Source organism: Paenibacillus xylanexedens (assembly GCF_007676705.1).
GTDB lineage: Bacteria > Bacillota > Bacilli > Paenibacillales > Paenibacillaceae > Paenibacillus > Paenibacillus xylanexedens_C.
Window position 1 is genome coordinate 230,686 of record NZ_VEBF01000006.1, and the last position, 57,671, is coordinate 288,356.

Below are 57,671 nucleotides of genomic sequence, written 5' to 3' on the forward strand. Positions count from 1 at the left end.
ATAGTTACTATAGTTTAAATATCTAGTTCCAAACTACTGTTTATATTATTTTTAACATAAATAATATGTATATCCACCTGTATATTAGTTTGTACAATACACCTTTTAAACAATTCGACCCACAAATAATAGGGTACTATCTATATAAAGGAAATGAAAGATCAATAAGAGGAGGAGTTTCGGACCATGAAACACGTGCAGGACACAACCACGCTCTATAACGGAGTCAAAATGCCATGGCTGGGTTTTGGGGTATTCAAAGTTAAAGACGGAGACGAAGTCGTTCATGCTGTCAAAACAGCCATTCAAGCTGGTTATCGCAGCATCGACACAGCCAAAGCGTATAACAACGAAACAGGTGTCGCTCAGGGTATTCGTGAATCTGGAGTAGCTCGTGAGGATCTGTTCATTACCACTAAAGTATGGAATAGCGATCAGGGATATGAATCCACGCTAGCTGCCTTCGAAGCCAGCATGGAACGACTCGAACTGGAGTACCTGGATCTCTATCTTATCCACTGGCCGGTTAAGGGCAAGTACAAAGATACATGGCGAGCGCTGGAGAAACTCCATAAAGAAGGACGCATCCGCGCGATCGGTGTGAGCAATTTCCAGATTCACCATCTGGAAGACTTGATGATCGATGCCACCATCAAACCTGCAGTCAATCAGGTGGAGCTTCACCCACTATTGATTCAGTCAGAGCTTCGTGAGTACTGCAACAAACATCAGATTCAGATCGAAGCCTGGTCTCCGCTCGGACAAGGTCATCTGATGGATCATCCGTTGCTGAAGGATATCGCCGCCAAATACAGCAAGTCCCCCGCACAAGTGATTCTGCGCTGGGATCTGCAGAACGGCATCGTGACCATACCAAAATCCGTCACGCCTGAGCGTATTCGCGCGAATGCCGATCTCTACGATTTTGAGTTAACTTCGGAAGAAGTAGAGCAGATTAACGGCCTGAACGAGAACAAACGCTTTGGTTCTGATCCAGACAACTTTAACTTCTAATATAAGCAGATTAATTCGATTACACCCGCCTTCGATCTTAGAAGAGCGGGTGTTTTGATATGTGATGTTATAGGCAAACTATTCGTTGTTAAGAATGGAGGCGAGGCTCGTTATCCTATTCAGGGCCGAAAGAAAAAAGTTTTTTTGACCGTTTAGAACTATTTCTTCTCCTCATCAGTCTAACGAGTGTCAAACGAACTCAAGCACTTATATAGAATCCAGGCCTGGAACAAGCGGTGACTTGAATATTTAGGTTGATCAGGGGGGATCAGGAGTGATTAGACTGAACCATAGAAAGACAAAAGAAGAAGAGTTCAGCGAAAAAATAACAGTGATTCAAAATAAATTATATCGACTGGCGTACTGCTATGTTAAAAATGAACAAGAAGCGCTGGATATCGTATCCGAAGCGGTCTATAAAGGGTTCATCGCTTATGGAAAGATGGAGTCCATGACTTATTTTGATTCCTGGATGTCACGAATTGTGATTAACACAGCGATAGATCATATTCGACGCAACCAGCGAGTGACCTATATGGAGGATCATGTGCAGGAGTTTGTGGCTCCAGAGCGAGGGGCGTCGCTGGAAGAAAAAATGGATCTATATGACGCACTGGACCGGCTTATCCCCAAGGAAAGAGCCTATATTATATTAAAATTCTTTGGTAATATGCGTTTCCGGGAGATCGCTGAAGTGCTCTCCCTGTCGGAGAATACCGTTAAGTCAAAATTCTATCGGATTATCAACAAATTAAAAATGGATTTAATTGAAGGAGAGGTTGGAGATCTATGACAGGTAAAGAACGTTACGAAAACATTGAAATTCCAGCTCAACTTACAGATGTTATTCGTCAAGCCCAGCAAAAGGCTGCCGCTCGCAAAAGCTCCTCCCGTATCATTCGCTACGCTTCCATTCTGGCAGCATGTGCCGCTTTTCTGTTCATAGTCAACATTCCTACTGTCGCAAACGCCATGGTCAAAATACCTGTGGTCGGAACGATTGTTCAGGTACTTCAATTCGGCGATGGCGGCAAGATTACCGATGGAGTAACCGTGGGATCGGAAGCAACCGAAAATACGCTTAAAATCAATTTTAGTACCGACGAGCAAGATCAGACTAATGATGCACCCCATTATAATGTGGTACACAAAAAAGCACCTAATCGTATCCTCTTCACTTTTAGCGGTGCACGTTACATGGATATAGAGAAAGTCAAAGCCGACTTCATGACCCAGCCTTTAGTGAAAGATGTTTATGGTTCTATGATTTTAGACGACTCTTCCGTCGGATTCGTAGTTGTACTAAAAGAAGGGGTACAGTATGCCGTAACGGAATTCAAGAACCCTGGATACCTGGAAGTGAAACTGACTTCCGACGGCAAACCGGTCACACCTTGGAAGGTATACTCTCTCCGCACAGAATCAATGCCTTTTGGAGAATCGATGGGTATAATTAAAGAATCCTATCCGGATGAGTACATCTCTTTCCTCAAAACGTCCACTGGTGAGTTTACAGCAGTTATTGGAGAATATCTTACCGCTGAAGAAGCTGAACAGAAGCTCAAAGAACTCGCTCAGCAACCGGATTATCATGAGGAGTTTTATGTGGACAGTTGGATGAGTAACGAGAATCCCAAGTGATCCGTCATAGCCAAAAGTGATGCTGATTCAAAAGGGAATCTACATCCCTGAACTGGGCATAGACCTCAGCTTACTTAATCCGCTCGATCCAAAAAAATCCCGATTCGGATGCACTGAGCATCTCCGATCGGGATTTTCACATATTAAAACCTATTCGCTTTTGGATACCAGTTTGAAATCATCAAAGTGGAAACCTGGCGCTACCACGCATGTTACCAGCACAGGCTCATCACCCAGCGGGCGTGCAGTTTGCCATACGCCGGCAGGAACGAGCACCTGTGGCGATTGTCCCGCAGCAATATCCATACCCAGGATGAGAATTTCCTCATTCTCCGGGTTCTCCCCGTTGCCACCCAGCTTCAGTTCGATGGGACTGCCGCTGTGCCACAGCCAAAGTTCATCCGATAGAACCGTATGCCACTCGGAGATTTCATGTGCATGCAGCAGGAAATACGTGGAACTAGCCGAGAATCTTGGGCCGGAGTACGCATCCGGCAGAACGGATTGTGGAATCTGATACGATGCCTTCCATTCTTCCTTATACCAACCGCCTTCAACGTGAGGCTGCATATTAAGCGCAGCAACCAATGGCGATAATTCATGTGTCGTCATAACCAGTTTCCTTCCTTCCAAATCATATTGGAGACACTCCTTATCCAGAGTTTCGCCTCACTCTCCCTACTCTAAAACATCATTCAGGTTTTGTCACCTTGACAGCACACATGAGCCATGCAGATTCGTTCTCCCGATATTCATCCATAAGATTAAAGAAATATGAACCCTCTAATGACAGCGTTTACAAAAAGATGGATTTTCCGTTATGATATGGATATCGCTGTTAATCCTTGAAGCAGAGAGGAGCTGTACCATGAGTCTTATAGAGGATCGGATTGGACCCAAATATCGAATCGGTGAACATGCATTTACCATTGAACATATGCGCAGACATGACGGAAACGGTATGTCACAGCCTCACGCTCATCCATTCTACGAATTGTATTACCTGCTCGAAGGAGAACGAGTCTATTCCATGAATGGTCAGATTCTGTCCGCTCGCAAGGGTGATTTCATTCTGATCAATCCTCATGATGTACATACGACCTCCAAAGGAAGCATTCCCGGCTTTGAACGAATTCTAATCGGTTTTTCGCCTGCGTTTGCAACGGGGATGGAGCTCGGCATATGTGGTCTGCTGCCATTCGATTGTTCCAGACTGCTTCGTCTGCCCGAGGCAGAACAACCCGAGATGGAGCGCATATTGTGGCAGATGCTACAAGAATGCAAAGAACGCCGCCCTCATTATGAGATTGCGGTACGAAGTCTGCTTGCCCAACTCTTGATCCGTATTCATCGGGTAGAGGAGGTCATCCGGCAATCATGCCCTGGTCCATTGCATCCGATGCAGGACAAAATCAGTGAAATTGTCACTTATGTGAATAGCAACTATACGGAACCACTCACTCTGGAGGGTGCAGCTAATCGTTTTTATATCAGCCCATCCTATCTGAGCCGTATGTTCAGCCGATTTACCGGATTTCGGTTCAGCGAATACTTGCGTGTTGTCCGGGTCCGAGAGGCACAGCGAAGACTGCTTTCCACACAAGAGCGTGTACAAATGATCGCAGAAAAGGTAGGATTCGAGCATACGGCTCATTTTAACAAAACATTCAAACAGGTCACCGGTACAACGCCTTTGCGCTATCGCAAGGAATACCGGTAGATCATCCGATATCCATAGCAGAGAAAGAAGCGATCTCCATGCCCATGAATGCCAATCTGCACAAGCAAAAAGTCATGAAAGAAGTTCAGCTCAGACACTTGGTCTCCAGCATGAACAATACCAAATGGATCGCATTACTGGATGCCATCTATGATGAGTTGCCCTTCTGTCCGCCTTTTCAAATTAAAACCGTATTAGAACAAGGACCCTATCCAGAAACATTCGAGGAGGAGGTCACCTATCTCGGGGACTGGCTGAGTCTTCAGCCGGCATTTTATAACGTAGAATGGGTTCGGGTGAAACCACGAATGATCAAGCCCATTGGGCGATATGTAGAACCAGAGGTACTGGATATAGAAGCCGAGTGGGTAGCCTTGCTCCAGAGATTACGTATTCCTTATATCGTGAAGCACCACGATTACTGGATATATGGCTACGCCACTGCGACTGAATTTGACCAACTTGTATAAACCTTATTATATAGCTTTTACCTGCGAATGATCACGCCACTTCGTACCTCAGGACCAACAGAGATCTGGCGACCTTCGGTGTCTGCATCACCTTCTCGGCAGACAATGCCTGCGGATTCGTGTCCTGTCACCATCAGAAGTCGGCCATCCGCACCCTTGCCCTGAATGCTCTCTAACTCTGCCCCTTTGCACTGGTGCAAATGAATCAGCGGACCTTCGGTGATCTGCGCCTGCAATTCAGCGATATGCAGATGTTTCGCATGAGCACATTGGACACCACTGCGGGCTTGTACGCTGTAGCGCTGAATGATCACGCCATCCAAAGGCAATTCCGGCAATCCACTCACGAGCAACGCTGTGTCGGCACCGGCACAGACCACATCCGATATACGAATATCACGGAACACCGGAGTTTCTTCGCTAATCTCCTGAGACAAGTCACTGCCCCGGGCAGACCCTTCCTGATTCGCATAGAAGAAGGAAAACGAGATCGCTTCCATAATGATATCTTTCATATAGATGCGCTCAATCTGAATATCCTCAACTACCCCGCCGCGCCCACGTGCGCTTTTGAAGCGAAGTCCAATGTCTGTTCCGATAAACGTACAATCCGATACTCGTACATGCCGCACGCCACCGGACATTTCACTGCCAATGACAAACCCGCCATGACCGTGATACACGGTGCAATCCCGAATGGTGATGTACTCCGAAGGAAGACCCAGTTCACGACCTTCAGCATCTTTGCCTGATTTTAGACAGATCGCATCATCACCAACATCGAATACACTTTGTTCCACCACCACATGACGGCAGGATTCAATGTCCAGCCCATCTCCATTCTGTGAGAACCACGGATTCCGTACACTCACATTACGAATGGTGATATGCTCGGATGCCCAAGGATGGAGATTCCATGCAGGCGAATTCTGGAACGTTGGACCGTCCAGCAATACCCTTTTGCATCTCCGTAAACTGACCATGTTGGGGCGCAAAAAGTCTCTTACCTCTTCATAGGATGCCACATCACGTACCTGCTCCTGATGCAAACGATTTGCAATGGTGCCACCTTCAAGTGCAGCTGTGGTAGGCCACCAGATCTCTTCATCTCCACTGGATTGCTCAACAACACCACCCGAAGCCACCAATCGGTTCCACTGTGAAGTGGTCATTTTCGAACGTTTCACTGGTCGCCAAGCTTCACCGCCACCATCCCATATCCCCTTGCCGGTAATCGCAATATCCTCCAGTTGATCACCATCAATCGGAGATTGGCAACGAACAGCCTGCCAGCCCTCAAAGCTCGACGCAATTAATGGGTATTGATCAAAATCTCGACTGAACGTAACTAACGCCCCGGCTTCCACGTGTAACTCGATTCGGCTGCGCAGTGCAATTGGACCTGTTAGCCATACCCCGGCAGGAATCACAATTCTGCCACCTCCTGCTTCGGCACACGCCGCGATGGCAAGCCGAAACATTTCTGTGTTATCCGTTACACCATCTCCAACAGCTCCATAGTCTGTAAGCTGAAAATCCTGAGCAGGAATGACAGGCAAATCGGCTTCATAAGCTCGAACATCGGACTGGGCACTTGCTCCTGTCGATAATGGGGAGTGATATATATTCATCGTGCAGAATCATCCTCTCTACCTGTAATGGAATTGTTATGGGATCCATACATCGCTTTTACTTTCCTTACTTATGTTCAAACGGATGCTCTCTCGCTCCATCATATCAACGGCGTGATGTGCAGGGTTGAGCTTTCTTGCCATGTACACGTGGAACTTGATGCTATTTGTTTTGTTGATCAGAGTCATAAATCAAACATCACTTCCAGTATACTCTATACAACTATTCCAAAGGTTGGTAAACAACTAGGAGATTAGATTCATTTTTCTGTCAGGATTCGTCACAAGACTTTTAATAACATGACAGATATATAACATAATTATTGGCTATAGCCCTATGGAACCCATTACTTATGTCATGTTTTATCACAAACCAATTGCCAGAAGCAGGATGACTATGTATGATTAAATAACTAGTTTCAATTTATTCCTTATTATCCCTTTTACAAACAGACGTTGCAGAAAGGATGGGGTGTACTCTTGATTGAATTTAGGGGTGTCCAGAAGCATTTCGGTCATTTTCATGTCCTCAAGGATATCCATCTTCACATCGAAGAAGGAGAGGTCGTCGTCATTATCGGACCTTCCGGCTCCGGCAAAAGCACGTTACTCCGCTGTATTAACCGCCTGGAGACCATTACCGAAGGTGAACTTGTCGTCAGTGGGATCCCTCTACATCAGAAAAAGGTGGACATTAACCTCTTCCGCCGTGACATCGGCATGGTATTTCAACACTTCAATCTCTATCCTCACAAAAAAGTCATCGATAACATTACCCTTGCACCCATGAAGGTGCGCAAACAACCCAAAGAACAGGCAGCCGCAACAGCAATGAAGTATCTGACCCGGGTGGGCATTGCCGACAAAGCAGACAGTTATCCCTCCCAGTTGTCCGGTGGACAGCAACAACGGGTAGCCATCGCCAGAGGACTCGCCATGGAGCCCAAAATCATGCTTTTTGACGAACCTACCTCTGCTCTTGATCCCGAGATGATCGGGGAAGTCCTCGATGTTATGCGTTCCCTTGCCCATAATGGCATGACCATGGTCGTCGTTACCCATGAGATGGGATTCGCCCGTGAAGTGGCGGACCGGGTCATCTTCATGGACGAAGGCCGAATTGTAGAAGAGGCCAACGCTGCCGAATTTTTTGACAACCCCAGAGAAGAACGAGCACAGCAATTCCTGAGCCGTCTGATTCATCATTGAGAATAATCCACTATTCCATTTTGAAAGGGGTCTTTATTCATGAAGAAATTATTGAAATGGCCATCATTCATGCTTGTCCTCATTCTCTCGCTCGTATTATCAGGTTGTAGTACAGGCGAGGAAAGTAGCAGTAGTGGCGGTTCTGGCGGGGATGCTGAAGCCAAAGGAACAATCGAGCAGATTAAAGAGCGCGGCAAACTCATTGCCGGTGTGAAATATGATACAAAGCTATTCGGCTTGAAGGATCCCGCAAGCGGTAACGTTGAGGGATTCGATATTGATATCGCCAAAGCACTCGCCAAACAGATCCTTGGAGATGAAACAAAAGTTGAGTTGAAAGAGGTCACTTCCAAGACGCGTATTCCCATGCTGCAAAACGGAGACATCGACATCATCATCGCCACGATGACGATTACGGATGAGCGTAAGGAACAGGTGGATTTCAGTGATGTTTACTTCGAGGCAGGCCAATCCCTGCTGGTGAAAAACGACAGTGCCATTACCGGCCTGGAAAGCCTCAGCGGAGTGAAAGTGCTCGCGGTGAAAGGCTCCACATCCGCTCAGAACATTCGCGAGAAAGCCCCGGATGCCGAGGTGCTTGAATTCGATAACTATCAGGACGCGTTCACCGCTCTCAAAGCCGGTAAAGGCGAAGCACTGACCACGGATAACATTATCCTCATCGGCATGCAACAGACGGATAACAACTTCCAATTGGTTGGTGGCAATTTCACAAGCGAACCTTATGGTATGGCCATTCGTAAAGGCGACACCGCCTTCGTGGAAGAAGTCAACACGCTGCTCAAAAGCATGAAAGACAGCGGGGAATATGACACACTACATGAGAAATGGTTGGGCTCCAAGCCCGAGTAACCCGAATTAAGATGGGTAAGCGGCGAATTCGTCTGCTCGATGCAATGATGAGCAGACGTAATCGCTGTTTCTACATCTGGAGAACGGAGGCTTCGCCTATATGGGCACATTGGATTTCAGCGTACTGATGCGACACTCGGATCGTTTTCTGGAAGGATTCCTGAATACCATTCAAGTGAGTATTGTAGCTCTGCTCGGCAGCTTTATCCTTGGCGCGATCCTGGCCATCTTCCGGATATCCCCTGTGAAACCACTGAACTGGATCGGTACGGCTTTTGTGGAATTTATCCGGAACATCCCACTGTTGCTGGTTGTGTTTTTCTTCTATCTCGGACTGCCTGCACTCGGCATTTCACTGGATGGATTTGTCTCCGGTACACTGGGCCTAACCATCTACACGGCAGCTTTCATTGCCGAAGCGATCCGAGCAGGCATTCAGACTGTGCCGCGTGGACAGCTGGAAGCAGCAAGGTCTTCAGGCTTGTCCTATGTACAGGCCATGAACCTGATCATTCTTCCCCAGGCTATCAAGATTGTGTTGCCGTCCATTGGCAACCAGTTTATTAATCTGGTCAAAAACTCTTCCATTCTTGCCGTCGTCGCCGGGATGGATCTCATGTATTTTGCCGATTTGGTCAACTCGGATACATTCCAGCCGCTAAGTGTGTACACCATTGTTGCGCTGTTCTATCTGGTGCTGACACTACCACTCAGCTTCCTGGTGCATTATATGGAGCGCAGGTTTGGACAGAGCGATGCAGATGCGCGCAGCACCAAAGGCAAACCGAAAAAGAACAAACCGGCAGGTCAGGTCACCATGTAACAGATTGACTTGTACCTGGCGTAGATTTTATAGGCGATATATTGGCTATTTCAGACCTTTCGATGATTTTATTAGTCCGTTATTTTGGCTAGTCCATGCTCCATCTATTTGATCTTCGATATTCCATTCCTGCATACAGAAGGAGGCTAATAAAATATGGACTTTAGCGGGGCCTATGCGTGGCCCAACCTTCGTTTCCTGCTTCAAGGATTCCTGATCACCCTGCAGGTAGCAGGGCTATCCATTGTATTCAGCTTCGTGCTTGGAACTGTGTTGGGCACGGTGCGGTATACCCGCATCCCTATTCTGTCACAGATTGTGGCAGTGATCGTGGATACGATCCGGAATCTGCCGCTACTGCTCATCATTTTCTTCATCCACATCGTACTTCCGCAGCTCGGGATCAAAATGTCCGCCTTCTGGTCCACCGTCGTTGGACTCAGTCTGTTCGAAGGTGCGATGATCGCCGAGATCGTCCGTAGCGGTCTGAAATCGGTTGAGCGCGGTCAGGTGGAAGCTGCCCGTTCCTCGGGACTTAGCTACATGCAGACTCTCGGTGGCATCATCATGCCACAGGCGCTACGCCGCATGTCCCCGCCGATGGTCAGTCAGTTCATCTCACTTCTAAAGGATACTTCACTGGCGATCATCATCTCTCTGCCGGAGCTGATGCACAACGTGCAGATCCTTGGCGGTCAAAGTTTTGATTACATTATCCCGGCCCTGCTGCTCGCAGCCGTATTGTATTTTTTCATCAACTACGCGCTGTCCATTGTCGCAAGGCGACTTGAGGCACGGATGAATTGATAATCGGAGGGAACAAGGCATGAAAGAATACGAAACATGAACGAACATGAAGGAAAGAACCAAATGGATGAAAAGAATGAAAGCGCCCCAAAGACTCTAAACCCACCTATGAAGTGGATTTAGAGTCTTTGGGGTTACAATTATGCTCATCAATTCACGAGCTTCCCACCAATTTCTAACGAACTGAGGGAAGCTTATTTAGCCATTTTCGGGACAATTCCAATCTAACGAATCGTAGACGCTCTATTCTTCCGATTCACCCCGCTTTTACCCCCTATTACAGGGTTTTGAGCAGAATAGCTTCACTGAGATTCGTTACATTTTTCATTTCAGCTTATATCCCCAAATTAGACGTCTCAGGTTCGTTAAAACTTACGCCACCGCGAATTAAATAAACACCCACTCCCACTATTAATGATTCGCCCAATTCGTCCACAATCAGCTCATCCGCTAGATCGCCGCTCCGTTGTGACGTAATTCCGCCTGTAACAGCTCGATCGGCAGTTCCACCGGGTCCAGCTTCATCTTCACTGTTAGTGCAGCCGCTGTTCCCGCGGCCTCCCCGGTAGCCATACAGCTTGGAGTCAACCTTGTCGTTGCATGCGCCTCATGTGTAGTGGAGATGCAGCGTCCTGCCGCCAGCAGATTGCGGGTATTGCGAGAGATCAGACAGCGATACGGAATATCGTACGCCCCATCTCCTTCTATAAAGGCAGCCACAACGCCTTGACCCGAAGGGTCATGAATATCAATCGGATAACCGCTTCTGGCAATCACATCGTCAAACTTTCGTCCTGCAACCACATCAGCCTTGGTCAACGCATAATGCCCAATGATTCGTCTCGATTCACGAATACCAATCTGCGGCGCTACTGCCGAGATCGAAGCCCGTTCAAATCCAGGCACATCACGCTGCAAAAACTCAGCGATCATCAGCACCTGCTTCCGTCCTTCCTGTTCAGCAGAGGTCAGATCCTCGGCATCTGTCGCATCAAGTCCCTGCACCCGGGTACAATTAATCAGCACTTCGTCCTCTGCCGGTCCGGTAAAAAACAATACCTGATCGCGATTAATTGCCACACCCGCTTTTTTCCACTGGGAGTAGAAGCCGCTCACCCCGGTTAACGGGATGCTGTCCAGTTCAGCAAAGGGGGTTTTCACATAGAAATCCTCCGGATGCTCCTGCATGTATTGTTTTACTCGTCCAAGGTCCACACCACGCATACGAAATTTCATGGTCATCGGCTGCGACTGATGATCCCCGTCTCGTCCTTTTGCCACAGAAGCACCCGCAAGATAAGCCAGATCCGCATCCCCGCTTGTATCCACAAATACATTCGCATGGAACTCTTTTCGTCCAGACTTGTTTGTCACTCGTACCGCTTCCACCCGATCATCCCCAACAACCACTTCGTCCACAAAGCTGTGCAGTAACAGCCGGACACCAGCCTCCTGCAACATCTCTGCCGCAACCACCTGAAAGATGGCTGGATGGTACGGTGTGACGGTATGCACAAATCCAACCGTATCGCGCAGATGCCCCGGTGAGCCGCCACTTGCCTGCAAACGATCCACAATCTCCTGTGCAATGCCTTTAATGACCTGCTCACCGCGCTCCGTATGGAAAGTCATCCAGGGATAGACCATAGCAGCGGTTGACATCCCACCTACGAATCCGTATCGCTCCACCAGCACTGTTCGTATACCCTGCCGTCCAGCAGCAATGGCTGCCGCTATACCCGCAGGGCCTCCTCCCACAATAACGACATCTGCTTCTTCCTTTTTCATGCTCATCCGTTCACGCAAATGTTGTCCCTCCTTCCGTTCTATTGCACCCATTGCAAGGCTTACTCTTTCAGTCCCGTCATGGCAACCCCCTCAATGAAGCGCCGTTGTGCCAGGAAAAAGACAATTAACAGTGGCAAGGTCGCCATGACGGTGGCGCTCATCAGATATTGCCAGGCTGTACCCACTTCATCTGTAAACAGGGATAATCCAAGCGGCAGCGTCATTAGATCACGCGAGTTAATGAAGATCAACGGATCAAAAAACTCATTCCAGATGGTCACAAACGTGAAAATCGTCAGCGTAGCCATACCCGGCTTGGCAATGGGCAGCATAATTCGCGCATATATTCGAAAGCGATTGCAGCCGTCGATCATCGCCGCTTCCTCCAGCTCGGTTGGCACGGTAATGAAGAACTGCCGCATTACAAAGATGCCAAATACACCGCCCGCGCCAAAGATCGGCAATAATATCAGTGGAAGATGGGTATCAATCCATCCCAGCTGCCGCATGAATAGAAACATCGGAATCGCTGTCACCTCATGGGGAATCATCATCGCACTTAGCAGGATGAGAAATACCACATTACGTCCCTTAAACGGAATTTTGGCGAATGCATAACCGGCGAGAGAGGCAAAGAATACTGTTCCTATCACAACCAACGCAGAAATGTAGATACTGTTCCAATAAAAACGGTGAAACGGAATCAATCGAAAGACATCGATGTAGTTCTGAAATCGGAATGGTTCCGGTATCCACTGCGGTGGATAGATGAATATACTCTGAGGCTCCTTGAATGACGTCGATATCATCCAGATAAATGGCACAATCATAATGAGCGAAATCAGAGTCAGCAACAAATACGTCCCAAGAGTACTTCCTATCTTCCGCCCCGAAGGACTAGGCATCGCCTTCATTGAATACCCACCTCTTTCGGAGCTGCCATTGCAGCAGCGTCAGAATTAGCACGATAAAGAACAGCACATATGCGAGAGCAGAAGCATAGCCGAACTGAAATAATTTGAATGCTTTTTCCCAGATATAATAAACCAATACCTTTGTGCTGTTGCTCGGCCCGCCCTGTGTCATCACATAGATCTGCCCGAATACTTTGAGTGAACCAATCACGGTCATGACTACTGTCAAAAACACTGTTGGCGTGATCATGGGCAACGTGACGTGAAAGAAGGTTCCCCTTTTGCCCGCCCCGTCTAATGTTGCTGCTTCGTACAGTGAACGCGGTACCTGCTGAATGGCTGCAATGAACAGCACCATATTCAGACCGACATTTTTCAGCACACTTGTCACGATAACCGCTGGCATTGCCAAATCCTGATTGTAAAGCCAGGCCGGACCCTTGATGCCCAGCATCAACAGAAGCTGATTAATCAATCCCGACTCTGTCGCATACATCAGCTTCCACACGATGGCCCATACGATCAACGAGGTCATGACCGGAACAAAGATGGCGGTTCGGAAAATTCCGATGCCCCGCAGATTTCTGGACAATAGCAACGCGAGCAGCAGGGCGAGCACAATATTAAGCGGCACCAGCCCCGCTGTGAAATAAACCGTATTGGCGAGCACTTTCCAGAACATGGCGTCTGTCATAATATTCCGGTAATTATCCAATCCAATAAAATGATGATCCCCCAGCAGCGGCCAATCGGTCAGGCTCATGTATAACGCGAGACCCATGGGAAACAGCAGCAGCAGGGTAAACCCAAGCACCATCGGCGAGACAAACAGCCACCCCGCGATCTGGGCCTCTCTGGCGAGCGGCCCCCTTCTTTTTCGCTTGCGTGGATGGGTCACAATCAGGCCCCCCTTTTTTAGACTTCTCCCCTGAAGCTGGGGTTGTTCTGGCATCGGAGTCGCAAGTGTAAATATTCTTTAATTCAACTTATATAGTCCGGACGGTTCAGACTGTCCACCACATTGCGGAATCCATTCACAGCCCTTCGCAACTGTTCCTCCGTGTTGCCTGTCACGACCGCCCCAAGCATGATCGCTTTGACCCCGGTATGGCACAGCACCCGAACATCCTCCGGTACCAGCTTTCGCTGGGAAGGAACTAATACCGGAACCTGGGCTTGTAAGACCAGACGGCGATACTTGAGCACATCCGCGAAGCTCAGCGGTGTACCATATTCCTTTCCGGGTACAATGGATGCCTCCAGAGCGGTGAAGCCGAAGTGCGCTGCCGATGTTACGAGCGAATCATCATATTCCTCATTGATCGCAAACGTTGGGTCCAGCCCCAGTTCATCCAACATGAAAGATGGCAAGTGATGTGCATAGATGGAATAGAAATCAAAGCCCATCCCCCCAAGACGCTCCACATCCTCCCTTTGTGCTCCATCTATATTGCCAGAAGGTACGACCCCAAGCGGACCACCAAACTCGCTACGGATCGCCCGAAAAACTTCGGCATACATGTCCAGTGGACCAAAATGATTCCCGCTGGCGCGATGACCGACATTATAATGCACCTTCAGTGCATCAGCACCCTCTTCCATGGCTACCCGAGCCAAAGCAATATCATTCTCAGGCAGACTGACCACCAGCGACAGCGGTTTCCGCTCAAGTAATTCTTTGAATTTGCCCATCATTCTCACCTCCGGTTTTGATCGAGTTATTCAGGGTTGCAACACACTTTGGATCTCTTCCTGCATTTGTTTCAGGTTATCCTCAGCTGTCGCTGCCTTTGCAAACAGTCGGTCAAATCCCTGCAATACCGCATTGTCGATATCCTGCCAACGGATATGACCGGGAATTAAGCGCGCTTTCGGCATTTCATCAATGACGGCCTGCACAATATGCTCTTTGCTCGGGTTATTCGGCTGAAGAATGAATGCATCTGAGTTCAGAACAGAGGTACGCGGAGGTACAAAGTAGGTGGCTGTGGCCTGAATCCCCTGCTCACTGGCAAAATACTTCAATAGCTTCTTCGTTTCCTCTGGATGTTTGCTGTCGTTGAACATGGCATATCCGGCCTGCCCCAGCATCGGCACACTGCCTTGAGAGCCGGAAGGCATAGGAGCGATGCTCCATTCAAAATCCGTAATCTCTCTTGCTTTGGAAACATAGCTGTAATTATCAAAGAACATGCCCACATTACCCGCATCAAAGCTGACCTGTTCGCCCGCCTTCGGGTGTGATTCATCGGTGAACATCATGCGTTCCAGTAATTCAAAGGTCTGTACGCCATAGGCATCGTTCCAGGTGAACGTTGTCATGCCTTCGTCGAATGGACCGCTTCCATTGGACCAGGAATAGGAGGAGAGCACCGCCCAGGTCTTCCAGTCGCGAAAAAAGTTGGCACCATAGACTCGGTTAGTCGCATCCTTGCTGGTAATGGCTTTGGCGGACTCTTCGAACTGTTCCCATGTCCATTGTCCTTGGGTGGCAAGTGTGTTTGGATCAGTCAGGCCGACCTTGTCGAACAGCGTTTTATTGTAGAACATGACCACCGGAGGTGTAGAAAAAGGTAGTCCCAGCAGTTGGTCGCCATCACGAAACAAATCCAATGTGCTTGGAATATAATCATCCAGCTTAAACTGTGCATCATCTTTGAACTCGGATACATCGGCCAGAATGTGGTTGGACTTGAATTGCGGTACCATTCGCTCCGATACCCAGGCGAGATCGGGAAGAGAGCCTCCGGCGGCAAGCACTGAAATTTTTTGCTGGTATTCTGCAAAAGGTACGGATTCCATCGTTACTTTGATGCCTGGATTTTCCTTCGTGAAGCCATCGATCAACTTGTTGTATACATCCATATGCGCCTGATTGCCCCACATCATGAACTTCAGCTCGACATCGCCATTCTCCCCGCCTGCACTCCCAGATTCACTGCTGGAATTGGAGCTTGTGCACGCGATTGAAGCCATCATCATGAGTACAAGCATCAGTATCAGTCCTGCTTTTTTCATGGAAATCCCCCTTATGGACGTCGTGGTATACATGTGCAACCAAAGTATAACGAAAGCAGCGTTCCCTCATAAATCACGTCAACTACAGAAATGGTATGGTTTTTCAAGAGATACTGAATCGGTCTCGATATTCTCCTGCGGTCCATCCCACCTGCTGCTTGAACACCAGCATGAAGTGTTTGGGGCTCTGATGCCCGGATAACCGTGCCACATCATAGATTTTGAGACCCGTGTTGATCAGCAACCACTTGGCCCGCTCCATACGTGCCTCAGTGATGTATTCAGAATAATTGATGCCTATTTCGTTCTTGAACAACTGGCTTAAATAAGTGGGGTTCAAGTTAACGAGATCTGCTATCGTCTGAAGTCGCAGATCTCCATCGGGATGCTGCTTGATGTGCTCCTTCACATCTCGGATAATCTTCCGTGTATCTCCGCCAGCGTGTTCTGCTTTGCCTGATGGCTCAGGGATAGAAAGAGTTGTAATACCGTATCTGCGATCCAGCAGCAATTGAATCTTTTGTATGCATAATGCCAGTTCATAGCGTTCGATTGGCTTCAACAGGTAGTTCAACACCCCGAACTCCATCGCTCTGCGTGCATATTCAAACTCGCCGTAGCCGCTAATGATGAGCATTAACAATTCAGGGTACATGTCTCTGGCTTTCGATACCAATGTCAATCCGTCCATTTCGCGCATACGAATATCCGTGATTAACACATCCGGCACTTCACACCTCAGAAAATCCAGCGCCTCGGTACCGCTCGACGCTTCGCCCGTTACCTGAAACTGAGAAGACACTTGTACAATCAGCTCTCTCAGTCCTTGACGGATGACCGTCTCATCCTCTACAAGCAATACTTTGTACATACGCTTCATTCCCCTTTCGGTAGAAGTTGAATGGATATCGTGACTACCAGACCCTGCCCGGGACTTCCATCGATGCTTAGGCTGCCGCTTTCTCCATATATGAGGCGAAGCCTTTGGGCGATATTGTTGAGTCCCAGACTATCACCGGCATGGCAACGTAATGCCTCATGGGCAGGCTGTCTGGAGATGGCTTCGTTTAACTCATCCATCTCTGCCTGAGCCATACCCTTACCGTTGTCTCGCACGCTAATCAGCAGCTCATGGTCAAATTGCAAGGCAGATACCCAGATCATTCCCCCATCTTCCTGCCCTTCAATGCCATGGTAGACTGCATTCTCCACCAGCGGTTGCAGCATTAGCTTGGGAATCGAACATTCCGTTACTGCTTCTTCAATGTCATAGATGACCTCTAACTTGCCATCGTAACGTACCTGTTGAATGCGTACATAGGATTGTACAAAAGCCAGTTCTTCCCCAAGGGGAACCATCCGGTCCACCTTATCAATCGTGTAACGCAAAAGCTTGCCAAGCGCCGTTACCATGTCCGACACCTCAGCATGCTTCTGGCGAATGGCCATCATGTTAATGGACTCCAGCGTGTTGTATATAAAATGGGGATTCATCTGGCTTTGCAATGCTGACAACTCTGCCTCCCGCTCTTGAATGCCCAGCAGAAACACCTCATTGAACAGTCGATGAATCTCTTCCATCATTCGGTTAAAGCCCCGGCTCATCTGTCCGAATTCATCACTGCTGAAGTGTGCTACCCGCTGGCTGAAATCTCCCTGCTCCACCCGAATCATGTGGTGCTTCAGTCGAATCAGTGGCCGGGTGATACGATAGGATAACAGAACCGCCAGAATCGCTATACCCGCCATACACAACACTGCGAACCATATTGTGAAGGTGAGCATCTCACCCGACTCCTTTTGAATCACGGCAATAGGTGTAAGACTGATCACCGAAAGCCCGGAATAGCTGGAATGGTGTTGTACGTAGAGATAGGGCTGCCCATCCAGAACAACTTTTTGGTTTCCTGCATAGCTTTGAAGCTGTTCATGCATTAGCAACTGGTCGTACGCAGACATTCCTCCGGTTGAGGTCCGTTCGAACAGAAGACGCTGCTTGCTGTCTACAATCATCAGGCCTGCATCTTGCTCATAATTCAGATTGGATAACAGTTGGCCGAAGGCCTCCAGACGGATGTCAATCAGAATGTAACCCAATCGCTGGAGCGTACCCGGATCTCGAAGCACTCTGCCCACTGATATATACGATTCTTGCTGACCGCCCGTGTAATAGCCGGGTTCATGCGGAGGAAGCAGGCGCCATGTCCCTTCCGAGTCTTCAAGCTCTGCAAACCAGTCATCCTGCCTGCTGTCCCATACTGGCTTGACCGTCAGCGAATCGAGATTGGAGAACAGAATGCCGCTGTTGCTGATCAGGTGAATCCCCCGAATCTCGGGTCGGTCATAAGCTTGACCAGATGTGTAGAGCTTCATTTTCAGATAATCCTCAGACCTCGCCCATGCACCCGACCCCATTGAAGCGTTGTATTTGCCCAGAATGCCAAGCACCATCTGATCGTAAAGCGGCAAGAGCGACAACCGCTCAAAGTCCTTCAGCAGCCGATTCAGATTGGCGTTAATCTGGCGAACCATATCAATGGTGAACTGCTCGGTCTTGCGATCCATCGTCTGCGAGAAATGCTTGTAGTTCATCAATCCCTGCAAACTTAACGGCAGCAACGTCAGCGCCAGGAACAACAGGAGCAACTTGGTGCGCAGGTTTACGTTTTTTCTGAAAAAAATGCGTACCTTGTCCATCATTTCGGTTCATCCCTCCCTCTCCCGATCATTGTATGAGCCCCCTTCACAGATAAATCTGGATATATCTGGGGTCATCATATCCAGTTTTAATGATCATTCGCTATCCTGCCAATCCTGGAATTGGTACGGAATCTCAAGTTGGCCGCATTGGCTTCAGATGAACGCAAAAAAGCCGACTGTATCGCTACAGTCGACTACGCTATTTCTATAAGAACAAATCCGCTGAATTAATCTAGCCAAACAATCGGTTGAATTAGACCAAAAAACCGACTGCATTATGCAATCGGTTGTCTGTTCCTGAGATGGCTTTTATATTTGAATCGATTATATTCATTAATAAGCTCGTCCAGTACCATGGACTGTCGAAGGACTTTGTTGTCTTGCATGCCATGATTCTCCGCCAAACGACTCAACTCTTGCCTGTTCCGTTCGATTTTATCTGTGATCTGTACCGGTTCACTCACAGCATGCACCCCCTCTTTGTATAACATTTTAGGATACATTGCCAAAAAATTCATATTATATTCCTTTGCAGAATAAAATATTTATTTACATAGAGATACTTTCAACATCAAGCATTTTGCATAGAGAGTTGACGTCTCTTCTTTTCTACAAGATGTGGGCAAAGAAAATTATAGCATGTCTACATATCGTATTCGAGAATACTCGAATCCTTTACCGTCAAAGTGAGTTGTGGACATATTATCCATTTTACCCTAAGTATCTCTTGCACCTTTCTCTCGCGAGAAGTTAATAAGTTTATCGAAAAGAAATACAAGGATTAGGAATGCTCAACGTTCAATATTTGTCGTAAAGCATCTGAATATCAATCTGCACAGGCAAATCCTATTTTCGTTATGAATGATCTAATGGACAGTACAAATAAGCGTCCCATCTCCATATCCGGGAAATAAGACGCATGCTATTGAAGATCTTTTAATTACTTATCAAAAACTCTCCTAATATCCGCCTGCACCATGATTGAAAACTAGATTTATAATATTGTTTATACCACCAGTAATACTAGAAAACATAACGAAAGAACTAAACAGCGTTAATGCCAATATTGCTTTTTTTCTCATATCGACCATAAACCTCCTTGATAATACTTTTATATTGAGACTCTATTGAATCAGAAGCCTGTGTTCTGTATTCTTCGAATAAACTCACACAATAAATTATGGTAGAGTCATCCTTGATTTTGTGGGCAGAACTCAGACAAGTAAGCAGGTTCATGAATCCTTCATGATACCTTTCTTTCGACAACTGGTAGAATGCTAATTCCGCCCAAAATTTAGTGTACCGATCATCCTTTATTTGAGTAATATAACTACTCTGATGGTTACGATCATTTAATAACATATGAATAAACAATTCAAATCTTTTGAGAACGTGGTCAACATTCAATTGATACAGATTAGCCGCTTCCATAACCTTCACAAGTCCAAGAAGAGTTTCATTGTCATTATCCTCTATAAAGTCGAGATAGGAGTTAAGTGAATCATAGTCCCCTGTCATCAACTTATACAAATAGGTGTTAACTTCAGCCCAATCTTTGAATCGTTTTATGAAGAGCTGATCCTCTGAAGTAGGATCTTCAATAACAATATTTGAATAATAAGAAGTGTACTCTAGTGCCTTTTCGTACTCTTTGCGTTCTCCCCATACTGTTGCCGTTAATAAGTACGCATAAAATTTATAAGTAAATAACGGGTGTTTGGAGGCTCGAATAAACTCCAATCCCTTTTTTTTATTTTTGTATTGTTCCAAAAATTTGACTCGTTGCAACAGTTCATCGGCTAACTGAAATACTTTATCCCAATGACATAACCCATTGTATGTATTAGCCAACTCCCTAATCGCATCCAGTTGTCGTTCCTCATCCAGCCGATTAATATACGGCTCAAAATGTACGGCCGCACGAAGATTCTCATGCTGGTCCTGACCGAGAGATAACGTGAAGATCCGATACTGGCACAGCGCCAGACGTTCCGAGTGCTGATATTTCTCACATTCCGCCACACATTCATACAACATCCGCGCAGCCTTCTTTTGTCCACGTTCAAGCATGCCTTCAGCCAATTCGAACAACTCCGAGATATACGAGCGATCATCCGTTACTTCCTGGATAACCCTCTGAATACATTCCAGCTTGTCCAATTCAGCACAGCGCTGCAGGAATGGCTCCAGCCTTCTCCAGTGGGGTGCCGATTCCACGAAACATTCAGCCCCATAAATCTCGTAGAAATACCCCTCTTCCAGCTTCATTCCCTGGGTAATCAGATCCAGCTGTGCCATAGCGATGGGTCGAGTCCCCTTGATAATCGCACTGAGGGTTCCAGCGTTAACCCCCGATATGTCGGCAAAATACTGTAAGGTGTACCCTTGTTTCCTGATGTAGTCCTCAATATATGAGCGTATCGTAGTTGTAGGTTCCATGTATCCCACCTCCACAATGAAAATCCATAATTTTGAATTTATATGATAAGCACAATTTTAATCCTAAATTTTACAGCGGTCAATAAAAATCGTGGCAATTTCCTTTACATATATGCATCGGAGCATGAAATGAATATTTGCTTATAGAAAAAATCCATTAGAAGAATTAGAAAGAACGTGATACATTTAATGCAACTTACATATCCTACTATTTCAATAGGATTATACGACACAGAATTATTAACTCAGTTCAAGGAGAAGGTCAGATGAAATTTGCCTTGTTTAGTCTCATGATGAATCTGCCTAATGCAGTAACCGGGGAAGCTCTGACGACTCAGCAGAAATTCCACAATATATTAGAGCAAGCGATGCTGGCTGAACGACTGGGATTCGACGCCTATGGAATCGGTGAACGACATGGTGCACCGTTTCTATCTTCCTCGCCGCCTGTCGTATTAACCGCAATAGCGGCAGCAACCACACGCATCCGGTTACTAACCACCGTCACCTTTCTTAGTATACTTGATCCGGTCCGGGTTGCCGAGGATTATGCCACGCTGGATCAAATATCAGGCGGACGGCTGGAGATGATCATTGGGAAAGGCAATGACCCTCGGCACTATCCGCTGTTCGGCATCCGCGAAGAGGAACAGTGGGATTCACTCGATGAACGCTACCACCTGCTAAAACGGCTGTGGTCTGAAGAGAATGTAACCTGGCAGGGAACGTATCGCCCTCCTCTCGAGGGAGTTACCACGTGGCCAAGGCCACTTCAGCAATCCATTCCGATCTGGCATGGTAGCGCGTCCAGCACGGTCTCCACCGAACTCGCTGCCAAATATGGCGAGCCGCTCTTTACGTCGAACTCTTTTCATCCGCAAGCCAAATACAAAGCGTTAATCGATCACTATCGGGAGCGCCTTGATTATTATGGTCATGATCCGCAACAGTCAGTGATTGGCTCCGGTGCCGGCAGTCTCTATCTTGCGGATACCGGTGAAGAAGCCATCCGCCGCTATAAGCCATATTATGAAGCGTTCCATGCCACTGCCGCCGCACAGCATAACCAGTCTCCCTTTACCGATCTGGAGGATAACATTGCACGAGGTCCCGCGTTGATCGGCAGTCCGGAGCAGGTTATTGAGAAAATTCTGGACTATCATGCCGCTTACGGACATCAGGTGCTGAGTATCAGCGTAGATGGATTAACACATAGCGAGCAGTTGGAGCAAGTGGAGCGTTTTGCCAAGGAAGTAGCCCCTATACTACGCCGTGAACTGCCCAGTTCGGTGTGGAACGAACCCCCGGTGTTAAGCGAGCACTCATCCTCCCTTTCCTCCAACGCTACAGATTCATGGCCTACAGCCATCTCACCTATATTCCAGGTTTAAGTTTCTCCCACGTACAATACACACATGTTCCTTCCAGGGTGATTCCTACGAATTGCCCTCTTCCCTCCTCCCTCTTTCTACTTCCTCTCATCGGTATTGTCGCTCGCCCTACATCTATTCGGACTGAATGCCTCCAAACAGGGAATTTAGCAACACCTCTACATAGGAATCATCCATCGCTTCCCCCGTCACTAACATACGATAGAACACCGGCCCATAGATCAGATCAATGTAGAATCCAATGTCCACCCCTGCCTTCAATTCGCCACGCTCCACACCCTTCTCCAGAATTCCCCGAGCTTCACGTCGACGTGGTTGGATGTATCTTGTACGGTATTCTTCGGCAAGCCCTGCATCCGATTGCCCTTCCCCAATAATCTGTGTAATGACCTTGCCTTCCCGACTGGTCAAAAAACGAACCAGATTACTCGCATGTATGCGTATATCTTCAAATACCGACCCTGTATCCGGTACTGGCAATCTTGCCGTTGCAGCTGACATATATCCGTCCATAATGACGGCGCCTTTGTTCGGCCACCATTTGTAGATAGTGGCTTTGCTCACCTGTGCACGTTCAGCGATCTTCTCGATCGTAACTGCTCCGAATCCGTACTCCAACAACAACTCATACGATGCTGTAAGAATGGCATTCTGGGTTTCCATGTTACGCGGACGTCCTCTTTTGGCAGTCATCTTGAGCCCTCCTGGATGTATAAAATATATTTAATCATCAGTAATTTTCATAAAAACGATACGTTCATTATACTAAACTGCCATGAGTACACACAATTCCCTCCTCCGCCCACCTTTTCATCCCCTTTAATATTCTCATTAAAATATGTAGAGCCTATTTACAATACTAAACGTTTAGTTTATTATATGTTTGTAATTAGTGTACGTAACGTTTAGTAATTGACGATTTTTAATATTAACTGTTTATAGAAGTTACTAATTTAGAACTGTGGAGGATGATTATGATGGATATGAGACAACAAGTGAAGAAGGCACCTGTGCCCACCTGGATTATTTTTTTGCTGGCATCAGCTTGTGGATTAATCGTGGCTAACCTGTATTATGCTCAGACTGTTATCGGACCGATTAGCATGACCACGGGACTGTCTTCTGCCGCTGCCGGATTGATTGTAACGTTGACACAGATTGGCTATGTCATTGGTTTGCTGTTTATCGTACCGCTCAGCGACATTACCGAGAATCGGCGCTTGGTCGTGCTTTTCCTGGTCGTACTGGTCGTTGCCCTGATTGCTGCGGCTTTCTCGCCCACTGCCGTTGTATTTCTGACAGCCTCTCTATTCATTGGCATAGGTTCTGTTGTTGCTCAAATTTTGGTACCCTATGCGACATATCTTACTTCCGAAGAGCAACGCGGACAGGTGGTCGGCAATGTAATGAGCGGTCTGCTGCTAGGCATCATGCTCGCTCGTCCTGTGGCAAGTTTCATCACCAGCCTCTTCGGATGGCAGACGGTCTTTGTATTCTCGGCTATTGTCATAGCACTTCTGATGTTGCTTCTATCCCGTGCTCTTCCTGCTCGCAAGCCTGAACCCACCTTGAAATACGGGCAATTAATCGTCTCCTTGGGCACACTATTCAGAACGATGCCTTTGTTACGCCGTCGGGCGTTCTATCAAGCCAGTCTGTTTGGTGCTTTCAGCTTATTCTGGACGACGGTTCCACTCAGGCTCGCTAATGATTTCGGCATGTCACAGCAAGGAATTGCCTGGTTCGCACTGGCTGGTGTTGGAGGTGCTATCGCCGCTCCCATCGCCGGGAGACTGGCAGATCGCGGACTAACGCGAATTCTGACGGGTGCTGCCATGGTGATTGCTGCTGCGTCATTCGGTCTGGCTTATGTGTTCCAGAGCCACTCCACGTTTGCACTGATTCTGCTTGTGATTGTGGCGATCACACTGGATATGGCCGTGTCGGGAAATCTGGTGCTGGGTCAACGCATTATCTATTCGTTAGGAAGTGAAGCGAGAGGGCGTGTGAACGGTATATTCATGTCAATCTTTTTTGTCGGCGGAGCTATCGGGTCCTCTCTTGGAAGCTGGTCTTATGCGAACGGAGGATGGAGTCTCACAACGCTGATTGGCCTGATCATGCCACTGCTCGCTTTGGTGTATTACTTTACGGAAAAGAAAGCGGCAGTTGTCAGCAACGAATAACGATTCTTTCATATGTAAAGAAGGGCAGAGTGATCCCTAAGATCAGCTTCTGCCCTTTTCCCTTATTTCATGACACTGAATTTTTTGGTCGCTGCCCTAACTTGATCATCCTCGCCCCATACAATGACACCTACCACTTTGGTAGCTTCCAATCCCATTGAAGCAATCTCAACTGCATATTGTTCAAAAGCATTGTTGAGTGACTGGCCTGTCTGTGAAAAAACAACATGGCTCAGTCCCCCGCTGTCATCTGAGCAGAGTTTGGCCAGATTGATCAGTTGATTCTCCCCGGCCTTCAGAATGACAGTGCTATATCGGATGCCCGCATGCTGAACGCCGCTATGATCCAGCACAGGTTGATCAGAATATAACCCCGGCTCATTCAGGGCTGCTTGTCCCATTAACAGGGCAGCCACATTAGCGCCGGCGCCAGGTTCCAGATTTTTATCCAGTATAATAGCAATTCTTTTCATATGACTGTATTCACCCTCTGTGTATTTTGTGTAAAACATACCCATGGCATATTGATTCCTTCGCGCAATACTTTGTAGGTCACAAGCCCGTAATGATCAGCGCATAGCTGATTCGTGAGCGCAATGGATTTCTCTGTGTTGTGCATGACCTTCCTGCAAGCTTCAGGGTTGGACGATACGGTGCTGCTCTCTCTATAGGTTGTATCAAGTTCAGATAACAAGTATGTGGTTGCTGGATGATGATAGATAATATCGATCTGATCGGGACATACCGCATGGCAGCCGGATAGAACCAGCGCAGGAATTTTCTCCACAAAGCTCTCAGACACCGCTAGTTCAGAATCCATGATGAAGCTGTTGAGCTTGGGATACGCCCCGGGGACCAGCAAGCAGGATATGATCCCTAATCTCAAGTCTTCCGCAGCCGCTTCAAATTCAGGGTATGGCTTGATACGTTCCGAGTTGCCTAACTTCTTTGCGATATGCATGCTGCAAGTCAGGAATCCTTCATCGTCTCCCAGCGTTCCCAGTATGGCATATTTCTCTTTAACGATCTCCATTTATTTCTATTTCCTCCTTTTTATTTCTAATCCGCTAAAGATCGTATACCAAAAAATTCCTATTGTCAATTAACACTTTAACGTAACACAAATATGTATTTCCGTTCATATTTCCCGCCAAAAAGTGCATTGAAAATGGAAAATGTTGAGTTATAATGTTATGAAATGAATTTTTGCTATTTTTATCATTTTGTTGAGGGAGGATTTATGAAAACAATTGTATACATATCTGATTTCAGGCTTCCAACTGGATTAAACTTCGTTAAACCTTTGCAGAAATTGGCAGAGCACAAGAAAATTCTGATTATTGAACGGCATAATTTGCATCATGATGAGGTGCTGAGGGACTTCTTTGATGAAATTAGATATGTCGATCATCTGGAGTCGGTAGATGCCATCCGGGAGCATATGATGCAGATCCGAGAATCCCATTCCATCTCTGCTTTGTTAACACCGGGTGAGAATGCGATTGAGATCGGTGGTCAGCTCCGTTCCGAGTTCGGAATCCCCGGTATGCAGCGCAATCAGGCTGAGGCTGTTCGCAACAAATGGATCATGAAACAAATGCTGCATCAACGCGGAATTCGGACATCCAAAATTGCAATTGCTCTACATGAACAGGACTATATTCGTTTCACTGCTGTGCACGGGTTTCCGATTATTGTGAAGCCACTCAGCGGATATGGAAGTATCAATACGTTCAAATTATCCAGCATGGATGAACTGGTACATTATCTACACCATACAAGACAAGCACAGCAAAGGGATTTGCTGGAGGAATTCATCCACGGTACGGAGTTTCATTGTGATTCCATTGTGTCTAAGGGCAAAGTTGTATTTGCATCTGTCTCCCAATACCTGTATAACTGCCTGGATATTGCGACGAAGCAGAAACCTCCAGCCAGTATTACGTTCCCTGAAGGCACGGAAGCTGATTTTATCAATCACATCAAAGAACTCAATGAACGGGTCATTGCTTCCTTGGGTATCAATCAATCCGTAACACATGCCGAACTTTTTCTGACTCCGGAAGGAGAAGTGGTGTTTGGAGAAATTGGTGCAAGAATCGGGGGATCACATGTTATGCCTCCTTGTATCAAGAACACCCATGGCGTTGATTTCTTCGAAGCCGTCACTGATCTGGAAGTTGGAATATATGAATTTAAGCAACAGGAGACGCGCCATAAATTCACAGGCATGATCTGCTTCCCTTCACGCGCAGGGGTAATTCAACACATATCCGGGATAGAGGATTATGCCGATATCCCTGGCATCATTGAGTTCAATGTATCCTATCAAGTGGGACAGCGCGCCGGGGACGTCAACGATACCATGACCCGATCAGGCTATGCTATCGTGGAGGGTGATTCGTTCGAGGAATTGCGTCAAACCCTGCTGGTTATGTACGATCGTTTCAAGATTGAAGTGACGGTTGCTGAAACCGTATAAGATGTACGTATCATCCTCACTGTTTTTGGTCTGGAGTGACGGTTATCTTGGGGAGGGCTGGAATTATTGTCGTTATTCAAAACCTACGCGGGTCTGAGCCGCGATATCTATTATCTCTGTTTAGCCAGAACGATTAACAGTACGGGAGATTTTGTATTCTCCCTGATTACCTTGGTGCTTACGTTGCAGATGGGCATGAATGTGGTCAGTGCAGGGATCTTTGTGTCCATGGCAGCCCTGATTAGCGGGCCCGGTGTACTTCTCGGAGGCTATTTAAGCGATCTTATGGGCAAAAAAACAATTATTGTCATCGGGCAACTGTTGTCTGCCATCATGATTATAAGCTGCTCTTTTTGGTCAGGCACCATTACCGTTGGTTATCTTCTGATTGCAGTCATGTTCTTCATCAGTATTACCCGGCCTGCTTATAATGCACTGATTATTCAACTGTGTACGGAGGAGAAAGAGCGAAAGTCTGCCTTTTCCCTCATGTATTTGGGGGCCAATCTGGGTATAGCCATCGGACCACTGATCGCCGGTTTTTTCATCAAGGATCATGTCAACATCGTCTTTATAAGTATAGGCACCGTGTTTCTGATATCTACCTTCATCATCATCAACCAGGTCAAGGTCGGTACACGCAAAGAATTGGCGTCAACAGCCAGCCCACATGCTGAACAACAACAAGAACAACAACGATCGAGCCAACCGCCTTCGCCGTTATTCAGACTACTGCTGAAAAATCCACTCGTTGCCTTTTTCATCGTCGTGTCATTTCTTAACTATTTTATCTATATGCAATACTCATTTAGCCTCCCACTCCAGATGAATCATTCATTTGGCGAGAACGGGGCAGCATATTACGGCTCTGTCATGACCATCAATGCCATTAGCGTCATTATTCTTACCACCGTGATCCTGTCCGCTACACGCAAATTAACTGCCCTAAACTCCATAGCTACAGGCGCACTCTTCTATGGAATCGGATTTGGAGCCTTGAACCTGCTCGGTTACTTCCCCCACTTTTCCATCGTCGCCTTATCCACGGTGCTGTGGACCATTGGAGAGATTCTCGTGCAGACCAATATCAATCTGTATATTGCTTCGCGTGTACCCGATACACATCAGGGGCGGTTTAATGGCTTGCTGTTATTCGTAGGTTGCCTGGGTTATACACTTAGTCCATATTTGACAGGCATTTTCATCAAAAGCATGGACATGGAAAGTGTATGGATCATTATTCTAGCTTTCAGTCTGTTCTATGCGTTGTCTATGATCATTCTCTGGTATATCGAAAAAAGCTCAACAAGAAGAAACGAAATGAAACCGCTGGATCACTCAAAAAGTATCTGAACCTCAGGGCAGCCTATTCTGCCCTTTTTTCACTTTATTTTCACACCAAAACAGGCAAATGTGCATTCGCATCATACTCAATCAATTGTTGACCCGTATGCAATCTCTGTACCAGATCAGGGTTTGAGATAAACGGTCTGCCAAAGGCAGCCAGATCTATAATTCCCTTGCCAATAGCGTGCTCCGCGATCTGAACATCCAAATTGCCCACACCGATGATGATTCCATCCCACAGACTTCGAATCCGCTCGTGAAAGGACTGCTCCCCTTCCCACGCTTTCTCATAATGATCTGTCGAGGGGTGCAAGATCGTAATTCCCGTCTCGCGGAACAAGTTCAGATATGCATCGATCATTCCAGGTTTGTCTGCCCATGCATAGGATGCATCATCATCCTTTTTCTCGGAGAATCGTACTGATATGCGATCCACACTGATCTCTTTTTTCACAGCCACAATAATATCCCGGAGAAACCGCAATCTGCCCGCATTGTCTCCTCCGTATTCGTCTGTTCTGTGGTTGGTCTTCTCATTGATAAACTGGTCGATCAGATACCCATGCGCAGCATGCAGCTCGATCCCGTCGAACCCTGCCAGAACCGAATTACGGGCGGCCGTCTGAAAATGCTGAATCGTATCCGCTATATCCTGTGCACTCATCGCTTGGGGTAACTGATACGGCTTATGCAGCTTATGCACTCTTCCCTCTGCCGCAAGGCTTGAAGGTGCCAGTGGAGCGGTTCCGATCAGGTCGGAGTGGGACAACCTGCCGACATGCCAGAGCTGAGCAATAATGGTGCCTCCATGTCTGTGAACAGCATCCGTTACCCTTTGCCAAGAAGCCGTCTGTTCATCTGTGTATAGACCGGGGATGCCATAGGTGCCTTTGCCTGCCAGATTCGGGTTAATGCCCTCGGTAATAATAAGTCCCACACCATCTCGCGCACGCTGCTCATAATATGCGACCATCTTATCCGTCACGGTCCCCTCCTGATCATCAGCAAAGCCCCGGGTCAACGGAGCCATCACAATTCGGTTCCTTAATTGCCACTGATGAATCTTCACCGGGCTCAATAATGTTGAACGTGTATTCATGTTATCCATGTCATATCCCAACTCTCTTCGTTATTAAGGATATTGTAAGTCGGCTCCGATATATCGTAAAATGATTGAAATATATAGTTGTATCTCTCATAGAGATACCTAACATCAACATCTGCGGAAGTAATTGAAGTTAATCCACGTTCAGGAGGATACAGCATGGAACTTTCCGATATCGATATTGTTCTCGCGGTAGCACGTTCAGGCAAAATCTCTCAGGCCGCCAAAGAACTGAATTACGCGCAATCCAATGTCACTACGCGCATCAAAAAACTGGAGCAGGAATATCAAATACAGCTGTTCAACCGATTTCCCAAAGGCGTTGTACTGACCTCCAAAGGAGAGCAGTTTGTTGAGTACGCCACACAGATTCACAACCTTTTGCACGATCTGAAGCAGGATATGACCGATCCAGGTGAGCCTGCTGGCACACTGAAAATTGGCATTGTGGAAACGGCGGCATCCAGCCGCTTTATGGAGATTCTGAATGAATATCAAACAACCTACCCGATGGTATCCATCTCACTCGTTAACGCCACTTCACCCAAAGTACTGCGCAAGAAAATACAGGACGATGAGATTGATGGTGCCTTTATCAGTGGGGCTTGTGTGAAGGAAGGACTGAAAGTGGAATACGAGATGCAAGACACGGTGCATATCATATCCAAACAGATGGACACACCACCCGAAAGTCTGTGCCAAGTATCTTGGGTTGTTTTCCCCGAGGGCTGCCCGTATCGTGAAATGACCGAAGAATTTTTGCAGGAAGAGGGGCTGTCCGCTCGTAATATCATCGAAGTTAGTACGATGGATAACCTGCTCAGCTGTGTGGAGTCTGGAATTGCTTTTACCATTATGCCATGCAATGTTATTCACAAAAGACCAGATCATTTCTCTGTATTCGACTTAGCCGAGCGATTCACACATACTACAACCACCTTTGTTCGCGGTGAGGATCGTTATGTCAGCAGTGCGCTTGATCAATTCGTGAAGCTGCTGAACCAGAAGTGCATTACGTTCTGATATAGGTAACATAGCACCCCCTCTTCCAACTGCTGATCTCATTGATCACTAAAAAAATTAAGAATTTATTGAACTTAGAACATAAGAAATAAAAGCAAAAGGCACTCATAATGAGTGCCTTCTGCTTTTATTTCCACTATCCACTATACATATTCAATTAACGTTTACTCCACCTTGAATCTTGCAGCCGATTCGGCCAGTTTTTGCGTCAATTGATCGATCGTGTCGACCATGTTCGCCAACTGCTGCACCGTTGAAGACTGCTCCATCATGGTTGCCGTTACCTCTTCAACCGAAGCAGATACCTGCTCACCTGACGCGGACAAACTGTGGGCTGACTCCAGTACGTCATCCTTGTTCTGCAACATCTCTTGCATCTGTGCTGCCATCGTGGCGATTTGTTGATTGATTACCGTTACTTTCTCCAGAATCATATCGAACGCCTGACGAGTCTGCAAGACAAGCTCATCCTGTCTGGACGAGATGGTGTGAATTTCCGCAACACTTTGGTTGTTCTCGGCTACATCGGCCAGATTCTGCTCGATGATGCTGGAGATTTCCTTGGACTGGCGGGAACTCTGCTCTGCCAGATTGCGAATCTCTTCGGCTACAACTGCAAATCCTCTGCCATGTTCTCCTGCCCGTGATGCTTCAATGGAAGCATTCAATGCAAGCAGATTGGTCTGCTTGGCAATCTGGCTGATGGCTTCGGTGATCTGACTAATACTGCCCGAACTCGTTTGAAGTTTGACCGTAATCTCCGAGATTTTCTCGACTTCCCGTTCGTTCACCTCATTAATACGCATCAATTCATTGACGACTTCATTCCCGTTATGGAACACAGATTCGATCTCATCTGCTCTCGCCTTCACATCCTGGGCACTGCTGTTCATGGCAGCCACTTTATCGCCGAAGCTGTTGAATTTGCCTGCAATCTGCTCGGTATCTTCGGATTGGGCCTCCATCGCCTTCGCGATCCCCATGGACGTCGCGGACGTCTCATCAATGGATCTCGCCGTCTGTCTGGATGTTTCCTCTAGCTCCTGAGTACTGGCTTGAAGAACATGGATCGAACTATTCATATCGGTAATCAGGTTTCTGTTCTGCTCCACCATACCATTGAAGCTCTCCGCCAGATCCTTGAATTCACTGTTATATCTACCATTGGCCTTGACGGTCAGATTCCCTTGAGCAAGCTGTTGGAACAGCTCGATCAGACGAACAATAGGTCTCGTAATACTACGAGAGATCAATAGTCCTACGCCAATAGCCAGAGCAATTCCGATCAATGTCACGATAACCATCTGGCGCTGCATATCCTCTAATGGACGTTTGATATCATCATAATCGTCAATAATGACCACGGAGAGATCTGCGTCAGGAATCTGATTAACACGGTAGTAGATATCATCTCGATCCATCGAAGTGATTTTCATTTTATCGGTGGCTCTGTCCGCCATAAGTTCCATGGCTTCCTTGTCTTCTGCAAGTGTCTGTCCCACAACCGAAGGGTCCATTGAGTCGAACATGATAATGCCGCTTCGACTCAGCACTTCAACTCTGCCTTGACCATTAATTTTAATGTCTCCCAGTTGCCCCAGGAAAAAGCTGCTGTCCACCGACATGGCGAACACACCCAGTACATTCCCCTGTTCATCGGTGATGGGCTGCGAGAATACAATAATGAGCTTCTTGCTAGTCTTAGAGACAACCGCGTCACTGATAAAGGATTTCCCCTGTATGGACTCCTTAAAATATTCCCGATCTCCCCGTGACTGCCCAATGACTTCCGGCATGGTTCCCGCAACCATGGTTCCTTCCTTGTCAAACACGAACAAGTCCGGCTTGGTGCCTACCGTGTCGGATATACTGTCGGTGAGAATCGTATTCGCTCTGTTGAAATATGGATTCTCATCTGTAAAAAAGGTTTCATCTGTCATTTCGTTCGTATTACGCAACTGTAAGAGTTCTTTGAACGTGTTATGTACAGATATCGCATGACTCATCTGTTGCTGAAGCTGCATCGCTGTCCAAAGCCCTTCCCCAAGGCGGTCAGCCATCACATTAATCTCATCCTTGCTTTTCCTGACCACAACATCAGATGAAATCATATAACTTGTGGTCGTTGCACCGAGCAGAACCAGAACGACCAATACACTGATCATGATCGGCAGCTTGATCTTAAGCGACACATTTTTAAGCCTATGCCCTACCCCTTGTCTTTTCCCCATTTTCCACTTCTCCCCGCTTCCCTGAACCATCTCCATCTGAACGATGTAAATACATTATCGGAAAAATTCATAGCGAAATTGATCAATTAGGGAGATATTGCCACTGTTTTTCTTTGTTATGTTCTGACAGTGGACAAAAAAACTGCCTGTCAGATCGACAACATCCAATTTCGGAATGGATTTGCCGATACCTAACAGACAGTTTTCAGATTATAAGATGAATGGATTACGATTACTTGCGCAATCTCCGGGAACTCAGCGCGTGATGACCATTTTGCAGGAATGTGCTGCGCGTATTCTTCATCTGTTCGATCCGCCGCTCGGCCAGACGATCTGCGGCAACATAGGTTGCGATCCCCTCCGTGCGCGAGCTTTCGAATATTTTCTCCAGATTGGTGTAGATCTCTCCGATCTTGCTCCACGCCCGATCTGCATTATAACCGTTCAGCTCATCTGCGATATTAATCACGCCTCCCGCATTGATAACATAGTCAGGTGCGTATACGATGCCCATATCATATAATTGATCTCCATGACGGGTCTCCAATAGCTGATTATTGGCACAGCCCGCTACCACCTTCGCCTTGAGCGTCTTGAGCGTATCATCATTAATCGTGCCACCGAGCGCACATGGTGCATAGATATCACACTCCACACTGGTGATGTCTGCGGGATCAACTGCGGTCGCGCCGAAGCGATCCACAGCCTGCTTGACCGATTCCTTATGGATATCCGTAACGATCAGACGTGCACCTTCCTCATACAGATATTTACACAGATGCATCGCGACATTGCCCACACCTTGGACCGCAATCGTTTTGCCTTCCAGCATATCTGTACCAAATGCCTCTTTGGCTGCTGCCTTAATCCCCCGATATACACCCCAAGCCGTTGCAGGCGATGGATTACCGGATGAACCATAGCTCGCCGAGATGCCTGTCACATAATCGGTTTCCTGATAGATCAGATTCATATCCTCTTCCGTCGTTCCCACATCTTCGGCCGTGATATAACGTCCGTTCAAGCCTTGAATGTATCGGCCAAAAGCCCGAAACATCGCTTCATTTTTATCACGCCTTGGATCTCCGATAATGACGGTTTTGCCACCGCCCAGATTGAGGCCAGATACCGCATTCTTATATGTCATACCACGGGCAAGGCGCAGGGCATCTTCAATGGCTGCTTCTTCTGAAGCGTATGTCCACATCCGCGTTCCTCCCAGCGCAGGGCCGAGTGTTGTGTCATGTATGGCGATAATTGCTTTTAACCCTGAATTTCGATCCTGGCACAGAACCAGTTCCTCATAATCGTGATGCTCCATTGCTTCAAACCAACTCATGTGCTATCCGTCTCCTCCAACCATTTTTGCGATCCAATCGCATTGTTCTCTATTTATTTACCATCCTCTATTGTACCCACGAATACCCATTTTGTGCAAAATCACATCGCAATGTTAGAGAAGCAACGGTCAATGTTTCTCATATGGCGGGAGCAAAGCTGTCGAATTTCAGATTATAATTTTATCGTCTATCAATAGAAAAACCTCTCTCCCTTACAGGAGAAAGGTACACTTCCCTCAACTGCATCAACGTAATCGTCCGAGGAATCCAATGAATCGTTCACATTCAAGATAGCGTCTCAACCACATTAATCGGATGCAGATCTCCATCCACCGCAAATGAGGCCTGTCCCGTCTCTTCGGAGACAACCAGTACAACGGCATCCGTCAATTCACTTAATCCAAGCGCAGCCCGATGACGGGTGCCTATTTTTCGTTCATGCACTTCCGCCTGCGATAAAGGTAACACATTACCAGCGGATACAATCTGATTGCCACGAATGAGAACAGCCCCATCATGCAGAGGTGCACCGGGAATAAACAGCGATTCCAGCAACGCATGCGTCACTCTTGCATCCACAGCCACGCCTGAGTGAATGATCGACTCCAACGGAACTTCCCGTTCAATCACAATCAGCGCACCATATCTCCGGTCAGACAGATGCTGTACGCTCGATGTTAATTCGGCAAACTTCTCGGTAAAGGGTGACAGATAACAATCCAGATAAAAAGAAGAGGCGAGCACCTCAATCTGCTTAATCTCCGCTCGAATCTCTGCAAACTGCCCCAACAGACAGACACTATCATTGTCAAAACGGGATAACGTCATGTTCATTCGATCCGCCACGCGATGCAGATCTGCCTTGAGCTTCTGCTTCATTGAGGAACTGTCACAGTCTGCTTGCTGAGTCATCATTCGCCGCCTCCTCTGGTTGGGTTGGGCTTCACGCCGCATCATTAGTACCCATACCTTCCCCTCCAGAGCAGTTATTTATGCAATGGCAGGGCTGCAGGAACTGATCATCGTCGTGATTGTAACGGGTATAGCAAGCAAAAAGAGCCTGTCCGCAAACCTTCACGGTCAGACCCTATTCGCATGATGATTGATGTCCTGTTTATTTCACTTATTGCGCTTTGCCGTATGAACCTGTCTTAAATGTAGTCGGGTCATACCATTTGTAGCCTGCCGCGGGTGCAGCCCATGGCTCAAGTTGCGGCTCGGTGGACGCAGCTGGAGCTTCGATAGGAAGCAGGCTTGTTGCCGTATCCAATGTCAGTCCAGGCACTTGTGCCAGACTGGTATAACTCTCTTTGACTGCGAGCCATTTCACGGTATTCACGAGGAAAGTAGCATCATCCACTTCTTTGAATCCATCATAGGTTTTCTTGGTAGCGCCAGTCTCTTCGCGCAAATATTTCGGAGTAGCATCTTCCACAGGAGAAGAGTCGCCGATAAATGCAGCTTTGCCCGCACCAATCTTCGCAATGGCAGCATAGGCACCTTCAGCTCGTCCACCACCATTGTATACGCCCTGATCCACGGCATTGCCCCACTTGGACACGCCACTTGGTACGTACACCAATCCTTTGGCCTTATTCGGGTCCATAATTGCAATGGTTGATCCCGCATGCATGGCTACTGAATTAACACCAGTGGTAATGCCGAAGGATTGTGCTGGTGCAACGATATCCGATGCGTTCACATCGCCGAGGGCATTATAGCGGAAACGAACACCAAAGTTAGTCGCGAGCCAGTCTGAGCTAATCACACCTTGCATGGCAGGTGATTCCGCTTCGGCCGAAGACATGCCTTTGGCTGGATTCAGGAAGGCACCGCGGCGATAGCCGTTGAATACTTCGGAAGAATCCCAGCGGTTTTTGTTGCGGTCTGCATTATAGTGGTCGGAGATGAAGAAGATACTTCCTCCGTTCTGTACATACTGCACCAGCGCAGCCTGCTCAGTCGCTTTGAACGGCACGTTGGCTTCGCCAATGACGAAGACGTGGTAATCTTTCAATTTATTATAGGTGATGGCTTGCTCACCAAATGTATACGGGATACTGCGTTCCAGCTGATCCACGGCAAAGCCTGCGTTTCGCAAACCGTTGGCAAAATCCGAAAATGCCCCGTCGATAATCCAGTCGGCAGCACCTGCTGTCTGGGCGTGGGTATTATCGAACAATACTTTCTTGCCGGTACCGTCCGGCAGTGTTGTGCCCGGGTTCGGTTCTGGATCAGGATTGGTTGTTCCGGAGGAAAGCGTGATGGAAGTTGGACTTTTGACTCCTGCATAGCTGTTGTAGGCACCCAAGGTTCCCGTTACGATGATCTTTTTGCCTACAAGACTGGGGTTGGACGCCAATCCAAATTGCGAACGGAAAGATGAGGGAATCTGTACATCCAATAATCTGGCGTTGGTTCGCTCTGATGCTGAATCTGCAATCAGGACATTGAAATCATTGGCATACGGAGATGTAAACTTCGCGGTAAGTGACCCGGTAGCATGTCCAACAATGATCCCTTCAACCGTTGCCGTTCCTCCACCGCTCTGGGCAGCGATGGCCTGAGATACCGTAAGTGGTGCTGCAGCTTGTACCGGACTCTGTGAACCCGGCCCCAGCAATGCGGTTGCCATCATGATAAAGACGAGGAATGCCCCGATCCAGTGCTGCCATAACGCCTTCTTCATATTCCCTTTCTCCTCCTCCAAATTACCTGATAATGGGTTGTCCTCCTTTAATTTAATGGTTCATATGATGAATTCCTCTTTCTTTTTGTAAAGTTTATGAAAAAGTTTAGAAGTTGAGTCTATTGGCCCATACTGATGATCATACCTTCACATTCACCACCGAGATTCACCATTTCCTGCTGAATGGCTGGTTCCTGTATCCGGCTGCATATCTGGGTTTATACATTCCCTATATGCTGTGGATGAGCCTTTTTTCTGAAAAAAGTTAAATTCATTACGGACTTGGGATTGCATTTTGCCATCGTTCATTGCATAATGAGTATATAGCTGTGATAATGATTATCATTATTGAACTTGTCTCTATGTACCTGTCTACTTGTATATGATTTTACGATTTTATAGATAAAGGGGAACGAACATCGAATGAATACAACTCTGCAAAAAGCTGATCTGCAGCTTGACGATTATTTGGATCTTCTGAACCTGGCAACCAATCTGGGTGATACGAAATGGCAAAAGGAAATTATTCGCAAGCTGGCGTATACGTATCCCGCTGTTCAATGTAAACAACCACAATAGCATTCGACATACATCATAGATACACAGCATAGCTCATGACCGATTCCTTCGTTGAATCCGTTATGGGCTATTTTGTTGTACAATGTACAGTAAATTAATCCAACGTGAAGGAGTGAATAACGATGCAATTGGAGACCGACAGACTGATCATCCGAGAGATTCGGGAGACGGACTGGGAGAGAATTCATGCCTATACCTCCATGACGGAAGTTACACAGCATACAGCATGGGGTCCAAACACCGAAGAGGACACACGAGCATACGTACAAGATGTAATGCATTCACAACAGGCACAACCAAGAGAGGGTTTTGAACTTGCGATATGTCTGAAAAGTGACGGGGCTCTCCTTGGCGGAGTGGGTATTCACGTTATGGAGAAAACCAATGCAGAGATCGGTTACGTCCTCCATCCCGCTTATCAAGGAAAAGGTTATGCCACCGAGGCAGCACTCGCTATACTCGGTTTTGGTTTCAATGAACTGGGTATTCATCGGATTTACGCCAAATGTCGCCCGCACAACACGGCTTCGGAGAATGTCATGAAGAAGATTGGCATGCAGCGAGAAGGGCTATTACGCGAGCACTGGTTCTACAAAGGTTCCTTTCATGACTCGGTTCTCTATTCGATTCTCGCCAGGGAGTATGGCGCGGCCAATGGAGACCCAATGCTACATATGTAATTTCCCGCATACATCGAAAAAGCTGACACCGATTATACGGATGCCAGCTCTTTTTATTATTCTCCGTAACGACCCCAATCGCCAATGGAGGTAAAACCCCGGAACAAGCTATTTTTACAACCGGCACAGCTCTACTGGGCAGCTTGGGAACGTCGGACATCCACACATGCAGCGCAGGGCTGCCAGATCCCGAATCATCAGTTTGCCATCCATCATATCCAGCGTACCTTGTTCTTTCCATGCTCCCAGCATCCGCGTTACACTCTCCCGGGTAGCTCCGATCATCTCGGCAAGCTCGGTATGGTTCAACTTCATGTCCAGCACGATGCCATCCGGTGTAACCTTGCCATACGAGTTGCTGGCACGGATCAGTGTCGAAGCTAGGGCCCCCGCCTTGCCATAGAGCAGCAAATCACGGAATCTCGACTGGGTAATCCGCTGCGACAGTGCCATCCATTGCAAGAATTTCAAAGCAAGATCGCCATGTTTGCTGAGTATACTTTCCAGATCGCCAAGCGAGATAATGGCCAGTTCCCCTTTTTCCGCCATCTCTGCACTATAGCTATGATTCAGTCCGCCGATGCCGCCGAACTCACCGATGAGATCGCCGCTTTGCTGAATCGATAGGATAATTTCCTTGCCATCCTCCGTCGACTTGGTCATTTTCACTCGTCCCGAACGAATGTAGTACAGATATCCGGCTTCATCGCCTTCGAGAAAGAGACTATACCCCGACTTTACCCGTTTGGGTTGCATTTTCGCTTCAATCAGGTCCCATTGCTCAGGTGTAACGAACGAAAGGATTCCGCCTGTTTCTCGTGTCATTTTGCCCGCCTCCGTTTGTTTCTGCTCTGTTCTTTGGGTTGTTCTTTCCACAAATACTGTACCCATAACCTTCGTCCCCCTCGGTGATTCCTTATGTATACATCATATCGCGAAAGTAGCGTCAGGGTTATCGGGGGATTACCTGATCATTAACGAGAAACTCCCTGAATTTGCTGTGAGAAAAGTCACATTTCACCGATATGCCTCATCCTTCGCATTTCTTCAATCCCTTGGTGTACCTGATTCAGGAGTCCTTCACTGCCCAGGTTCAGTAAATTATAGAACGGAAATAGGGGTTTTCCCTGAATTACAATGTACGACAAAGGGTCTACAATAGAACTAACATCGTAATACCCTTACTTTAAGATGATCCTGTTCAAAAAGAGCGGTTTTCAGTACCGAGAAGATGGGATGAAGCTAGAAATGGAGTAGCGGAGCGTAGGGAAAACTACGTGAGCAACGGACATTTCGGCTGAATTCCATATTCGATGCTGATGATGCCGATAGGCATCCTTCGTAATCAAAGGTGGACTTTTTGAACTACCTCTTTAAGATGATCCTGTCCAAAGGTTAATGATAATAATCTCACGTTACGTACGTTATAATTCGAAAAAGGAAGTGTCCTCTCATGCATGATGAACTGCCATCTGGCATTCAGGAGATGATCGACGGCCTGCGCCTGAATACATCCAGCGACTTCTGCGGGCTTGCCTGTCTGAACGGGACAATGCTACGCTGGAAGTATACCTCTGGGGCTAGTAATGAACGGGTGAAACGCATAGAAATGCGTCCCGGACAAGATCTGGTAGGTACAGCCCTTCGGACTGGGCGCACAGCCCGATCTGATGCACAATCCACCGGGGAGCATACACCCGGTCGCTGCCCGTTAATGCTTGCTGAGCGGCTGGTAAGTGCCATAGCGGTACCTGTGTTTCAGGAAGGAAGCGTGCCTGGGGCCGTGCTGCTCGTTGGCACCAGACTGCCTTGTACCTTTTCACCGAATATGATCCTGCAGACCGAACAAGTCGCTCTGCATCTGGAGCCGCACGTATATGGATAAAAAGATGAACAAGAGCGTGAGAGAAGCTATTCGGAGATTTAAGCTCTGAATGGCTTCTTTTTTTGTTATGATATAGATAGAACAGTGGAAGCGGACAGGGGGAAATGATGTGATTCAACTATTAGTTGTAGACGACCATGTTGTCGTGCGCTCCGGGCTGATCGCCTTACTGGAAGGAAAGAATGATATACATATCGTTGGAGATGCCGCTGACGGCGACGAAGCCATTGCCAAGGCCCAAGAATTGAAGCCAGATGTCGTCTTGATGGATTTTAGCATGCCGCCAGGCAAAGACGGCCTGACGGCTACCGCTGAATTGAAGAAATTAATGCCGGATCTCGCGATCCTGATTCTAACCATGCATGATGATGAGGAGTACCTCTTCCGAGCGATTCATGCCGGAGCTTCCGGTTACATCCTCAAGAGCGCGCCGCACGAAGAATTGCTGGCCGCTATACGCTCTGTGGCAGATGGCAGTGCTTACTTGTACCCGAGTGCGACCAAACGGTTGATGAGTGAGTATCTGGACAAAGCCAAACAGGAAAACGCCGGTCCCTATGACACACTTTCCGAGCGGGAGAAGGAAATTCTGTCCTGGATTGCCAAAGGATACGCAAATAAGGAAATCGCCGAACATCTGATCATCAGTGTCAAGACGGTCGAATCCCACAAAAGTAATCTGATGGAGAAGCTTGGCCTGCGTACACGACCGGAACTGGTGAAGTTCGCCATGAAAAAGGGGTTGCTGAACTTTGAGTAGTGCACGCAAGAACAGACTAAGTGGACTCGCAGACCAGCCTGTACGCCTCCTGCTGAACGAGATTGACAATCACATTACCGATAATGAATTTCGCAGCAGATTGAAGGGTTCCCTGCATCAACTGAGTGATCTGAAATTCGCTCTGGATGAGTCCTCCATTGTTGCCCTCACGGACCGCAAAGGAAAAATTCAATATGTGAATGATAAATTCTGTGAGATCTCGCAGTATGAACGCGAGGAACTGATTGGTAAGGATCATCGAATCATTAATTCCGGATACCATGGCAAAAACTTTATGAAAAACCTGTGGGACACGATATCCTCAGGTAAGGTATGGAACGGGGAGATTCGTAATCGGGCCAGAGATGGCAGTTATTATTGGGTCAACACCACCATCGTTCCTTTTCTCGATAACGATGGCGAGCCATATCAATATCTGGCTGTACGTAGTGAGGTAACCAAGCTGAAATCTGTCGAAGGCGAATTGCAGAAGATGATGTCCCAAGTGATGAACATTCAGGAAGAGGAACGACGCCGGATCTCGCGTGAACTGCATGACGGGATCGGACAGAGTCTCTTCTCTCTGGTTATCCAGATGGACCGGCTACTGGCAGATCAGCCTCAACCGGGCGTCGAAGCACTGCGTAAGCAGGTCACGGGCATCATGGAAGATGTGCGCGGTATGGCATGGGAACTAAGGCCATCCGTTCTGGATGACCTCGGCGTTGTCCCGGCAATTCGAACTTACATTGAGAATTATACCCGTCACTACGGGATCGAAGTCGATCTGGAATGTAACTTGCGCAAGCGACTGGAGATGAACCGGGAGATTGCCATATACCGGATTATCCAGGAAGCCTTAACGAATGTCGCGAAGTATGCCGATGTTGCTGAGGCACGTGTTACTGTAGAAGATGCGGAAGACATGACGATGGTTATTATTGAAGACCAGGGCGCTGGATTCAGCGAAGCAACCGCTGGCAATGGTGTTGGATTGTTCAGCATGGAAGAGCGTGCCCGTGGAGCAGGCGGAACGTTGAGAGTTTCTTCCGAGCCTGGCGAAGGAACCACCGTCACCCTTTTCCTGCCCAAGATCGCACAAGCATAATCAGACATGCCTCGTATCGTACTTTGCGCTTCACTCCAGCTTATCTATTATTTAACGGCTGCTCGCTATTGGACTGTGCGAGTGGTCTTTTTATTTCCGATTGGTCAAAATGACAAAATGAAAGCTCAAAATCGGTTAAATTCAATAATCATGATAAATAGATTGACTCCAGTTACGATTCGTCATTAAACTATGAATGCCACATACACATTGTATGATTAGTAAAATTTCAATTCATTTCATATAGCGAGAGAAAAGGATGGTCAACATGTCAGAGAAACGCTCCTCCAAGGGAGGGGAAATTCCACAAATGTACAATCTGGACGAGATGGATCGCAAAATCATCGCCGCGCTTCACCATAACAGCCGAATATCCTATACGGATCTGGGTACACAGATCGGGTTGTCACGTGTAGCAGTCCAGGCGCGCATTAATGCTTTATCTGAAAAAGGAATTATCGAACGCTTCACCGTGGTCATTAACCCTGGCAAGGTTGGGCTTCAGGTCTCCGCCTTTTTCAATGTCGATGTTGAACCGCCCTTCCTGGATGAAGTCGCGGATAAACTGGACGAAGAACCGGCCGTCACCAGCCTCTATCATATGACAGGCCCGAGTACCCTGCACATGCACGGTATTTTTGCGGATATGGAAGAGATGGAGCAGTTCTTGCTCGAGAAGCTATATAAGATGCCAGGCATCGTCAAAGTCGAATCACAGCTGTTGTTGAAACGCTATAAAAGCCGGATGGGCATGAGACTCTAGGAGGAAATCAGCATGGGTTGGAAAGATTACAAAGGTCTCGTGATCGGAATGGTCCGAACCGGGATTCTCGGATATGGCGGTGGACCTTCGGTTATTCCATTGATCCGTTATGAAGCTGTTACGCGTTACAAATGGGTCAGTGATGAGGAGTTCGGCGAGATTCTGGCTATCGCTAATGCCCTGCCCGGGCCTATTGCGACCAAGATGGCCGCATATCTGGGATACAAAACCAAAGGTGTACTTGGCGCGATTGTGTCCGTACTCGCTCACATTTTACCGACAAGCATCGCTATCATTGCTCTGCTCGGTTCCATGTACGCACTGCGCGAGTCGAAAGTGGTAGCAGGCATGGTAGCCGCCGTAAGGCCGGTTATTTTTGTCATGCTGGGTATGATGGCTTATGAATTCGCCATGAAAGCCTGGAAGGGACTCGGCAAGGTTTTTGCCGCCCTGTTTGGCGTAATTGCCTTTGTACTATTACAGCTGCTGGATATCCATCCGGGGATTGTGATCGCGGTTTTCCTTGGATACGGTGTCTTCCATCTGGATCTAGTCCAGCGCTTCAAGTCCAAAGGCGAGTCCGATAAGGGGGTGTCCTAAGGATGCTCCAGACCTGGTGGGAGTTATTTTGGGGATTTTTCGTAGCGAACATCTTGGGATATGGGGGCGGTCCGGCTTCCATTCCACTTATGCAGGAAGAGATTGTGAACCACTACCAATGGATGACCACCGAGCAATTCGGTGATGTACTGGCGATTGGTAACGCCCTTCCCGGCCCGATTGCAACCAAAATTGCTGCATTTGTCGGGTATCACGTGGCAGGCTGGTTTGGGGCATTTATCGCAAGCTTTGCTACAATCGTACCTTCCGCAACCGCATTAATTATATTACTTCGTCTATTAAACAAACATCGTACTTCACCGAAAGTCAAAGGCATGACCCTGCTCGTGCAGCCTGTTATCGCTGTACTCATGATCCTGCTTACATGGGAATTCGGTCAGCTATCTACCAATTCCATCGGCATCTGGCAGACGTTGATCATTGCAGCCATCTCGCTCTGGGTCATGACCAAGACCAAGCTGCATCCGGCCATTCTGATCGTGATCGCTTTTGCCTATGGTGCACTGGTACTGTCGCACACGATGTAATTTAAACGTTACAGAATCAATGATTATACACCTGCTGTAGGTGTATGCAGAGGTTCTGGACGTTTCTTTTTTTACATTAGTTTATATACAAAAAAACGGTGATACCCGCTATTAAGCTGGCATCACCGTTTATTATATTTCACCTTTTACGTAGCATTGGGAGACCCAATTACTTCGCTTCAACCACTACCGTCACTTTGGTTTTCACACCTGCAAATGTTACTGTAATCGTTGCTTTACCTTTGCCATTTGCCTGAATGATGCCGTCTTTCACCGATGCTGTCGCAATACGGGAAGACTTCCAGAGAGCCGGTTTGGACACATTAGCTTCACTGCCATCAGCATACGTTGCAGTTGCCGCTATAGTTACCTTTTCACCAGGTTTCATGGTCAACGTTACTTTATCCGTCTGCAAATATTTCAGTGTATCCACATCTACCGCAATGGTTACAGACTTGCTGCCGTATTTTGCTGTAATTTTAGCTTTACCTGAACCTATAGCTTTGACTTTACCTTTGGTTACCTGAGCTACTTTGTAGCTGTTGGTTTTCCATTCAGCTTTGTCCGTAACATCACGCTCACTACCGTCGCTTAAGAAAGCAGTTACCGTCAGATCAGCTGTATCACCTGATTTCAGGGAAAGAGCCGGTTCGGAAGCTTCAATACGTGAGATGACATCCACTTCAACCTGAATGGTCACTTTTTTGGAGCCGTATTCTGCCGTGATATTGGCTTTACCACTGCTGTTACCCGTGATCACACCTTTTTTCACATCAGCTACACGTGAGTTGCTTGATTTCCAGGTTGCTTCGGATGTTACATCCAGCGTGTTCCCGTCTTCATCCGTACCTGTTAGAAGGATATTTTGTGTTTCTTTGGCGGACAGAACAACGAAGTTCATATCTGCTTCCAGTCCACTAGCCATACCTACTTCAACAGGCAGAGTCAGCGTTTTGCCTTCAATCTTCGCTGTAATGGTCGCTTTACCTGTAGCAACACCTGTGATAACCCCTTTACTATCTACCTCAGCGATTTTGTCACTGCTGCTGCTCCAGGTTGCATCTTCGGATACATCCTTGGACGTTTCACCGTACAACGCCAGTACTTTGGCATTGGTTGTTCCTCCAACGGTTACAGAAGCTTTTTTCTTGTCCATCTCATACTTGTCTGCTACGTCTACATTCACTGTGAATTTAGCCGTTTTACCGCCATAAGTTACAGTGATCGTAGCTGTACCGGATTTGTATGCGATCAGATCGCCGTTGGATACATATACAACATCTGCATTGCTTGAAGTCCATGTTGCTTTGGAAGTTACAACTTCTGTGCTTCCATCAATATACTCTGCATTGGCTACCAATGTCTTGGACTTGTTATCACCCGTAACACTCATGGCGAGCTTGTCATTCACATCTTTGATATCCAGATATCTTGCCGTATCTACATCCACAGCAATTTCTACTGTTTTGCCACTATAAGTGGCTTTGATCGTTGTCGAACCTGCACTAATGGCTGTGATCTGTCCCTTGAATACCGTTGCAACCTTCTCGTTGCTGGATGTCCATGTCGCCTGATCAGTTACATTCACATCGCTGCTGTTCGGATATGAAGCCGTTACAACGACATTAGCTGTTTTGGTTGTCTCACTCAAACGGAAGAAAATACTTTGTTTCTCCACACTCAGTTTACTGGTCAGATCCACATCCACGTCAACGGATACTGATTTCGTACCGTATTTGGCTGTGATCTTGGCAGAACCTGCCGAGTATCCTGTAATTTCACCTTTAAGAACGTCTGCAACCTTCTCGTTGCTGGATGTCCACTCCGCCAGATCGGTTACATCTTTGGTTGTGCCATCTGGATATGTGGCTGTTACTTTCACACTTTCACTCTTGTTCAACAATAGATTAACTTGCTGTTTATCTACATCTACACGCTTAACCACTTCAACGTTAACATCCACCGTCACGCTTTGGCTGCCAACTTTGGCTGTGATCACAGCTGTACCTGCGCTTTGTCCAGTTACTTTACCATTCACAACGGTAGCAACCTTCTCATCACTGGTAGACCATTCTGCAGTCTCGGATGCCTTTTCACTTGTGGTATTGTCACTATATGTTGCTGTCAAAACGATATCTTTCGTATCTCCCGTACGCAAATCCAGACTTTGCACGTTTTTCGAAAGGGCTTTGACCTTCTTCGTTACTTTCACTTGAACGGTCTGAGTTTGGCCCTGATACGCTGCTGTAATCGTTGCTGTACCTTCTTCTTTGGCCGTAATCGCGCCATTATATACAGTTGCTATTGAAGTATGACTGCTACTCCAGGATGAACTGATCGTTACGTTTGTCGACGTATTATCAGAATATACCCCTGTTACCGTAACAGACCCGGAATCACCAACTTCGAGCGACATCTCATTCTTGGAAACCACAATTTTGGACAGTTCTTTATCTGCCGCAGCGGCCAAGCCTACGTTGGATATACTCAGCATCAACACCAGCATCATCACCATGTACTTGGTCAATCTTGGCTTTAACATCATTTCCCCCCGATTATCATCATTTTTTTCCTTATCTTTAATGTCGGCAAGTCCTTTCCAGATGTTTAGACTTTCAGGGAATTTTCAGGGAATTCTGTGGAAATTAATTCATTTGCTCTTCCTGTTCCAACAATTCATACCTGCAAATAATGCGCATAACCTATGTATAGTGATTGTCTTGAACTTCATTTCACAGGATCGGGGGAAGCATATGCGTCAGCCTTTTGATTACATCGGATATTGGGAGCAAACGTATCGTTCGGGTGAGACTTCTGGGAGGGGTTCATACGGGGTATTGGCCGAATTCAAGGCCGAAGTTGTGAACGGATTGATTCAACGTGAGGGTATTCATCGTGTCATTGAGTTTGGATGTGGGGATGGCAACCAGTTGCAATACATGAACTATGAGGATTACCTGGGGGTTGATGTCGCAGCCTCTTCCGTAAAACGCTGTGCTTCCCAGTTTGCCAAGGATCCGTCCAAGAGCTTCATGCTGTATACCCCAGGACTGTGGATCAACCGAGGTTTCCTGCAAGCCGATCTGACGGTCTGTCTGGATGTACTGTATCATATTACGGATGAAACAGATTTTCGCAATACCCTCTACGATGTTCTGCACTCTTCCACAGCATGGGTGGTGCTATACACGCGTTTGAAAGAAAACGGCAACCCGGGGATTGATACAATCCAGGACCGCAATCTGTTCGATTATCTATTCGACAACCCTGATTTCAAAGTTCATGAGATCATTCCGCAGCGCTATCCGGATCAATCTTCTGCCGACTTTGTCATTCTGAGACGCACGCCTTCGAAGTGAGACTTGTTCCTTTCAATAGAGCATAACAACTACCAACCTCATAACCCAACGGGATTCGCACGAGTGAGATCTTCATAGGTTAGGTTCTTCTTTCGTCTTCCTTCACTTATGTACATCATCCGCCTCTGTCTCCAATAGAAAGGATATCGTTCCTACTATTATTGGAGACAGTCACACCCGGGCAGATGATGATGGATTTTCTACTGATGCTACCACTAACTACTGACTATATAACTGATTTATGATTTTAATCGAATGCATCAACTCGAAGGCTAATAATATGACCCTACTGATTAGTTCTAAGCTTTACTTCATACTGCGCGTAGTTCTCAATTCTTCTTTAAAATAACCCCGCACGTCCACGCAGCTTCGCCAGCGCTTCCATATAGAAATAATCGCCGTATATAATCGGCACATTCAGCCCTCGCCCTTCCGGGTAATGCACCGTTCCCTGCATGATCAGACCTTCTTCCGCTGCCGAGTCGCCGGAGCTATAGTTCTCATGCAAGCCGCGGACGATACGCTCTCCCGCGGCAGCATAGGTCTCCCCGCGTGGCGACAGCTTCGCCAGCTCAAGCAACCCGCTCGCGGCAATCGCCGCAGCGGACGAGTCCCACGCCACCTGATGCTCCGCAGGTGCGCGGAAATCCCACACCGGCACGATCTCTTCGCCAAGCATGGCGAGGAAGAAATCGGCCGCACGCTCCGCTGTCTCCAGATATCGGGCTTCGCCCGTATACCGGAAAGACAGCGCAAACCCGTGCAACGCCCAGGCGGTGCCCCGCGCCCAGGCGGAACCTGGAGCATGGCCCTGTCCGCCATGCTCTCGCAGCTTCTGCCCCGTGTGTGGATCGAACTCCACCACGTGGCAGATGGACCCGTCAGCGCGGATGAATTCGCGCGCCACGGTGTCCGCATGCGCTTCCGCCAGCCAGCGGAAGCGAGGGTCGCCGCTCTGCTCGGATGCCCAGTAGAGCAGCGGCAGGTTCATCATGCTGTCAATGATGGCTACGCCGCGCGTATCCATTGCTGACGAGCTGAAGTTCCAGGCGCGGATGAACTCACCGCGCACGTGGAACCGGGCAGCGAGCAGGTTGGCGGCAAGCATGCCACGCCGCCGTCCATCCGCGCTGCCGGTCTGGCGGTAGTTGGCTACGCCACTAAGCAGCCAGATGAACCCCAGATCGTGATCCACCGATTCGGGATCACGCAGACAACCTTCCAGTTGCCGCTCACAGCTTTCGGCAATGCGATGTAGCGGAGCGACCGCTTCACTTTCCGGCGCATCCTCATAGACCAGCCATAATAATCCAGGCCAGAAACCTGCTGTCCACCATTCCGGATCATTCCGGTCATACGTCCCTTGCGGGGCAATGTGTGGAAATGTATCCTTAATCCGCTTCGCATTCCGAATCGTTTTGGCAGCTCCCTGTTGCCACGCTTCCTCGAGCCATTTTACCGACGTTGATGTGTTCATGAACATATCCCTCCTCGATTCAATACCAGACAGCTTTGCTTAATGCTCCAGTTCAACCTCACCATATCTGCTGTTATGTTGTTCGTCATCATTACATTAACCCTCGACCTGAACATCTTCATGTAACCTCGCCCAATCGGATCGCAAATGACAGACTACGTGCTCCGTTCACTTCAATCCGTGCTTCCTTCAGTAACCCATTGCGGGAGGCCACGACCTGCTCCTCCAGATGAATAATGGCCCCCTGATCCATTGCTGTAGATTCTACATACGCTCCCTGATACTCCGTTCTCACGCTTTGATCCGTATGAGTAATTAGCGCCTGTTCACGTCCATCATGGAACATCAACGGAATGAGTGCACCTGCAGCCGCGATCTCACCTTCGAATTCATACGTTATGGTCAGCACATCAGCCTGTTGCACATAATGGGTACGCAATGTTTCAATTCCAGGTAATGGACCGACCCATGTCACGGCAAAAGAATTCTCCGAGGCGTTCACGCCATCTTCTACCGCTCTTTCCGCCAGATGCTGCTCCACTTGGTTACGTGTGTCAGGGTCCACCTTCTCATATACAATGGACCCTCCTCCCTGAGCAGGGTCCAAACCAATGTCACGATCATATGCGCCACCCGATGGAATGCCTTCTGCAAGGCTGTGCCATACCCCATCCGGGGTCTTCCAGGCAGGACAGTAGCTAAGTGGACGAACCATCCCTTCGGCGAATTGCGTGAATCCGGCCTGCACATGACTGGCAGCAGATGGACCAATCAGCCCAGGTAACCCCGTCTGCTGAATCCGTACCAAACCAGGGATCGTATACGGATCATTCATCGCCGTGTGCAATACCAGTTGCTGACCAGGTACAGAGGCAATCACGGTTTCGAACCACCCATCGGTCTGCAAAACCCTGCTGCCCACTTCGGAAGGAAGGTACACTTCGCCTATATCTTCGCCAAGATCACTGAGACAAGCGTGAGCCAGTGCCGCTGCTGTCCACAGGTTATAACAGGTATGGTTGGTATAGATTTCGTAGCCGTGACGATCTTCTGGCGCGTATTCATTGCGTACAATTTTCAGCCGCCCATCATCCATTTTCCAGCGCTCCACAGCAGCAAAACACCGATTGGCCGCACGTGCGAACGCACCCGCCATCACCGGATCTCCCGCCTGCAAAGCTAGTGTTGCATGTGTGGAGCATACATAAGCCGCAGCCGCTTCATTCCATTGGTGCTGAGAGCTGCGACCACGCGGTGGAATCTCACCTAGCGGAGATAACATCAGCAGCGAGCTGAATGCACCATGGCGAAGATGCTCACGTAACGTATCGGCAGTGACTCCCCCGTAACCTGCTTCAAGCATCACCCCCATGTGATAACGGGTGGCGATATCATATGAAAATGGACAATTCGGTCGATCCAGCGGTCCATCCTGATATAATCCAAGTGCCGTAAATCGAGGTACATGATAGGCTTCCAGATAACGATCCATCCATCTTGTATCCTCGCTCGCCAGCTGTTCACGCCACCGCAGATATTCGCCAGAGATCATAATCGCGTTCCAGTTGATCATGCGATTGGGATTGTTCATCTTGCTCATCGTAAATACATAATCTTGTTCAGGATCGATCGTCTTGAGCGCCTCAGCCCAAATCTTCGCTTGTTCCGGCAGATATGACTTCAACAACATGTAAGCTCGCATCATGAGCACTGGATAAAAATCAGGGTGATTGTCAGGTACGCTACCTTTGACCACGGCATCCATGCTCTGTGACAGGGCTGCCGCTGCGGAATCAAGCAGATCTGTACGCCCCGCGTCAACCAGAACCGCCGCAGCCATCGCATAGGCTGGTGTAGAATAATACCTCTCCACACCCGAGAACGGATCTATAATTGCACCATCACTATCCTGATATGATGTGTAAGCGCGAACAACACTCTCAACAAGTGCCAGCTTGCGATCCCGATTCCAGCCATCTGCCGGAGCTGGGCCCGCTTGTTCTGCCAATGTACGGTAACGTTCGAGTTCATCTTTCCATGGATACGTGGACGCAGATGTATATTTACTCAATCATGTTCACCTCAGTTTCTCTCATTTTCGGTTCAATGATGAAGATTACCTCACATATCGTTTCAAGCGGATCAGAGCGTTCTATCCGAACATCCGTCTCACCTTTCACACCTGTCCATGATAGCGACGTCCGATAGAATGTGACTGGAACATTGTCATGATCAACTGTGTCCACTGCCTCCGTAAAGACTTGCCACTGGTTCGCATCATACGTCATGTGGACGGTTCCATGTACACCTTGCCAGCGAAGATTACCGCTCTTCACCACTTCCGGCTGCACTCTGCTCATCCATCGCTCCACAACGCTTGAACACCCTGCACCTGAATCGTCCACCGAAGATGATCGTTCAGCTTGAGACATACTCCTGCTATTCCATTCAAAACGGTCATTTATACGCAATTCTGCCGTATCTCTGCTACTGTCAGGACCTATTCTCCAATGAAATTGCCGCGTATAACGAGCCAGCGAAGCAGATCCCGGGTATGCGGATGTCAGATCCAATGTTGTATCCAGCTCACCGCTATCCTTTGCCAAATTTGCCTTCAACACTTGGGCTTGCGCTTGCCGACCGGAGCATTGCTCCTGGCCTTCAATGAGCGGAACGCTATGCCCGGATGACGAGATGTGGAACAACTGCTCTCTGCCTGGTGCAAAATACGCTTGGCTATACAACCCTGCTCCTGGATCACATAGGATATTCTCACCACCGCAATGGATAATGAACTGCCCCAGATCATTATGGTTGTGCGGTTCATCGTTATGCCCGCCTTTAATGGAAATAGCCACATGAAGGGTGTCGCTTTTCGTACGTTGTGTACCCGGAAAATCGAGCGCCCCCTTTGCAATCATCCAGCCCAGATTTTGAAAAATAAACCCACGTTCAGCCGCTGCAGAGGCTCCTTCATCACCATATACTCCCGGATCGCTCCACATCACGTTCCGCAGCAGATGAGCCCAGCGATGACAGGGATCATCGGTAAGCAGTGGAATGTGAAGCGGCAGATCCACCTGCAGCCCTACCCGGGATGCAAGCAGGGAGAGTAAACCGGAAGGGATCTCTTCCTGCTCGGCACTGTCCGAATAATTCACAAATGTGCCGCCCGACAGATGAACTCGCAGCGGGAAGGCAGCGATTGCGGCGATTTTGGAACCCGTCAACAGATCTAGTTCGCCTTCACTGTACTCACGAAGCATCTCGGCATAATAGGTGAAATAACCGAAGCCATATACCCAATATCCAATACCTTCGGCACAGCCGCCATCCTCGCCATAACCGCTCAGGAATGCGTTCATACAACTGACTGTTTGGCAGATCGATTCCCGTAGTGTTGGCTCATCTTCCAACAGCAACAATGCAGCCATGCCACAGCAGCCACCACAGACTGCCGACCAGTTGTGATCCGCTGTCTGCCAGTGGAACTTCCGTTGATCCCGGTAAAGCGGAGTGAAGATTCGCCGCTCGGCTTCGAATCTGATCCGCTCTATGACAAGGCGATCCAGCCGCTCGGCGTGAATCGTTATAACTTCGGCCAGCATATGTACTGTCTCTGCGGCGAACAGATCGATGTTTCCATCTACCTGATCGACTTCTCCCGTACCCAGATGCGCTGTCAAACACCACGTATACTCACCACATATGTCCCACAACATATCTTCTAACACTTGCAGTGCATGCGGCCTGGCCGTGTCCAATGCGAGCATCGCCACAGCAGCCAGTCTGCCCCTTCGATCAAAATAAGCTTCCTCATAGGCTTTTCGCTCACCCGTATCGCTGAATTGTCGATATAGACGGAACGACAAGGAAGGCATGGGTTCGTGCAAGGCACGTTCACCGTAAGCCTTCAAGTCCGTGTATAGCGTAGTCAATTCAGGCCGGGATAACTTCTCCAAGAGTCTGTCGGCACTTAGAGAGCGCACTGCTTTGCTCTCATTTCCACGTTTGTTTATGTTTTCATTTTCGACTTCGTGAATGGAATCTTTCACTGGATTCACCACTCTTCGTTAATGGAATGTCATACCGATATTATAATGTAATCGATTTCATTTTACCGGATTTCATAACACTTTTGAAGAATTATCCATTATAACCCCTTCAATGACCTTACGCCCTTCTCCTTCTTAACAAAAAAAACGAAGAACCTTCGTCAGGTTCTCCGTTGCATTCTGCCCGTCACCACAGGCTTTTATGGCTATCTCATACCCTTATCCAATCCTGAATACCCGTTCCTGCTGCCCCTATCGCAACTGTTCCGTTGTTGTTACACAATCGCAAGTGGAGAATTCTGTACAACAGATAACCACTGACGTGCAATCAGCTCATGACCTGCTGCGGTTGGGTGTACGCCATCCCATAACCAGTACGCTGCATCCGCCTGCTTCAGAGCATCATTGAACGTTTGCTGCAATGGCACCCACACAGCTCCGAATTCTTCAGCCAGACCTTGCGCCAGCTTCTGATACTGACCAATATGCTCTTCCCAGGCCTCCCATTTCTCCACAGTCGCTCCGGTTTTCAGAATAAACGGCTCCAGCAAAACCAGCCCCGTATCCGGCATCACTTCCCGTGTTTCTTCTAGCAAGTGACGATATGCTCGTCCGAAACGATCCGTAATCCCGCTAGGTTCTCCATTCATCGTGCGCCAGGCATCATTAACCCCAATCAGGATGCTGATCAGATCGGGTTTCAGACTAATCGTATCCTCATTCCAGCGTGCGTACAGATCGGATGCCCGATCCCCACTGATGCCTCTGTTATAGAACGTCTTATGCTTGCTGGCCAGTTCCATACCCAGTTTGCTGGAGATCAGATACGCATACCCGTGACCGAGAAAATGATTCGGATCATCATTGCGTGATCTTCCCCCATCTGTAATCGAATCTCCTTGAAACAATATAACGGATGGACTTGTACTCATGATTGAAATCGTTCCTTCCTCTTGTGCAAAATGGAAACACTGAACACCTCAGTCTCCATTTTATCCCTTTCGGCTGCAATAGAAAATAGCGTTTTCATAACTATATAAGTTGAACTATATATTTACACTGACATTACGATGACAGAACAACCTTCCAATCGCTGTTATCCCCAGATTTTTTTGATTCCCTTTTCAGAAGGGAATCAAAAAAATCTGGGGATAAGCGTATGCTTTCGATGCAGCTTTCTTTCAGAAAGCTTGTAGCTTCGCCTTTTCAGGTTTTTTCTGTCCTCTCCGTTATCGTGTAATTGATTAATTCATCTTATATAGATACCCATCTATGAATCCTTCGGTTCTTTCTCCACATGGCCTCCGCCCTGATAGGCTGTCTCGTCCCGTTTATCGGGTACGCCCTTAAGCTTTGCCTCTTCCCACAACTCGGCTGCATCATCCTGAGGACGGTATCCAATCTTCTCCGCCAAGTAGCCAATATCATAATAGTTATCCGTGTTCGCTGAAGTCCCGTACAGATTTAGATATTTCATGCCCGAATCCGCCTCAATACAGCACTCGGCGAGCTGAACCATGTCCCTTGGCGAGATCCAGATGTGAGCCGAGCGCTCCGAGTGCGGGTATGTATCGCCTGAGAAGTTCCCTATCCGAATGTTGAATGAGGACAAGTTATATTTGTCGACGTAATACCGTCCCAGCAGTTCAATATAACATTTGCTAAGTCCATAGAAGCTGTCCGGGCGGTATGGATCATCCACTTCAATATCCTCACCCGTAGGATAGAAGCCTGTCGCATGGTTGGAACTTGCGAAAATCACCCGCTGAACACCGTTCAACCGTGCAGCTTCATATACATGGTAGGCTCCAGTTACATTGATCGGCAGGACTTTGCCCAGAAAATCTTCCTCATCCTTGGCCCATGCAATGTGCAGAACGGTGTGAACTCCCTGCATCAGTTCTTTCAAGCGTTCCCCGTCTGTCACATCCATGGCTATAATGCCAGCTTCCTCATCTTCATGCAGATCGGCCGCGACGATGTCATACGTGCCCTTGGATCTCAACCCCTCCAACAGACTGCGACCAATGACTCCAGCAGCTCCCGTAATTAACAGCTTGCGCTTCGGTTCACTCATGAATCCAGCTCCCTTCGCTCAGATAGGTTATCTGTCCTCTATAGAACAGTATTAACCGATCAGGCGAAGGAATTACCGGATATTACAATAGAACCTATATAAGTTGAACATCCATTTACACCTTTATAAAATTGAATTGAAAAATCTGGGGATAACAGTGATCGGAAGGTTGTTCTGTCATCGAAGTGGCTAGTGTAAATATTTTCTTTAGTTCAACTTGTACATCAATTATCCGATCCAATATCGCAAGATCATCATAGCCACAATACCGACCAATACGGTTCCAAGCAGACTGCGTGTCCAGATGGCTACTGCAATCGTTGGCAGGGATGCCCACAAGGCTGCATTCTGCGTAATCGGCACTAACTGGTTGTCCGACATGAACAGTTCCTGACCGATCAGTGATGCCATGACCGCAACGGGTACATACTCCAGCCAGCGTAATAACCACATTGGAATCTGTATCTTGCTGAACAGCATCAGCGGCAGTACACGCGGGATAAATGTTAACAACGCTGAACCCATAATAATCCAAAACACATCCCATCTTACTTCCATCGTTCCATGAACACTCCCATCGTTGCCGCAATGACCGCAGCCACAATAACACTCATGCTGCCAAGTGAAGCCATACTGGCGAAGATTACACAGACCACGGCGATAATCGCCACATTAATGTGTATTTTTTTATTTTTGCGATGCACCAACTGAAGTACAACCAGTCCGATAAACATCGCTGGCAGTGCATAATCGAGACCCAGTCGTTCCGGGTTGGTGATCCAGCGTCCAAAGTATGCTCCCGCCATATTGGCTACGAACCAGTTCAGGTATGCGGTAATATTCAGACCGTGCATCCAGCGTTCACTGAGCCTTTCCCTGCCAATAGCACGCGTCATCGCCACTCCGAAAGACTCATCGGTAAGTAGTGAACCAATCCACATATTTTTAAGCGGAGTCAGATGCCGAAAATACGGTGATACAGCTGCACTGAGCAGCAAATGACGAAGATTCACAAAAAATATGGTGAACATGATGGCTAGTGCCGACCCATTCGATGCGAGCATGCCTGCTGCAATGAACTGAGCTGATCCTGCATATAGGATCAGGCTGAGCAGAGCCGTTTCCGCCAGACTCAGACCTGCGGTCATTTCAATGACACCCGCAGCAAAGCCAATACTCAAATAGCCAAGCAGGGTTGGGATACAATCTTTCACCCCCTGCATGAAAGTGGCATGATCCTGGACCTCTTCCGTGTTCTTCTGTCTAGATATCTGTTGTGTACTTTGGTCCAACTCTGGTACAACCCCTCTCCAATTTCTGTCTCCATCAACCGATATATATCGATGAGTACTTATTCAGGTGCATTTTTCGTGCCACATTAATTCAGAAATATACCACAAGATGTGCACTAAGGGAGAGACAGATTACTTTTTATAGAACAGATGTAATCCTAAATACCTATAAAATTAAAAAAATATTTTCACAAACCGCATAAATAATGTTGAATAAACTCGAATTTTGTCATACGATAGCACCAGAAACATCTGGAAATGTTGGAAACTTTACCAGATTGGATATATCCACCAGGGAAATGGTTGGATTACACAGAGGGGGAATGTGTATGAAGAAGATTCGTGAACAAGGGGCCAAAAGAACGCTGCAGATGAGAGAGAAACTGATTTTATCATTTGCCATCGTACTACTCATTCCCACAATCAGTCTGGGCATTATTTCGTTCCAAACAGCCGAAGCCAAGGTCGAAGAGAAAATGTATGAAAACGCAATTAGCAATGTTACTGTGCTCAACCAGACCATTGACCAGATCATTGGAGCAACACGTAAAAATGTTGATTTCCTGGCAAGTCAGCTGGATCCAGGCAATGTCGGCCCCAACCAGGGTGACGAGACAGATACCATCCGTACTTTGCTCGATGCGTATAAGGAAACCCATGATGACGTGGAGCTTGCCTCCATCGGTACCGATCAGGGCGTATATATTAACTCCCCTGTAACGGCGGTGAATAAGGAAGGATACGACCCGCGCGAACGCCCGTGGTATCAGGCTGCTACACAGAACAAAGATGTCCCTACTGTAATCACCCCCTACATATCAAGCAATACCGGCAATGTTGTTGCATCGGTAGCTCAGACCTCAGCGGATGGCCATGGTGTCGTCTCTGTCAGCCTGTCGCTTGAAGCCCTGTCCCAAACGGTTAATTCCACGAAGATCGGCGAGAAGGGTTATGTCTATATCATTGATAATGCCAACAAAATCATTGTACATCCTACCGAAAAACCGGGAACCGAAGGAACCATGGAGCCCTATAAAGATATTTTTGCAAAGAAAAACGGAAGTCTGACCTATACACTTAATGGGAACAAGGAACACGCCTTTTTCTCCACCAATGAAACGACAGGCTGGACTGTGGTCGGTGTCATTGATAGTGGTGAAGTGACGGAATCTGTCCGGCCCATTCTATATACCACCCTTATCGTTATTGCGATTGCGATCGCTGTAAGCTCCATCATTATTTTCTGGATTGTGCAGTCGATCACCAAACCGCTGAACCGCCTGGTGAAGGCATCCAACGAGATTAGTGATGGCAATCTGACCATTGAGGTGGCTGTATTGGGACAGGATGAGTTCGGGAAACTCAGCACCAGCTTCAATAAGATGAGCGAATCTTTACGAAATGTCATTCAGGACGTCCGTCACACAGCTGACGAGTTAACTGCCTCTTCAACACAATTGGCAGTCAATTCATCCGAGACAACCAAAGCAACTGAGCAAGTTGCCTTGATCACGGAAGAATCCGCAGCTGGACTTGAGAAACAAACAAGCAGCTTGAAACATACTGCACAGCAGATGAATGAGCTTGCTGGAGGTGTGGGACAGGTAACAAACAGCACACAACAAGTATCCGAGGCTGCCATGCAAG

General features: G+C 47.7%; 52 protein-coding genes (1 of these 52 running past the window's edge). 24 read left to right on the forward strand and 28 right to left on the reverse strand.

Annotation, left to right across the window (positions count from 1 at the left end; genetic code table 11):
* The first annotated feature begins 186 nt into the window (after positions 1-186).
* The 3 genes from FS628_RS25205 (at position 187) to FS628_RS25215 (ending at position 2,655) form a co-directional block, all read left to right on the forward strand.
* The gene (locus FS628_RS25205) at positions 187-1,014 is read left to right on the forward strand and encodes an aldo/keto reductase (protein ID WP_124118025.1); all 828 of its coding nucleotides are present in this window, start codon (positions 187-189) and stop codon (positions 1,012-1,014) included.
* Between the two features lie 274 nt (positions 1,015-1,288).
* Positions 1,289-1,807, forward strand: coding sequence for a sigma-70 family RNA polymerase sigma factor (locus tag FS628_RS25210; RefSeq protein WP_145325705.1), 519 nt, complete (start codon positions 1,289-1,291; stop codon positions 1,805-1,807).
* Positions 1,804-2,655: a DUF4179 domain-containing protein gene (locus tag FS628_RS25215; RefSeq protein ID WP_145325706.1), complete on the forward strand. Its 852-nt coding sequence runs from the start codon at positions 1,804-1,806 to the stop codon at positions 2,653-2,655. Before FS628_RS25210 ends, FS628_RS25215 begins: the two co-directional genes overlap by 4 nt.
* Positions 2,656-2,805: 150 nt before the next feature.
* Here the strand turns inward: FS628_RS25215 and FS628_RS25220 are convergent, their stop codons facing one another.
* Complete coding sequence (locus tag FS628_RS25220; protein ID WP_145325707.1) at positions 2,806-3,267, reverse strand: cupin domain-containing protein; 462 nt, start codon at positions 3,265-3,267, stop codon at positions 2,806-2,808.
* A 256-nt stretch (positions 3,268-3,523) separates the two neighbouring features.
* Here FS628_RS25220 and FS628_RS25225 point away from each other — a divergent pair, with 256 nt between their 5' ends.
* The gene (locus FS628_RS25225; RefSeq protein WP_145325708.1) at positions 3,524-4,375 is read left to right on the forward strand and encodes a helix-turn-helix transcriptional regulator; all 852 of its coding nucleotides are present in this window, start codon (positions 3,524-3,526) and stop codon (positions 4,373-4,375) included.
* 38 nt (positions 4,376-4,413) lie between these two features.
* The gene (locus tag FS628_RS25230; RefSeq protein ID WP_145325709.1) at positions 4,414-4,845 is read left to right on the forward strand and encodes a DUF6678 family protein; all 432 of its coding nucleotides are present in this window, start codon (positions 4,414-4,416) and stop codon (positions 4,843-4,845) included.
* Between the two features lie 17 nt (positions 4,846-4,862).
* Here the strand turns inward: FS628_RS25230 and FS628_RS25235 are convergent, their stop codons facing one another.
* The gene (locus tag FS628_RS25235; protein WP_145325710.1) at positions 4,863-6,476 is read right to left on the reverse strand and encodes a glycoside hydrolase family 28 protein; all 1,614 of its coding nucleotides are present in this window, start codon (positions 6,474-6,476) and stop codon (positions 4,863-4,865) included.
* 480 nt (positions 6,477-6,956) lie between these two features.
* Here FS628_RS25235 and FS628_RS25240 point away from each other — a divergent pair, with 480 nt between their 5' ends.
* The 4 genes from FS628_RS25240 to FS628_RS25255 all read left to right on the forward strand — a co-directional run bounded on the left by FS628_RS25240 (position 6,957) and on the right by FS628_RS25255 (position 10,188).
* Complete coding sequence (locus tag FS628_RS25240) at positions 6,957-7,685, forward strand: amino acid ABC transporter ATP-binding protein (protein ID WP_051449904.1); 729 nt, start codon at positions 6,957-6,959, stop codon at positions 7,683-7,685.
* Between the two features lie 39 nt (positions 7,686-7,724).
* The gene (locus tag FS628_RS25245) at positions 7,725-8,558 is read left to right on the forward strand and encodes a transporter substrate-binding domain-containing protein (RefSeq protein ID WP_145325711.1); all 834 of its coding nucleotides are present in this window, start codon (positions 7,725-7,727) and stop codon (positions 8,556-8,558) included.
* 100 nt (positions 8,559-8,658) lie between these two features.
* Complete coding sequence (locus FS628_RS25250) at positions 8,659-9,381, forward strand: amino acid ABC transporter permease (RefSeq protein WP_145325712.1); 723 nt, start codon at positions 8,659-8,661, stop codon at positions 9,379-9,381.
* Between the two features lie 156 nt (positions 9,382-9,537).
* A complete protein-coding gene (locus FS628_RS25255) occupies positions 9,538-10,188 on the forward strand; it encodes an amino acid ABC transporter permease (RefSeq protein ID WP_145325713.1) in 651 nt (216 codons plus the stop codon).
* Positions 10,189-10,638: 450 nt separating this feature from the next.
* Here FS628_RS25255 and FS628_RS25260 read toward each other — a convergent pair whose 3' ends face one another.
* The 9 genes from FS628_RS25260 to FS628_RS25300 all read right to left on the reverse strand — a co-directional run bounded on the left by FS628_RS25260 (position 10,639) and on the right by FS628_RS25300 (position 21,047).
* On the reverse strand, positions 10,639-11,976 hold the full coding sequence (locus tag FS628_RS25260; protein ID WP_145325771.1) for an FAD-dependent oxidoreductase: 1,338 nt from the start codon (positions 11,974-11,976) through the stop codon (positions 10,639-10,641).
* 59 nt (positions 11,977-12,035) lie between these two features.
* Entirely contained in the window at positions 12,036-12,890 is an 855-nt protein-coding gene (locus FS628_RS25265) for a carbohydrate ABC transporter permease (RefSeq protein WP_145325714.1), read from the reverse strand.
* The gene (locus tag FS628_RS25270; protein ID WP_145325715.1) at positions 12,874-13,788 is read right to left on the reverse strand and encodes a carbohydrate ABC transporter permease; all 915 of its coding nucleotides are present in this window, start codon (positions 13,786-13,788) and stop codon (positions 12,874-12,876) included. Before FS628_RS25270 ends, FS628_RS25265 begins: the two co-directional genes overlap by 17 nt.
* 83 nt (positions 13,789-13,871) lie before the next feature.
* A complete protein-coding gene (locus FS628_RS25275) occupies positions 13,872-14,582 on the reverse strand; it encodes a hypothetical protein (RefSeq protein ID WP_145325716.1) in 711 nt (236 codons plus the stop codon).
* A 30-nt stretch (positions 14,583-14,612) separates the two neighbouring features.
* A complete protein-coding gene (locus FS628_RS25280; RefSeq protein ID WP_145325717.1) occupies positions 14,613-15,908 on the reverse strand; it encodes an ABC transporter substrate-binding protein in 1,296 nt (431 codons plus the stop codon).
* Between the two features lie 103 nt (positions 15,909-16,011).
* Positions 16,012-16,779 carry a response regulator transcription factor gene (locus tag FS628_RS25285; RefSeq protein ID WP_145325718.1) on the reverse strand — a complete coding sequence of 256 codons (768 nt, stop codon included), beginning with the start codon at positions 16,777-16,779 and terminating at the stop codon, positions 16,012-16,014.
* Between the two features lie 5 nt (positions 16,780-16,784).
* The gene (locus FS628_RS25290; RefSeq protein ID WP_145325719.1) at positions 16,785-18,608 is read right to left on the reverse strand and encodes a sensor histidine kinase; all 1,824 of its coding nucleotides are present in this window, start codon (positions 18,606-18,608) and stop codon (positions 16,785-16,787) included.
* Positions 18,609-18,883: 275 nt separating this feature from the next.
* On the reverse strand, positions 18,884-19,072 hold the full coding sequence (locus FS628_RS25295; RefSeq protein ID WP_036616818.1) for an aspartyl-phosphate phosphatase Spo0E family protein: 189 nt from the start codon (positions 19,070-19,072) through the stop codon (positions 18,884-18,886).
* A gap of 580 nt (positions 19,073-19,652) precedes the next feature.
* Positions 19,653-21,047 (reverse strand): helix-turn-helix domain-containing protein, encoded by a 1,395-nt coding sequence (locus FS628_RS25300; RefSeq protein WP_145325720.1) that lies wholly within the window; start codon positions 21,045-21,047, stop codon positions 19,653-19,655.
* A gap of 266 nt (positions 21,048-21,313) precedes the next feature.
* On the opposite strand from FS628_RS25300, the gene FS628_RS25305 reads away from it, so the two are divergent.
* Positions 21,314-22,438: an LLM class flavin-dependent oxidoreductase gene (locus FS628_RS25305; protein ID WP_145325721.1), complete on the forward strand. Its 1,125-nt coding sequence runs from the start codon at positions 21,314-21,316 to the stop codon at positions 22,436-22,438.
* Positions 22,439-22,552: 114 nt separating this feature from the next.
* On the opposite strand, the gene FS628_RS25310 is transcribed toward FS628_RS25305, so the two are convergent.
* Complete coding sequence (locus tag FS628_RS25310; RefSeq protein WP_145325722.1) at positions 22,553-23,131, reverse strand: TetR/AcrR family transcriptional regulator; 579 nt, start codon at positions 23,129-23,131, stop codon at positions 22,553-22,555.
* Between the two features lie 281 nt (positions 23,132-23,412).
* Between FS628_RS25310 and FS628_RS25315 the strand changes: the two genes are divergently transcribed.
* Positions 23,413-24,624, forward strand: coding sequence for an MFS transporter (locus tag FS628_RS25315; RefSeq protein WP_145325723.1), 1,212 nt, complete (start codon positions 23,413-23,415; stop codon positions 24,622-24,624).
* A gap of 62 nt (positions 24,625-24,686) precedes the next feature.
* On the opposite strand, the gene FS628_RS25320 is transcribed toward FS628_RS25315, so the two are convergent.
* Both FS628_RS25320 and FS628_RS25325 read right to left on the reverse strand, forming a co-directional pair.
* Entirely contained in the window at positions 24,687-25,097 is a 411-nt protein-coding gene (locus FS628_RS25320) for a DUF2000 family protein (RefSeq protein ID WP_145325724.1), read from the reverse strand.
* A complete protein-coding gene (locus tag FS628_RS25325) occupies positions 25,094-25,657 on the reverse strand; it encodes a hypothetical protein (protein ID WP_145325725.1) in 564 nt (187 codons plus the stop codon). The genes FS628_RS25320 and FS628_RS25325 overlap by 4 nt, the downstream gene beginning before the upstream one ends.
* A 207-nt stretch (positions 25,658-25,864) precedes the next feature.
* Here FS628_RS25325 and FS628_RS25330 point away from each other — a divergent pair, with 207 nt between their 5' ends.
* A complete protein-coding gene (locus FS628_RS25330) occupies positions 25,865-27,106 on the forward strand; it encodes an ATP-grasp domain-containing protein (protein ID WP_186327962.1) in 1,242 nt (413 codons plus the stop codon).
* Between the two features lie 66 nt (positions 27,107-27,172).
* Positions 27,173-28,459 carry an MFS transporter gene (locus FS628_RS25335; protein WP_186327963.1) on the forward strand — a complete coding sequence of 429 codons (1,287 nt, stop codon included), beginning with the start codon at positions 27,173-27,175 and terminating at the stop codon, positions 28,457-28,459.
* Positions 28,460-28,499: 40 nt separating this feature from the next.
* On the opposite strand, the gene FS628_RS25340 is transcribed toward FS628_RS25335, so the two are convergent.
* A complete protein-coding gene (locus tag FS628_RS25340) occupies positions 28,500-29,552 on the reverse strand; it encodes an oxidoreductase (RefSeq protein WP_260871185.1) in 1,053 nt (350 codons plus the stop codon).
* Between the two features lie 165 nt (positions 29,553-29,717).
* On the opposite strand from FS628_RS25340, the gene FS628_RS25345 reads away from it, so the two are divergent.
* Positions 29,718-30,581, forward strand: coding sequence for a LysR family transcriptional regulator (locus FS628_RS25345; RefSeq protein WP_145325729.1), 864 nt, complete (start codon positions 29,718-29,720; stop codon positions 30,579-30,581).
* A 164-nt stretch (positions 30,582-30,745) separates the two neighbouring features.
* On the opposite strand, the gene FS628_RS25350 is transcribed toward FS628_RS25345, so the two are convergent.
* The 4 genes from FS628_RS25350 to FS628_RS25365 form a co-directional block, all read right to left on the reverse strand.
* Positions 30,746-32,812 (reverse strand): methyl-accepting chemotaxis protein, encoded by a 2,067-nt coding sequence (locus tag FS628_RS25350; RefSeq protein ID WP_145325730.1) that lies wholly within the window; start codon positions 32,810-32,812, stop codon positions 30,746-30,748.
* 232 nt (positions 32,813-33,044) lie between these two features.
* Positions 33,045-34,151, reverse strand: a complete 1,107-nt coding sequence (locus tag FS628_RS25355; protein WP_145325731.1) for a Glu/Leu/Phe/Val family dehydrogenase — start codon at positions 34,149-34,151, stop codon at positions 33,045-33,047.
* Between the two features lie 286 nt (positions 34,152-34,437).
* Entirely contained in the window at positions 34,438-35,067 is a 630-nt protein-coding gene (gene cdaS / locus FS628_RS25360; RefSeq protein WP_145325732.1) for a sporulation-specific diadenylate cyclase CdaS, read from the reverse strand.
* Positions 35,068-35,275: 208 nt separating this feature from the next.
* Complete coding sequence (locus tag FS628_RS25365; RefSeq protein WP_260871188.1) at positions 35,276-36,790, reverse strand: DUF6359 domain-containing protein; 1,515 nt, start codon at positions 36,788-36,790, stop codon at positions 35,276-35,278.
* 474 nt (positions 36,791-37,264) lie between these two features.
* Between FS628_RS25365 and FS628_RS31515 the strand changes: the two genes are divergently transcribed.
* Positions 37,265-37,420 carry a hypothetical protein gene (locus FS628_RS31515; protein WP_175382069.1) on the forward strand — a complete coding sequence of 52 codons (156 nt, stop codon included), beginning with the start codon at positions 37,265-37,267 and terminating at the stop codon, positions 37,418-37,420.
* A 122-nt stretch (positions 37,421-37,542) separates the two neighbouring features.
* Positions 37,543-38,100, forward strand: coding sequence for a GNAT family N-acetyltransferase (locus tag FS628_RS25370; RefSeq protein WP_145325734.1), 558 nt, complete (start codon positions 37,543-37,545; stop codon positions 38,098-38,100).
* Positions 38,101-38,214: 114 nt separating this feature from the next.
* On the opposite strand, the gene FS628_RS25375 is transcribed toward FS628_RS25370, so the two are convergent.
* A complete protein-coding gene (locus FS628_RS25375; protein WP_260871186.1) occupies positions 38,215-38,991 on the reverse strand; it encodes a Crp/Fnr family transcriptional regulator in 777 nt (258 codons plus the stop codon).
* A 562-nt stretch (positions 38,992-39,553) separates the two neighbouring features.
* On the opposite strand from FS628_RS25375, the gene FS628_RS25380 reads away from it, so the two are divergent.
* The 6 genes from FS628_RS25380 (at position 39,554) to FS628_RS25405 (ending at position 43,764) form a co-directional block, all read left to right on the forward strand.
* A complete protein-coding gene (locus FS628_RS25380; RefSeq protein ID WP_145325735.1) occupies positions 39,554-39,985 on the forward strand; it encodes a GAF domain-containing protein in 432 nt (143 codons plus the stop codon).
* 109 nt (positions 39,986-40,094) lie between these two features.
* On the forward strand, positions 40,095-40,745 hold the full coding sequence (locus tag FS628_RS25385; protein WP_145325736.1) for a response regulator: 651 nt from the start codon (positions 40,095-40,097) through the stop codon (positions 40,743-40,745).
* Positions 40,738-41,853 carry a PAS domain-containing sensor histidine kinase gene (locus tag FS628_RS25390; RefSeq protein WP_145325737.1) on the forward strand — a complete coding sequence of 372 codons (1,116 nt, stop codon included), beginning with the start codon at positions 40,738-40,740 and terminating at the stop codon, positions 41,851-41,853. Before FS628_RS25385 ends, FS628_RS25390 begins: the two co-directional genes overlap by 8 nt.
* A gap of 268 nt (positions 41,854-42,121) precedes the next feature.
* On the forward strand, positions 42,122-42,616 hold the full coding sequence (locus FS628_RS25395) for an Lrp/AsnC family transcriptional regulator (RefSeq protein WP_145325738.1): 495 nt from the start codon (positions 42,122-42,124) through the stop codon (positions 42,614-42,616).
* A gap of 12 nt (positions 42,617-42,628) precedes the next feature.
* Positions 42,629-43,216 (forward strand): chromate transporter, encoded by a 588-nt coding sequence (locus FS628_RS25400; RefSeq protein ID WP_076216557.1) that lies wholly within the window; start codon positions 42,629-42,631, stop codon positions 43,214-43,216.
* Positions 43,217-43,218: 2 nt separating this feature from the next.
* Positions 43,219-43,764: a chromate transporter gene (locus tag FS628_RS25405; RefSeq protein WP_145325739.1), complete on the forward strand. Its 546-nt coding sequence runs from the start codon at positions 43,219-43,221 to the stop codon at positions 43,762-43,764.
* A gap of 169 nt (positions 43,765-43,933) precedes the next feature.
* Here FS628_RS25405 and FS628_RS25410 read toward each other — a convergent pair whose 3' ends face one another.
* Positions 43,934-46,306, reverse strand: a complete 2,373-nt coding sequence (locus FS628_RS25410; RefSeq protein WP_145325740.1) for an Ig-like domain-containing protein — start codon at positions 46,304-46,306, stop codon at positions 43,934-43,936.
* A 211-nt stretch (positions 46,307-46,517) separates the two neighbouring features.
* Between FS628_RS25410 and FS628_RS25415 the strand changes: the two genes are divergently transcribed.
* Positions 46,518-47,123: a methyltransferase domain-containing protein gene (locus FS628_RS25415; protein ID WP_145325741.1), complete on the forward strand. Its 606-nt coding sequence runs from the start codon at positions 46,518-46,520 to the stop codon at positions 47,121-47,123.
* A gap of 340 nt (positions 47,124-47,463) precedes the next feature.
* Here the strand turns inward: FS628_RS25415 and FS628_RS25420 are convergent, their stop codons facing one another.
* The 7 genes from FS628_RS25420 to FS628_RS25450 form a co-directional block, all read right to left on the reverse strand.
* Positions 47,464-48,600 carry a glycoside hydrolase family 88 protein gene (locus FS628_RS25420; RefSeq protein WP_145325742.1) on the reverse strand — a complete coding sequence of 379 codons (1,137 nt, stop codon included), beginning with the start codon at positions 48,598-48,600 and terminating at the stop codon, positions 47,464-47,466.
* Positions 48,601-48,718: 118 nt separating this feature from the next.
* Complete coding sequence (locus tag FS628_RS25425) at positions 48,719-50,671, reverse strand: glycosyl hydrolase (protein ID WP_145325743.1); 1,953 nt, start codon at positions 50,669-50,671, stop codon at positions 48,719-48,721.
* The gene (locus FS628_RS25430) at positions 50,664-52,655 is read right to left on the reverse strand and encodes a heparinase II/III domain-containing protein (protein WP_145325744.1); all 1,992 of its coding nucleotides are present in this window, start codon (positions 52,653-52,655) and stop codon (positions 50,664-50,666) included. Before FS628_RS25430 ends, FS628_RS25425 begins: the two co-directional genes overlap by 8 nt.
* Before the next feature lie 275 nt (positions 52,656-52,930).
* A complete protein-coding gene (locus FS628_RS25435; RefSeq protein WP_145325745.1) occupies positions 52,931-53,587 on the reverse strand; it encodes an SGNH/GDSL hydrolase family protein in 657 nt (218 codons plus the stop codon).
* A gap of 338 nt (positions 53,588-53,925) precedes the next feature.
* Entirely contained in the window at positions 53,926-54,732 is an 807-nt protein-coding gene (locus FS628_RS25440; protein ID WP_145325746.1) for an NAD-dependent epimerase/dehydratase family protein, read from the reverse strand.
* A gap of 228 nt (positions 54,733-54,960) precedes the next feature.
* Entirely contained in the window at positions 54,961-55,290 is a 330-nt protein-coding gene (locus FS628_RS25445; protein WP_145325747.1) for an AzlD domain-containing protein, read from the reverse strand.
* Positions 55,281-55,955, reverse strand: a complete 675-nt coding sequence (locus FS628_RS25450) for an AzlC family ABC transporter permease (RefSeq protein ID WP_145325773.1) — start codon at positions 55,953-55,955, stop codon at positions 55,281-55,283. Before FS628_RS25450 ends, FS628_RS25445 begins: the two co-directional genes overlap by 10 nt.
* Positions 55,956-56,353: 398 nt before the next feature.
* Between FS628_RS25450 and FS628_RS25455 the strand changes: the two genes are divergently transcribed.
* Positions 56,354-57,671 carry the 5' portion of a methyl-accepting chemotaxis protein gene (locus FS628_RS25455; RefSeq protein WP_145325748.1) on the forward strand. It continues 683 nt past the right edge of the window, so 1,318 of the gene's 2,001 nt are visible here — the first part of the coding sequence; its start codon is at positions 56,354-56,356; the stop codon falls past the right edge of the window.

Excerpts from the sequence above, each read along its gene's own strand:
- FS628_RS25410 (WP_145325740.1), bottom strand. The coding sequence starts at position 46,306 with ATGTTAAAGCCAAGATTGACCAAGTACATGGTGATGATGCTGGTGTTG.
- FS628_RS25365 (WP_260871188.1), bottom strand. The coding sequence starts at position 36,790 with ATGATGGCAACCGCATTGCTGGGGCCGGGTTCACAGAGTCCGGTACAA.
- FS628_RS25255 (WP_145325713.1), top strand. The coding sequence starts at position 9,538 with ATGGACTTTAGCGGGGCCTATGCGTGGCCCAACCTTCGTTTCCTGCTT.
- FS628_RS25340 (WP_260871185.1), bottom strand. The coding sequence starts at position 29,552 with ATGAATACACGTTCAACATTATTGAGCCCGGTGAAGATTCATCAGTGG.
- FS628_RS25225 (WP_145325708.1), top strand. The coding sequence starts at position 3,524 with ATGAGTCTTATAGAGGATCGGATTGGACCCAAATATCGAATCGGTGAA.
- FS628_RS25220 (WP_145325707.1), bottom strand. The coding sequence starts at position 3,267 with ATGACGACACATGAATTATCGCCATTGGTTGCTGCGCTTAATATGCAG.
- FS628_RS25310 (WP_145325722.1), bottom strand. The coding sequence starts at position 23,131 with ATGACTGCCAAAAGAGGACGTCCGCGTAACATGGAAACCCAGAATGCC.
- FS628_RS25345 (WP_145325729.1), top strand. The coding sequence starts at position 29,718 with ATGGAACTTTCCGATATCGATATTGTTCTCGCGGTAGCACGTTCAGGC.
- FS628_RS25280 (WP_145325717.1), bottom strand. The coding sequence starts at position 15,908 with ATGAAAAAAGCAGGACTGATACTGATGCTTGTACTCATGATGATGGCT.
- FS628_RS25285 (WP_145325718.1), bottom strand. The coding sequence starts at position 16,779 with ATGTACAAAGTATTGCTTGTAGAGGATGAGACGGTCATCCGTCAAGGA.
- FS628_RS25415 (WP_145325741.1), top strand. The coding sequence starts at position 46,518 with ATGCGTCAGCCTTTTGATTACATCGGATATTGGGAGCAAACGTATCGT.
- FS628_RS25435 (WP_145325745.1), bottom strand. The coding sequence starts at position 53,587 with ATGAGTACAAGTCCATCCGTTATATTGTTTCAAGGAGATTCGATTACA.
- FS628_RS25250 (WP_145325712.1), top strand. The coding sequence starts at position 8,659 with ATGGGCACATTGGATTTCAGCGTACTGATGCGACACTCGGATCGTTTT.
- FS628_RS25305 (WP_145325721.1), top strand. The coding sequence starts at position 21,314 with ATGAAATTTGCCTTGTTTAGTCTCATGATGAATCTGCCTAATGCAGTA.
- FS628_RS25395 (WP_145325738.1), top strand. The coding sequence starts at position 42,122 with ATGTCAGAGAAACGCTCCTCCAAGGGAGGGGAAATTCCACAAATGTAC.
- FS628_RS25245 (WP_145325711.1), top strand. The coding sequence starts at position 7,725 with ATGAAGAAATTATTGAAATGGCCATCATTCATGCTTGTCCTCATTCTC.
- FS628_RS25265 (WP_145325714.1), bottom strand. The coding sequence starts at position 12,890 with ATGAAGGCGATGCCTAGTCCTTCGGGGCGGAAGATAGGAAGTACTCTT.
- FS628_RS25450 (WP_145325773.1), bottom strand. The coding sequence starts at position 55,955 with ATGCAGGGGGTGAAAGATTGTATCCCAACCCTGCTTGGCTATTTGAGT.
- FS628_RS25290 (WP_145325719.1), bottom strand. The coding sequence starts at position 18,608 with ATGATGGACAAGGTACGCATTTTTTTCAGAAAAAACGTAAACCTGCGC.
- FS628_RS25405 (WP_145325739.1), top strand. The coding sequence starts at position 43,219 with ATGCTCCAGACCTGGTGGGAGTTATTTTGGGGATTTTTCGTAGCGAAC.
- FS628_RS25320 (WP_145325724.1), bottom strand. The coding sequence starts at position 25,097 with ATGAAAAGAATTGCTATTATACTGGATAAAAATCTGGAACCTGGCGCC.
- FS628_RS25400 (WP_076216557.1), top strand. The coding sequence starts at position 42,629 with ATGGGTTGGAAAGATTACAAAGGTCTCGTGATCGGAATGGTCCGAACC.
- cdaS (WP_145325732.1), bottom strand. The coding sequence starts at position 35,067 with ATGATGACTCAGCAAGCAGACTGTGACAGTTCCTCAATGAAGCAGAAG.
- FS628_RS25325 (WP_145325725.1), bottom strand. The coding sequence starts at position 25,657 with ATGGAGATCGTTAAAGAGAAATATGCCATACTGGGAACGCTGGGAGAC.
- FS628_RS31515 (WP_175382069.1), top strand. The coding sequence starts at position 37,265 with ATGAATACAACTCTGCAAAAAGCTGATCTGCAGCTTGACGATTATTTG.
- FS628_RS25370 (WP_145325734.1), top strand. The coding sequence starts at position 37,543 with ATGCAATTGGAGACCGACAGACTGATCATCCGAGAGATTCGGGAGACG.
- FS628_RS25260 (WP_145325771.1), bottom strand. The coding sequence starts at position 11,976 with ATGAAAAAGGAAGAAGCAGATGTCGTTATTGTGGGAGGAGGCCCTGCG.
- FS628_RS25215 (WP_145325706.1), top strand. The coding sequence starts at position 1,804 with ATGACAGGTAAAGAACGTTACGAAAACATTGAAATTCCAGCTCAACTT.
- FS628_RS25235 (WP_145325710.1), bottom strand. The coding sequence starts at position 6,476 with ATGAATATATATCACTCCCCATTATCGACAGGAGCAAGTGCCCAGTCC.
- FS628_RS25350 (WP_145325730.1), bottom strand. The coding sequence starts at position 32,812 with ATGGGGAAAAGACAAGGGGTAGGGCATAGGCTTAAAAATGTGTCGCTT.
- FS628_RS25315 (WP_145325723.1), top strand. The coding sequence starts at position 23,413 with ATGATGGATATGAGACAACAAGTGAAGAAGGCACCTGTGCCCACCTGG.
- FS628_RS25230 (WP_145325709.1), top strand. The coding sequence starts at position 4,414 with ATGCCCATGAATGCCAATCTGCACAAGCAAAAAGTCATGAAAGAAGTT.
- FS628_RS25205 (WP_124118025.1), top strand. The coding sequence starts at position 187 with ATGAAACACGTGCAGGACACAACCACGCTCTATAACGGAGTCAAAATG.
- FS628_RS25300 (WP_145325720.1), bottom strand. The coding sequence starts at position 21,047 with ATGGAACCTACAACTACGATACGCTCATATATTGAGGACTACATCAGG.
- FS628_RS25380 (WP_145325735.1), top strand. The coding sequence starts at position 39,554 with ATGCATGATGAACTGCCATCTGGCATTCAGGAGATGATCGACGGCCTG.
- FS628_RS25355 (WP_145325731.1), bottom strand. The coding sequence starts at position 34,151 with ATGAGTTGGTTTGAAGCAATGGAGCATCACGATTATGAGGAACTGGTT.
- FS628_RS25330 (WP_186327962.1), top strand. The coding sequence starts at position 25,865 with ATGAAAACAATTGTATACATATCTGATTTCAGGCTTCCAACTGGATTA.
- FS628_RS25275 (WP_145325716.1), bottom strand. The coding sequence starts at position 14,582 with ATGGGCAAATTCAAAGAATTACTTGAGCGGAAACCGCTGTCGCTGGTG.
- FS628_RS25375 (WP_260871186.1), bottom strand. The coding sequence starts at position 38,991 with ATGGGTACAGTATTTGTGGAAAGAACAACCCAAAGAACAGAGCAGAAA.
- FS628_RS25440 (WP_145325746.1), bottom strand. The coding sequence starts at position 54,732 with ATGAGTGAACCGAAGCGCAAGCTGTTAATTACGGGAGCTGCTGGAGTC.
- FS628_RS25445 (WP_145325747.1), bottom strand. The coding sequence starts at position 55,290 with ATGGAAGTAAGATGGGATGTGTTTTGGATTATTATGGGTTCAGCGTTG.
- FS628_RS25420 (WP_145325742.1), bottom strand. The coding sequence starts at position 48,600 with ATGAACACATCAACGTCGGTAAAATGGCTCGAGGAAGCGTGGCAACAG.